Origin of the sequence: Ottowia sp. (assembly GCF_035444425.1) — a bacterium.
In the GTDB taxonomy this organism is placed as follows: Bacteria; Pseudomonadota; Gammaproteobacteria; order Burkholderiales; family Burkholderiaceae_C; genus Ottowia.
The window spans coordinates 1-57,671 of sequence record NZ_DAOMOQ010000008.1 but is presented as its reverse complement, the minus strand read 5'-3'; the positions used below and the strand labels follow the sequence as shown (position 1 = coordinate 57,671).

Genomic DNA, 57,671 nt, shown 5'->3' with positions numbered 1-57,671 from the left:
TGGTGGGTCCGGTGTTCGACAAGATCGCCGGCAGCCTGGTCGATGCCTTCGTCAAGCGCGCCGAGCAGGTGTACGGCGCCGCCGCGGCATGAGCCAGCAACTGCGCGTCACCGTGGTGTACGCGCCGGTACCGCGGCAGGTGCGCGAGTTCGCCTTGACGCTGCCGGCCGACAGCACGGTGCGCGCGGCCATCGAGGCCAGCGGCGTGCTGGGCCTGCACCCGGAGATCGAGTTGGGCGCCCGGATGCTGGGTATCTGGGGCCACAAGGTCACGCTGGGCCATGTGCTGCGCGATCAGGACCGTGTTGAGATCTGGCGCCCGCTGCGCGTCGATCCCAAGCACGCGCGACGTGAGCGTTTCAATGCGCAGGGCGCGCGGGCAGCCGGGCTGTTTGCGCGCCGCCGGCCGGGAGCCAAGCCGGGTTATTGAGCGGCATCCGGCGGGGCAGGGTGGACCGGGCGTTCAACCGGGGTTCGCACCGACTCGCATTCGGCAATCCGGAGTCGGGTAGTGCGGCTGCAGTCGGGTATGGACATGTCTTTCGGCGCCAACGCCGATTCGCGGCTGCTACTGCTCCCACAGCCGGGTCTGCGCCAGCGTCAGTTGCACTCGGAACCGATGATTTCCTGCAGGCGCCGCTGCTCCGCCGCGCGTTCGGTGTCGTCGATGAACTCGCGCTCGCCGCGTTCATTGATGCGCGCCAGGCGCTGACCCGAGTCCAGCGCCGCCTTGGCCCCGAGCGCGCGCCGGCAGTTGTCGGCGCGGGTGGCGTCGGCCTCTGCCTGCCCGGCCTTGGTCTTGCTCGCATCACTGACCTGGGTGGGCTTGTGCCGATCGGGTTTGGCGTCTGCTTGCACCGCAGCCACCGGCGCCGAGGCGGCCGACGCAGCCGCTTCGGGGACCTTGCGCTGCGCTGCAGCCTGCGGCGCACGCGGCTGCGACAGCAGGTTCTTCTGCGGCAGATCGACGGGTGGCGGCGTGTCGCTGAACACGCGCCGCCCGTCACGGTCGATCCATTGGTACTGGGCCAGCACGGCCGTGCTCACGATCAGGCCGACGATCAGCACAAGGTATCGGACAGCTTTCATGATGAGCCAGTGTAGCGGGCGTGCCACCACAGCCACAAGCGTGGTTCGGTGCCGTGATCCGCGACCGTGCAGGCCGGAAAACGCCCTGAGTACAATTCGCCTTTTGGAGCCTTCACCCATGCGCCTTCTCGGCAAAGCGCTGACCTTCGACGACGTTCTGCTCGTTCCAGCGTACTCCCAGGTCCTGCCCAAGGACGTCAACCTCTCCACCCAGTTCTCCCGCAACATCCGCCTGAACCTGCCGCTGGTGTCGGCCGCGATGGACACCGTCACCGAGGCGCGCCTGGCGATCGCCATGGCGCAGGAGGGCGGCATCGGCATCGTGCACAAGAACCTCACGGCCGACGAGCAGGCCGTGCAGGTGGCCAAGGTCAAGCGTTACGAGTCCGGCGTGCTGCGCGATCCGGTCGTCATCACGCCGGAGCACACCGTGCTGCAGGTGATGCAGCTCAGTGACGAGCTCGACATCAGCGGCTTTCCGGTCATCGACCACGGCCGCGTGGTCGGCATCGTCACCGGCCGCGATCTGCGCTTCGAGACCCGCTACGACGTGCCGGTGCGCGAGATCATGACGCCGCGCGAGCGCTTGGTCACGGTGCCCGAGGGCACCAGCCACGACGAGGCCAAGGCGCTGCTGAACAAGCACAAGCTCGAGCGCCTGCTGATCATCGACGAGCAGGACCGGCTGCGCGGCCTGATCACGGTGAAGGACATCACCAAGCAGACCACCTTCCCGAACGCCGCGCGCGATGCCGACGGCAGCCTGCGCGTGGGCGCCGCGGTGGGCGTCGGCGCCGGCACCGAGGAGCGCGTCGAGGCGCTGGTCAAGGCCGGCGTCGATGCGCTGATCGTCGACACCGCGCACGGCCACAGCCAGGGTGTGGTCGAGCGCGTGCGCTGGGTCAAGCGCAACTACCCGCGGGTCGAGGTCATCGGCGGCAACATCGCCACCGGCGCCGCCGCGCGCGCGCTGGTGGAAGCGGGCGCCGATGGCGTCAAGGTCGGCATCGGGCCGGGCAGCATCTGCACCACGCGCATCGTCGCCGGCGTCGGCGTGCCGCAGATCACCGCCATCCATGACGTGTCGGCGGCGCTGGAAGGCACCGGCGTGCCGCTGATCGCCGATGGCGGCGTGCGCTATTCGGGCGACATCGCCAAGGCCATCGCTGCCGGCGCCCACAGCGTGATGATGGGCGGCATGTTCGCCGGCACCGAGGAGGCGCCGGGCGAGATCGTGCTGTTCGGCGGCCGCAGCTACAAGAGCTACCGCGGCATGGGCAGCATCGGCGCCATGCAGCAGGGCAGCGCCGACCGCTACTTCCAGGAAAGCACCACCGGCAACCCCAACGCCGACAAGCTGGTGCCCGAAGGCATCGAGGGCCGCGTGCCCTACAAGGGCAGCGTGGTCGCCATCATCTTCCAGCAGGCCGGCGGCCTGCGCGCCGCCATGGGCTACTGCGGCTGCGCCACGGTGGAGGAGATGCGCGACAAGGCCGAGTTCGTCGAGATCACCGCCGCCGGCATCCGTGAATCGCACGTGCACGACGTGCAGATCACCAAGGAAGCGCCGAACTACCGGGCCGATTGATCTTCGGGCGGCCTGAGCGTCGTTGCCTCTGTCGGGGTCCGGTGTCGGGCCCGGCTTGATACCGGTGCTTCGGCTGCTCAGTCCTCCACCGGCGGCTTGACCAGCAGCACCGGCACCGGCGTGTCCTCGAGCAGCTTGCGCGACACCGACACGCCTTCGATCAGGCGCCGGAACGGCCCCAGCGCGCGCGAGCCCATGATCACCATGTCGCAGTGATGCAACTCGATCAGGTCCAGCACGCCCTGCGCCGGGTCGCCCGAGACCACGGCGGTTTCGTAGGCGACGTTGGCCTGCTCCAGCAGCCGGGCCGACGGCGCCATCAGGTCTTCGGCGGCTTCCAGGGCGGCGTCCTCGATCAGTTCCGGATCCTGCGAGGTGACGATCTCGTAGAAGCTGGCCGGCGCCTGCACGTTGGCCAGCACGAAACTGGCCTGCAGGCCTTCGCGCACCAGTTGCAGCGCGAAACGGGTTTCGTGCAGGGACAGTTCGGTGCCGTCGACCGGGAGCAGGATCTTCATGTCAGCTGTGCCTTTCTAAACTACACAAATCATAGCAAACTGCGCCGATTCCGCCAGCGGGCCGGCGCCGCGCGTCGATCAAGCCAGGCTGGCGCGCCGAAGCCGCGCTGAAAGCATGTGATCCGCACGCAGTTCAGCGGCGCGGCTGCCCGCCCGAGAACTCGCCTGCCGCCGGTTGCAGCGGCGCGGCTGCCGGCGCCGGGGCCGCTGCTTCGGCCGCGGACGCTGGCGCCGCAGCCGGGCCCGCCTTCGGGTCCTGCGTCGCGCGTGCCAGCAGCGGGGCGCAGCCTTCGTCATCGTCGGCGCCCGGTACGGTGATCGGCACCAGCACCAGCGCGCCCGGGGCCGCCGCGAGTGCGGCGATGGCGGCGGCGGCGCGGGCGATCAGCGGACCCGGCTTGACGCCGACGTGGGCCTTGGCGAACGGGCCGCGCACTTCCAGCGGCGTGCGCAGCGAGAACAGCTTCAGCTCGTAGGCCTTGGGGTCGATGTCGATGTCGAAGATCTCGCGCCGCATGTCGGCGCTGCCGGTGACCTCGATCAGGGCCTCGTCGGTGTTGAATTTGACGTTGCGCATGTGCGCCACGCCGCCGCGCACCGGCACGTCGGCGATGGCGCAGCGCAGCCGCACCTCGTGGTCCTGGCCGAACAGCTTGGTGACGATGACGCTGCCCAGGTTCAGTCCGGCCATGTCGAGCAGCAGGCTGCTCATGACGCCGTCGCGCACGTACAGCCTGGCCTCGCCGTTGGCCGTGGCCAGGACCTGCGCGACCGACTGGCCCTGGCCGTCGAGCGCCACGCCGCCGTCCATGCGACCCAGGCTCTTCTTCATCAGCTCGATCTTCGGGAACAGCGCGGACAGCTTCAGCCCCTGCACGTCACCGCGCAGCGAGACCTGCATCGGCCGGGCGCGTGAATCCATCCGCACCTGGGTCTTGAAGCGGCCGTGGGCGACGCCGAAATCCAGCGGTGCCAGCTTCAACACCGCGTTCTGCATCACGGCGTGCACGCGCAGGCTGTCGATCGGCACGGCTTCGGGGCGTTCGATGCGCTGGCCGCTGTAGTGCAGGTCCAGATCCATGTCGTCCCAGCGCCTGGTGTCGAATGGATCATCGGGCAGGATCTTGCCCCGGCGCGGCTTCTTGTCGGGTGAACGGGGTTTGGCGCCGATCACCGGACCCAGGTCCACCAGCCGCAGCAACTTCGACTGCACTATGCCGACCAGGCGCGGACGCGGCTTGGCCGAGGTGTAGCTGACGTCGCCGCTCAGGTCGCTCTTGCCGATGTGGCCGCTGAAGTCGCGGTAGTCCCATACCGCGCCGTCGGGCTTGAGCGTGCCGACGAGATGGCCCCTGGTTTCGAACGCCGGCGTGTCGGGCAGCACCACGCCGGTGAGCGCATGCAGGTCGGCCAGGCTGCCACCCTTGAGCGTGAGCTGGAAGTCGACGCCCGACAGATCGCGCGGATTCGCGATGATGCCCTCGGCCTCGGTGGCCAGGCGCCCGGCCTGGGCGCTCAGCTTGAGCGGGTAGTCGAGCTGTTCGTCGCGCAGCGACAGCAGCTGGCCGGCCTTGCCCGAGCCCTTGACCTCGGCCTTGCCGTGCCAGCCGGAGAAATCGAAGCCGATGCCGTAGCGCCCGCCCTCGCTGGCATCCGGCGCCAGGCTGTCGACCTGGGCGGCCAGGCTCAGCTTGCGTATGGCGTCGTCATACGACAGCTGGCCCTTGCTGAGCAGCAGTCGGCCGAGCGAGACGCGCCAGCGCTCCGGCTGGTCCGGCCGTCTGGCGAGGTCGATGGTCCAGTTGTTGCTCTCGTCCTGCTGGCGCTCCATGCGCACGTCGGGTTCGGCCAGCGCCACGCTGCGGATGTCGATGTGGCGCGCCAGCAGCGGCAGCAGGGCGACGTCGGCCGAGGCACGTCCGATCTGGGCGAAGTGCGGCCCCTTGGCGGCGAACTCCGGCGGGTTGCCGATCAGCACGTCGTGGGCATGGATGATCGGCGTCGGTACCCAGCGGCGCCAGCCGCGTTCCTGCCGCATCGGCCACTGCCAGTCGAGGTCGAGCGGGCCGCGGATCGCGAACTCGCGCCCGATCGCCTGCGACACCTGCTGCGATACCCAGGCGCGCGAGCTGTTCCAGTCGTTCCAGGTCAGCCAGGCGAGCGCGGCGCCGAGCGTGACCAGCAGCGCCAGCAGCAAGGCCAGCAGCCAGCGCAGCGCGGCACGGGCAGGGGGCGGCGGGGCGGGTTCGGCACTCATCTCCAGACAGGGCCTGCGGCGGCGGTGAGGGCGCGGACAGGCGGTTGCGAGCTTGGGTTGCGGTCCATGCTAGCCGTGAAGACAGCGCTTGCGTTGCCACGATCGCGGCTCGCGCGCTTCTCCTACAGCCGCTTGCGCAGCGCGCCACCCCGACTGCTGCACGCCATCCGACAAAAGGGTGGCCGCGGCTTCGTTGCGCCCATGGGATCGCCCAGGTCCATTCACCGACAGGCTCGTCTGCCATGGCCATGCCCTCAATCACGAGGACATGGGATGATGCAACTGGTGGACGTGGTCTGATACCGATTGGCGCTCAGTACGACAGAGCCCCGTTCGCACTGAGCCTGTCGAAGTGCAGGCCTCTGGCAGGGCTTCGACAAGCTCAGCCTGAACGGTGTTCTATGTACTCGAAATCGATGCCGTGTGCAGCGTAACGCAAGCAGCCCGCCTTGTATGCGGGCTGCTCTGGCCTCGGCACCGGCCGGGATGCCTCTTCAGGGATGCAGGCTCAGCGCCAGCGCCGCTTCGGCGACGGGGCTTCTGCGCGGCTTCTTCTGGCGGGTGCTGGCACTGGCCTTGGCGGCACGGGCCACGCGGCGATCCACGCGCGCGCCGTCGACGCGCCGCTGGATGTGGGCCAGCGCCTCTTCCACCTGGTCGATCAGGATCAGGCACAGATCGCCGCTCTTGAGCCGGTCCATGGCGTGGTCGATGGCGATGAACTCGCCGTGGATTTCCTCCACGTGGCGGGTGCGCGCGGCGTCGGCCAGGCCTTCGCGCAGCAGCGCCAGCACCTCGCCGTCGGCGCGACCGCGCTGGCAGGCGTCCTGGTACAGCACCACCTCGTCGAAGGCGCTGCCCAGGATGCGGGTCTGGCCGCGGATGTCCTCGTCGCGCCGGTCGCCGGCGCCGCTGATGACGACCGAGCGGCGGCGAGCCGGCATGTTCTCGACGCCGGCCACCAGGGCTGCGATGGCATCGGGGTTGTGGCCATAGTCGGCGATCACGGTGGCGCCGAGGTAGTCGAACACGTTGAAGCGGCCGGGCACGCCGTGCAGGTCGCTGATGAAGCTGGCCAGGCCCTTCTGGATCGCGTCCCAGGACACGCCGACGGCCCAGGCAGCCGCCACCGAGGCCATGGTGTTCTCGACCTGGAAGCCGATCCGGCCCTTGCGCGTCAGCGGCACGCGCGCCAGTGGCAGCCGCTTCATGAAGCCGCCTTCGGCGCAGACGATGTCGCCATGGTCGACGAACACCACGCGCTTGCCCAGTGCCCGGTGGGTGGCGATCACCGGGTGATGGCCATCCTGGGCAAAGAAGGTCACGCTGCCGGGGCAGTGCGGCGCCATCGCCACCACCGCCGGATCGGCGGCATTCAGCACCGCGGTGCCGGTCGGCGCGACGTTGAGCACGATCACCCGCTTGAGCACCTTCAGGTCCTCCAGCGTGGTGATGTAGTTCAGGCCCAGATGGTCGCCGCCGCCCAGGTTGGTGACGATGGCGACGTCGCACTGGTCGAAGGCCAGGCCTTCACGCAGCAGGCCGCCGCGTGCGGTTTCCAGCACCGCCGCATCGACGTCCGGGTGCGCCAGCACGTTGCGCGCGCTGCGCGGACCGGAGCAGTCGCCCGAGTCGATCTGGCGCCCGTTGACGTACACGCCGTCGGTGTTGGTCATGCCGACGCGCAGGCCGCTGGTCTTGAGCAGGTGCGCCGCCAGCCGCACGGTGGTGGTCTTGCCGTTGGTGCCGGTGACGGCGATCACCGGGATGCGGCCGTTGCCGCCATCGGGGTACATGTGGTCGATCACCGCCTTGCCGACGTCGCGCCCCTTGCCGAACGAGGGGCTGATGTGCATGCGCAGGCCGGGTGCGGCGTTGACCTCGACGATGCCGCCGTTCTGCTCCTCCAGCGGCTTGATGACGGTCTCGCACACCACGTCGACGCCGCAGATGTCCAGGCCGACGGTCTGCGCGGCCTCGATGGCGCGCGCGGCGACCTCGGGGTGCACGCTGTCGGTGACGTCGGTGGCGGTGCCGCCGGTCGACAGGTTGGCGTTGTTGCGCAGCATCACGCGCTGGCCCTTGGCCGGCACGCTGTCGGGCGTCAGCGCCTGCGCCGCCAGGCGCGCCTCGGCGATGGCGTCGATGCGGATCCTGGTGAGCGAGGTGCCGTGGCCTTCGCCGCGGCGCGGGTCCTTGTTGACCTCGGCCACCAGTTCGCGCACGCTGTGCCTGCCGTCGCCGATGACCAGCGGCGGATCGCGCCGGGCCGCCGCCACCAGCTGGTTGCCGACCACCAGCAGGCGGAAGTCGTGGCCGGGCAGGTAGCGCTCCACCATCACGGCGCCGTAGTGCGCGGCAGCCTCGTAGGCGACGTCGAAGTGTGCGCGGTCGCTGATGCCGACGGTGACGCCCTTGCCCTGGTTGCCGTCCTGCGGCTTGACCACCACCGGCAGGCCGATCCCCTGCGCCACCTTCCAGGCGTCCTCGAGATCGGTCACCGGGCGACCCAGCGGCACTGGCACGCCGGCGGCGTGCAGCAGTTTCTTGGTCAGGTCCTTGTCCTGGGCGATCGATTCGGCGATGGCACTGGTGCCGTCGACCTCGGCCGCCTGGATGCGGCGCTGCCGGCTGCCCCAGCCGAGCTGCACCAGGCTGCCGCGCGTCAGGCGCTTGATCGGGATGCCGCGCTGCAGGGCGGCATCGACGATGGCGCCGGTGGAGGGGCCGAGGCGCTCGTCCTCGTCCAGCTCGTGCAGCTCGGCCAGCACGGCGGCGACGTCGAACGGCTCGCCGGCCACGGCGGCACGGCACAGCTGCTGGGCCTTCTCGAACGCCAGGCGGCCGACCGCTTCCTCGGTGTACTGCACGGCGACCTGGAAGGTGCCTGCAACTTCAGTCGGCGTGGTGCGGCTGAAGGTGACCGGGCAGCCGGCCTGCGCCTGCAGCGCCAGCGCCGTCAGCTCCAGCGCGTGCGCCATCGAGATCGGCGTGCTCGGCAGGTTGGCGTGCAGCGCGCCGACCTTGGGAAACAGCGCGCGCAGGCGCTGCTCGAAGGCCGGGGTGCTGTCCAGGTCGCGCTCGGCGCCGGCGTCGCAGCTGACGACGGCCTCGATGGCGGTATGGCGGCTCCAGAGGTTGGGGCCGCGCAGAGCGCGAATGCGGGTGACTTCCATGAACGTTCCTAGGGTGGAAAACCGATATCAATAACGGGCGGACGCTTGCCTCAGTGGACAGCCGTGGCTGCCTGTCCTTCACAAAAATGCAGCAGGCTGACACGGATCAGATCCGCCGGCACGCCGAGCGCCCAAGTGGCGGCGACCGCGGCGAGGACGTGCGCGCGCACGTCCGGCGGCGCCTCGCTGGTGATGGCGGCAAAGCAGGGCGCCGACAGCTGGATCAGCAGCTGCTCCTGATTGCCCTGCGCCAGCACAATGTCGTCGCCGCGCGCGAACACCGCGCGGCCCTTGCCGGCCCGGTGCGCCGCCACGGCGGCGTTGTCGGCGTCGACGCTGTAGAGCAGCACCTCGCCGTCGGAATAATCGGCCAGTTCCAGCACCGCCGCATCGTCGGCGTTCAGCACCGACGCGCCCTGCGGCAGCACCACGTCGATCTGGGTGCGAACCACGTTCGGCATCTGTTCGGCCTCGGTGATGTAGAGGTCTTCCAGCCCTTCGGGGCCGGGCATGGCCATCACCATGCCGACCTGGCAGCGGTCGTAGGGCAGGCCCTCGCTCAGGATCTGGCGCGCCGAGGTCTCCAGCACGGCAGCCTGCACGGTGCGGTTGATCAGCATGCGCTCGCCGTGCTCGTAGCCCAACGCGCTGCTCTTGGACAGCTGGCGCTGGCCCAGGAACAGGCCGTCGCGGCAGGCCAGGGCGGTCTGCCAGCCGTGCAACTGCAGCAGCGCCGCCACCAGGTGCGCCGCCAGCGCGCTCTGGCCATTGCCGACCAGGCCGACGATGGGGATGCGGCCGCTGCTGCCGGCGGGAAACAGGTGTTCGGCAATCGCTTCGCCGACCGGCTGCGCGCGGCCGACGGCGGGTTTCAGGTGCATCAGCAGGCCGGGTCCGGCGTTGACCTCGACGATGGCGCCGCCTTGGGGCCCCAGCGGCTTGCCGATGTCTTCCACCACCAGGTCGATGCCGGCGATGTCGAGGCCGACCACGCGCGCCGCCAGCGCCATCTGCTCGGCGACGTCCGGGTGCACCTGGCCGGTGACGTCGATCGCCATGTTGCCGGTGCGCTGCACCACCGCCGATTCGCCGCGCGGCAGCACGCTGGTGGGCGTCAGGTCCTGGCGCGCCAGCAGCAGCAGCAGCACCGGGTCGTCGTGGCGCAGGGTCTCCAGCGGCAGGTGTTCTTCCTCGCCGCGGCGCGGGTCGGTGTTGACCTGAGCGTCGATCAGCTGCGTGATGCTGGAGCGGCCGTCGCCGCTGACGCGGATGATCTCGCCACGCGTGGCGGCGACCACTTTTCCGCCGACCACCAGCAGACGGTGTTCCTGGCCGCGGATGAAGCTCTCGACGATGACCTCGGAGCCCTCGGCCTCGGCGGCAACGAAGGCGGACATGACTTCATCGCGCGTGTTCAGGTTCAGCGAGACGCCGCGCGCGTGGTTGCCGTCCGACGGCTTGACCACCACCGGCAGGCCGATGTCCTCGGCCGCTTCCCAGGCCTGCTCGGCGCTCTCCACCGTGCGACCCTCGGGCACTGGCACGCCGGCGGACGCCAGCAGCTGCTTGGTCAGGTCCTTGTCGCGCGAGATGCCCTCGGCGATGGCGCTGGTGCGGTCGGTCTCGGCGGTCCAGATGCGGTGTTGCGCCGCGCCGTGGCCGAGCTGCACCAGGTTGCCGTCGTTCAGTCGGATGTGCGGGATGTCGCGCTCGCTGGCGGCGTCGACGATGCAGGCGGTGCTGGGGCCCAGGCACTGCCGGTCCACCATGTCGGTCAGCCGCGCGATGACGGCACCGACGTCGTAGGGCCGGTCGTTGATGGCGGCCATCACCAGGTCGCGTGCCGATTCCAGCGCCAGCTTGCCGATCGCCTCGTTGCGGGTGCGGATGATGACCTTGTAGACGCCGTGCTCGTGCGTCATGCGCGCCTTGCCGAAACCGGTCTTCATGCCGGCCTGGGTCTGCAGCTCCAGCGCCACGTGCTCCAGGATGTGACCGGGCCAGGTGCCGTCGCGCAGCCGCATCAGGAAGCCGCCGCGCCGGCCGACGCTGCAGCGGTGCTCGATCAGGCCCGGCAGCCAGGCGGTCAGGCGCTCGTAGAAGCCGGGCAGGGTGTTGGAGGGAAAATCCTCCAGCTCGCCGATGTCGACGATGGCCTCGATCACCGCGCGGTAGGTCCAGATGTTGGGGCCGCGCAGGTGCGCCATGCGGCGGATCACGATATCGGCGAACTGCCGCGTCGGCCGGGCCGCGGATTCCGGGGCCGCTTCGGCTGTGGCCGCCAGGGCCGAGGGATACAATCCGCCTCCGCTGGAAGAAGGGCTATGCTCTTTCTGGTCGATGCTGCGCATGTGTTCGCTTTCCGTGCCTGCTTCGTTATGGAGGGCTCTCCTCGAACTTCCCGGCCCTCGTCGCTAGAAACCCATGTCATCCCGCAGTGTTCCCGAACTCCCTGGCTCCGGGCCGGTCCTGCCGGCCCCACAGGGGGCGCAGACGCCGCTGCGACCAGCAGAGAACGCGCTGGGTTCGCTGCAAGTTGACTTGGACCATCGGCTGCACTTCGGCAGCGCCGAGTTGCAGCTTACAAATCAACGGCTTATAGCGCGGTTTCCGGATGCAACAGGCTGGCAGAGCTGGGAATTGCGGCCCGGGCTGCGCCTGCTGCACCACGACCACGCCGGCGTCGGCACCCTGGAGTTGCGTGACGAGGCCAGCCGGCTGGCGGCCTGGCGCTTCACCCTGGGCCACAACCCGGCCGCGCTGCGGCTGCTGAACCAGTTCGACCAGGCGGTCGCCGCGCTGGGCACCGAAGGTGCCGGTCCGGCCGGGCTGGTGATCGAGCCGGAAACCGATCTGGACCTGGTGGAGCCGGAGACCGACGCCGCCGCCGAGGACAAGCCCCCGTCCACCTGGACCCTGCTGCGCCTGTGGCGCTTCGCCCGGCCGTACCAGGGCCGGCTGCTGGCCGGCTTCGTGCTGACGCTGGCAGCGACCGCCGCCACGCTGGTGCCGCCCTACCTGACGATGCCGCTGATGGACGAGGTGCTGATCCCGTTCCAGAACGGCCAGCGGATCGATACCGGCTACGTGGCGCTGCTGCTGTCGGGCCTGGCGGGCGCGGCGCTGCTGGCCTGGGTGCTGGGCTGGGCCCGGACCTACATCCTGGCGCTGGTGTCCGAGCGCATCGGCGCCGATTTGCGCACCAGCACTTACGAACACTTGCTCAAGCTTTCACTTGAGTACTTCAGCGGGCGGCGCACCGGCGACCTGATGGCGCGCATCGGCTCGGAAACCGACCGCATCAACGTGTTCCTGTCGCTGCACCTGCTGGACTTTGCCACCGACGTGCTGATGATCGTGATGACGGCGGTGATCCTGTTTTCGATCAACCCGACGCTGGCGCTGGTGACGCTGGTGCCGCTGCCGGTGATCGGCTGGCTGATCCACGTGGTGCGCGACCGCCTGCGCACCGGCTTCGAGAAGATCGACCGGGTCTGGTCCGAGGTCACCAACGTGCTGGCCGACACCATCCCGGGCATCCGCGTGGTCAAGGCGTTCGCGCAGGAAGACCGCGAGGCCGGGCGCTTCCGCGAAGCCAACCGGCACAACCTGGCGGTCAACGACAAGCTCAACAAGCTGTGGTCGCTGTTCTCGCCCAGCGTCACGCTGCTGACCGAGATCGGCCTGCTGGTGGTGTGGGCGGCCGGCATCTGGCTGGTGAGCCAGCAGCAGATCACCGTGGGCGTGCTGACCGCCTTCCTGGCCTACATCGGGCGCTTCTACACCCGGCTCGATTCGATGAGCCGCATCGTCTCGGTGACGCAGAAGGCGGCCTCGGCCACCAAGCGCATCTTCGAGATCCTGGACCACGAATCCAGCGTGCCGGAGCCGAAAAACCCGGTGCGGCTGCCGCACATCGCCGGCCGCATCGAGGTCAGGAATGCCGCACTGCGCTACGGCAACCGCTCGGTGATCCGGGGCCTGAACCTGGCCATCGAGCCCGGCGAGATGATCGGCCTGGTCGGCCACTCGGGCTCGGGCAAGAGCACGCTGGTCAACCTGATCTGCCGCTTCTACGACGTCACCGAGGGCGCCATCGAGGTCGACGGCATCGACCTGCGCCAGCTGCGCGTGGCCGACTACCGGCGCCACGTCGGCCTGGTGCTGCAGGAGCCCTTCCTGTTCTTCGGCACCATTGCCGAGAACATCGCCTACGGCAAGCCCGAGGCCACGCGGGACGAGATCGTTGCAGCCGCGCGCGCGGCACATGCGCACGAATTCATCCTGCGGCTGCCGCAGGGCTACGACTCGCTGGTGGGCGAGCGCGGCCAGGGCCTGTCGGGCGGCGAGCGCCAGCGCATCAGCATCGCGCGCGCGCTGCTGATCGACCCGCGCATCCTGATCCTGGACGAGGCCACCGCCTCGGTCGACACCGAAACCGAGCGCGAGATCCAGAAGGCGCTCGACAACCTGGTGCGCGGCCGCACCACCATCGCCATCGCGCACCGCCTGTCGACCCTGCGCAAGGCGGACCGGCTGGTGGTGCTGGACAAGGGCCTGAAGGTGGAAGAGGGCACGCACGAGCAACTGATCGCCCGGCGTGGCGCCTACTGGCGCCTGTACGAGGCGCAGGCGCGGCAGGAGAAGGCCGAGCGCGATCGCATGCTGGTGGTGGACGAAGCCGAACTGGCGCCGCCGGCGCAGCCCGCCGCCGAGCACATCGATCGCGACGATGCCGCCGCGCCAGGTGCTGGGCTGAAGGAGCAGCGTCCATGAGCGCCAACGCATTCGAGCTGCGGCGCGACGCCTTCGGCCGCCTGGTGCTGACCGATGCGGGCGGCCGCGAGCACGTGAACGTGGTCGCCGTGCGTGCGTTTCCGATCTCGGCGCCCGACGAAGGCGTCAGCGTGGTCGATGGTGATGGCCACGAGCTGGCGTGGGTGCCGCGCCTGTCCGGGCTGGATGAAGCGCGCCGCACCCTGCTGGCCGAGGCGCTGGAGCAGCGCGAGTTCATGCCGCGGCTGCTGCGCGTCAAGGCGGTGAGCAGCTTCGCCACCCCCAGCACCTGGGAGGTCGACACCGACCGTGGCCCGACCAGCTTCGTGCTCAAGGGCGAGGAAGACATCCGCCGGCTCGGCCCGGGCCTGTTGATCGTCAACGACGCGCACGGCGTGCAGTACCTGATCCAGGACCTGCTGGCCATGGACCGGCACAGCCGCAAGCTGCTGGACCGCTTCCTGTAGCCGGTTTGGTTCAGGCGCTGCTGCGACAGCCGGCGTGGATGTCGCGCGCGGCATCGTAGACCCGAGTCTGCACGCCCAGCAGGCCAAGCATCGAGTGGAAGTAGTTGTCGTGCGAGAGTTTCTGGTCACGCCGACCGGCCAGGCAGGCCTGACTGAGATGGCTTTGCTGCTGGAACGCGGGTGACAGCCAGGCGATCCACGGCACCTGCTTTTGCACATCGGGGGCGAAACGGTAGGGCAGGCCGTGCAGGTACAGGTTGTTCTCGCCCAGCGACTCGCCGTGGTCCGACACGTACTCCAGCGCCGGTGTCCATTGCTGCTGGTGCTGCTGCAGCCAGTCGATCGCCGAGGCGAGGAAATGGTCGGTGTAGACGATGGTGTTGTCGTAGGCGTTCACCACCTGCTCGCGCTCGCACTGCTGCAGTGCGTTGGTGGTGCACTCGGGCAGGAATTTCTTGAACGCCGGCGGCGTGCGCTTGTAGTAGGCCGGGCCGTGGCTGCCCATCTGGTGCATGAACACCACCACGCCGTGCGCGCGCCGCTCGGCCGGCAGTTGCCCGATGCGCTCGTCGAGGCCACGCAGCATGACCTCGTCGAAGCATTCGTCGTCGCTGCACAGTTCGCCGCCGCCCGCCTGCAGTTGGCGATAGTCGACCCTGGGCACGCGGTCGCACACGCCCTTGCAGCCGCCGGCCTGGTTGTCCAGCCACAGCACGGCCAGACCGGCGCGCTGCAGCACGTCGACCAGGCCTTCGGAGTTGCCCTGGCGGGCCTCGAAGGCTTCGCGGCCCAGGTGGGAAAACATGCAGGGCACCGACGCCGCGGTGTTGGTGCCGCACGACCAGACGTTGCGCAGGCTGGCGACGCCGCGCCGGGCCAGTTCGGGCGTGGTGTCGCGCGCATAGCCGTTCAGCCCCAGATGGTCGGTGCGCGCAGTCTCGCCCAGCACCATGATCACCAGCGGCGGTCTGGCGCCGGGCGCCAGCGGCGGCAGGTGGGCATCCTCGCCCAGCGGGGCGACCGCCACGCCACTGCGCTGAATCGGCTTGCGGCCCAGGCTGGCGACGGCGTAGAAGGAATTCAGCGGGTTGATGAGGTAGCGCAGCTGGGTGTGGTTGCGCATGGTGGCCGCCAGGTCCTGGAAGAACAGACCGCCAGCACCAACCGTCACCGCGATCCCGGTGGCAAACAACAGGGTGTTGCGGCGCAGCTGCCGCCGCGCGGACGGCCACTCGACCCGCGTGCGCCACAGCAGGGCGACCGGCAGCACGCCCAGCACCAGCAGGCTGCCCAGCATGCGCAGGCTGAACAGTTCACGCGCCTCGCGCGCATCGGTCAGCAGCACGTTGACCATCATGCTGCGGTCGATCACCACGCCGTAGCTGAGCATGAAGTAGGCGCCGGCGGCAGCCGACAGCAGCACCAGCGTCAGGGCGGGCTTCAGCGTCCAGCGCCAGGCCAGCAGACTGAGCAGCGCCACATGGGCGGCGGCGATCATGAAGCCGAAACCGATGCCGAAGGCGAGCCCGCGGCCATTGGCCAGCTCGGGCAGATCGGCCAGTGCGCGCCACAGGGCAAGGTTGGCGATGCTGGCGACCCACAGCGCGGCCAGCACGATGACGGTGGCGGGCCGCTGTGTCCAGGCGGCATGCCCTGACGGCGCCGTGGCGGCAGGAAAGGTTGGCATGACCTGCCAGTCTGCCGGCGGCGTCTGAAGCCCGGCTTAAAGGCCGGGGCGGCAAGCGGCGGCTACAGGCCCAGCGTGTCGGCGAGTTGCTTGACGCGCGCGCTCACCTTTGGATCCATCGTCATCGGCCGGCCCCATTCGCGATGCGTTTCGCCGGGCCACTTGTTGGTCGCGTCCAGGCCCATCTTGCCGCCCAGGCCCGCCACCGGCGAGGCGAAGTCGAGGTAATCGATCGGGGTGTGATCGATCAGCAGGGTGTCGCGCACCGGGTCCATGCGCGTGCTCATGGCCCAGATGACGTCGGGCCACGAACGCGCGTCGATGTCCTCGTCCACCACCACGATGAACTTGGTGTAGAGGAACTGGCGCAGATGGCTCCATACGCCCATCATCACGCGCCGCGCGTGGCCGGCGTAGGCCTTGCGGATGCGCACCACCGCCATCCGGTAGCTGCAGGCCTCGGGCGGCAGGTAGAAGTCGACGATCTCGGGGAAGGCGCGTTGCAGCAGCGGCACGAACAGCTCGTTCAGCGCCAAGCCCAGCATGGCGGGTTCGTCGGGCGGCTTGCCGGTGTAGGTGCTGTGGTAGATGGCGTCCCGGCGCAGCGTGATGCGCTCCACCGTGAACACGGGGAACTCGGCGCGCTCGTTGTAGTAGCCGGTGTGGTCGCCGTAGGGGCCTTCGAGCGCGTGCCGCCAGCCGCTCGGGTGGTTGGTGTCCGGGTGGATGTGGCCCTCCAGCACGATCTCGGCGCGCGCCGGCACCTGAAGCGGCACGCCGATCGCCGGGGCCACCTCGGTGCGCGCGCCGCGCAGCAGGCCGGCGAACTGGTACTCGGACAGGCTGTCGGGCACCGGCGTGACGGCGCCCAGCAGCGTGGCCGGATCGGCGCCGATGGCCACCGCCACCGGATAGGGCTGGCCCGGGTGGCGTGCGCAGTGGTCGGCGAAGTCCAGCGCGCCGCCGCGGTGCGCCAGCCAGCGCATGATGAGCTCGTTGCGGCTCAGCAACTGCTGGCGGTAGACGCCGAGGTTCTGCCGCGTCTTCAGCGGCCCGCGCGTGATGGTCAGGCCCCAGCTGACAAGCGGCGCCACGTCGCCGGGCCAGCAGTGCTGGATCGGCAGCCGACCCAGATCGACGTCGCCGCCTTCCCACACGATCTGCTGGCAGGGCGGCTGGCGCACGGTCGCGGGTGCCATGCTCCACAAGGTCTTGACCAGCTCGCGCCTGCCCCACAGCTCCTTCATGCCGCGCGGCGGCTCGGGCTCCTTGAGCTGGGCCAGCACCTCACCGAAGGCGCGCAATTCGTCCAGCCCGGCTACACCGAGCGCGCGCGCCACGCGGCCGGGCGTGCCGAACAGGTTGGTCAGCACCGGCATGCGGTGGCCGGTCGGCTGCTCGAACAGCAGGGCCGGGCCGGCGGCGCGCAGCACGCGGTCGCTGAGCGCGGTCATCTCCAGCTTCGGCGACACGGCTTCAGTGATGCGGCGCAGCTCGCCCGCGGCCTCGAGCTGGCTCAGGAAGTCACGCAGATCCTGGTGCGGCATGGTGGGGTGGAGCTGATCGGGTGGCCGCATTGTGCGCTGCGGCATGCCGCGACTGTGGCGCGCTGGCGTGCCCGGCGCTCTCAGTCGCAGACGGGGACGGCGGCGCTGCGCAGCGGCTGCGCGCGCAGATCGGCTTCGACCCGCTGCAGCACCTCGGCCGCCTGTCCCGGGTCGAAGTCCTCGTGGGTGCGCTTCTTCACGCCGTACTGCTGCAGCTGGTAATGCCGCTCGGGCACCACGCCGTGGCGCGCCAGGCAGCTCCTGGCGCAGTTCAGCGCGCAGCCGTCCAACGCGATGATGGGCCGGCCCGACTGCGCCAGCCGGACCAGCGAGGGCACGTCGCCGCCGACGCCGGCAATGCACGACATCTCGGCCAGCCCGCGCCGGTCGAGCCGGAGCGCGACATGGTTGGCCAGCTGTGCGGCGCTGGAGCAGCCCGAGCAGGAGTACACCAGCGGGTGCTCGGCACCTGGACGCGCCTGGCTCATCCCCGGCCTCCGGAGAAGAACGCGGGAAACGGCGGCAACCGTTCGGCCAGCTGCGGCGACCAGCGCGAAAGCACGGCGCGCGGCGCCCAGTGGCGCGGATCGAGTACCGGCAGCTCGATGGCGTCGAGCGCGTTTTTCACCACCAGGCCGAGCTCGGTGTCGCCTTCCATCACCAGGCGGCGATTGAAGAACAGCGTGTCCGGATCCTGGCGGCGTTGCGCCAGCAGCAGGAAGTCCTGCGCGTTCGCGCTGATCGCCAGGTCGGGTTCGGCCTGCGGCGCGCTGGGTACGAAGCGCCCGCCATCCCAGCTGAAGTCGAACGCCAGCCGCGCATCGCGCACGCGGATCGACAGGCGCTTACCGGCCAGCAGCGCCGTCACGTCGGCCGGCAGGTGGCGCGCCAGCGCCAGGTTGATGGCCGTGACCAGCAGCATCGAGCCGGGGTAGGCCGGCAGGCGGGCCAGCACGGCACCGACCGGGCGCGGCAGGGTGAAGGGCGGGGGAGGGGTGGTGCTCATGTTCAAACCTCTCATGCGGGCGTGACGGCCTCGGGGATCACCAGGTCCAGCCCGGGCTTGCCGTGCCAGTAGCCGTTGCACGGCTCGGCCGGCATCAGCGGGCGCATGCGCTCGAGCGCGTCGGCATCGGGCTCCGGCGCCTGGCGCGCGGCATCGAAGGCGGCGATCACCTCGCTCATGTGCTGCGACTGCGGCGACAGGCGCAGCAGGTCGACCCCCAGCGCGCGCAGCGACGGGATGTCGTTGATCAGGTTGTGCACGCGCGCCGACTGGGTCTGGATGCCGTTGAGCACCAGGAAGGATTCGCCTTCGCGCGTGGCCAGCAACTGCCCGTCGGGGTGATGGATGCAGCTGAAGCCGCAGTCGTCCTTGGGCAGGTTGTAGTGGCGCGCGGTGAAGCAGCGCGCCGAGAACGCCAGCGGCATGCGGCCATAGGCGAAGACCTCTGTCTCCAGCCCGGCGGGCCTGGCCTGCTGCAGCAGCGCCAGGTCGCTTTGCCGCATCTCCAGCGGCATGACCCAGCGGCTGGCGCCCAGGCTTGCCATCCAGTCCAGTGCATCCGCGTTGAACAGGTTGAGCTGCGGTCCGGCCACGAAGGGCCGCTCGCCGGCCAGGTTGTGTACCGCGCCCATGTCGTTGGCTTCGACCAGGAACTCCTCGTTCTGCGCGATCTTGTGCATGGCCGATACGTCGGAGCCGGATTCGAGCAGCACCATGGTCGACAGCACGGCCTGCTTGCCGGCATCGCGCAGCATGCGGGCGACGTCGATCCAGTCGGCCAGGCGCAGTTCGTGCCGGCGCGAGCACACCGCCTCGCCGACATAGACCACGTCGACCGGCGTTTCGGCGATGGCCTGGTAGAAGTCGAACACGGTGTCGCGCGGCCAGTAGTACAGCAGGGGGCCAAGAGAAAGCTTCATATGTCATGCCTTTCGTTGCGACCTTGTTTCCGAAGATCGCGGCATGGGCGGCAATGCCCATGGTGCGACAGGCCGCGGAGCAGGCCGGGCCAGCGACCGCCGCGGAGCCGGCTTTGCCGGGCCGCTGGCGATGCCCCCTTGAGGGGGGATGCGACCGGAACGCAGTCCGGGAGAGTCGGGGGTGGGTTCATTTCCAGGGACGGTGGTAGGCGCCCAGCGTGTGCTGCTGGCCTTCGGCGACCTGGTCGAGGCTGGCCATCCAGGCGGTCTTGGGCGCGTACAGATGGCCTTGCGCCATGCAGTGGTCGATGGCCTCGCGCCAGACCTTGGTGACCTGGGCCACGTAGGCGGGGCTGCGCTGGCGGCCTTCGATCTTGAAGGCGTGCACGCCCATCTTCACCAGCTGCGGCAGCAGCTCCAGCGTGTTCAAGCTGGTGGGTTCCTCCAGCGCGTAGTAATTGCTCTCGTCGCCGACGTCGAAGCGGCCCTTGCACAGCGTCGGGTAGCCGGCGTTCTCGCCGCCCGCGTAGCGGTCGATCAGCACGCCGTTCAGGCGCGATTCCAGGCCTTTGGACGTTTCCTGCCAGCGCACGAACTTGGCCGGCGAGCAGACGCCGTGCGTGTTCGGCGATTCCCCGGTGGCGTAGGACGACAGCGCGCAGCGGCCCTCGACCATCACGCACAGGCTGCCGAAGCCGAACACCTCGATCTCGACCGGCGTGCGATCGACCACCTGGCGCACCTGCTCCAGCGACAGCACGCGCGGCAGCACCGCGCGCTGGATGCCGAACTGCTGGTGGTAGAAGTTGATGGCGTCGTGGTTGGTGGCCGAGCCCTGCACCGACAGGTGCAGCCGCAGGCCGGGGTGGCGCTCGCAGGCGTAGCGCATCAGGCCGGGATCGGCCAGGATCACGGCGTCGACGCCCCACAGCGCCGCGCGGTCGAGCGCCGAGCGCCAGGGCGCCGGGTTGCTGGCCTGCGGATAGGTGTTGAGCGCCATCAGCACCTTGCGTCCGCGCGCGTGAGCGTAGGCAATGCCGTTCTGGATCGCCGCCTCGTCGAAGTTCAGGCCGGCGAAGTTGCGCGCGTTGGTGGCGTCGCGCAGGCCCAGGTAGACGCAGTCGGCGCCTTCGTCGATCGCTGCCTTGAGTGCGGGCAGGCTGCCGGCCGGGCAGACCAGCTCAGGCGGGGAAGTGGAAGGGCGGTTGGAGGAATCGGTCACGGCGCTTTCGGCATGCACGCATGCTCTGCCAGCGCCAACCAGGTCGGGCACGTGAAACGGCGAACACGCAGGCCGCGACCTTATGCCGATCCAGGGTCACTCGCCATGATCCTGGTCAAATACGTCGGGCAATTCCTGAACGATTTGCTCGGAATTGATGTGCTGGGCCTGTCGAGGCCAACCGAACAGCCGGACGCAGAGAACGCGAAAACCGTGCGAAGGACGCAGAAGGGATCAAGCAAAGCCTCGACGGTTTTCTTCTTGCGACTCTTGCAAGACCTTGGCGTCCCTTGCGTTCGAATGCCCGATATTCGGCCGTCCGGTACGCGTTGCCGTCAGGCGCCGAAGAAGCTCTTGAGCTTGTCGGTCCAGCTCTCGGTGCTGGGCGAATGCTTGCCGCCGCCCTTGCGCAGCGACTCGTCGAATTCCTTCAGCAGCTTGCGTTGGTGCTCGGTCAGCTTGACCGGCGTCTCGATGCTGATATGGCAGTACAGGTCGCCCGGGTAGGACGAGCGCACGCCCTTGATGCCCTTGCCGCGCAGGCGGAACTGCTTGCCGGCCTGGGTGCCGTCGGGGATGTCGATGGCGGCCTTGCCGTTCAGCGTCGGCACCTCGATCTCGCCGCCCAGCGCGGCGGCGGCGAAGCTGATCGGTACCACGCAGTGCAGGTCGTCGCCGTCGCGCTCGAAAATGTCGTGCTTGCGGATCCGGATCTCGATGAACAGATCGCCCGGCGGCCCGCCGTTGGTGCCGGGTTCGCCGTTGCCGGTCGAGCGGATGCGCATGCCGTCGTCGATGCCGGCGGGGATCTTCACCTCCAGCGTTTTCTGGTTCTTGACCTTGCCCTGGCCGTGGCAGGTGCCGCAGGGGTCCTTGATGATGCGCCCGCTGCCGCGGCAGTGCGGGCAAGTCTGCTGCACGCTGAAGAAACCCTGGCGCATCTGCACCACGCCCTGGCCATGGCAGGTGCCACAGGTGGTGGCGCTGGTGCCGGCCTTGGCGCCGCTGCCGTTGCAGGTGTCGCACTCGTCCCAGCTCGGGATGCGGATCTGCGCTTCCTTGCCGTTGGCCGCTTCCTCCAGCGTGATCTCCATCGCGTAGCTGAGGTCGGCGCCGCGGTACATCTGCCGCCCGCCGCGCGCGCCGCCGCGCTGCTGGCCGAAGATGTCGCCGAAGATGTCGCCGAAGGCCTCGGCGAAGCCGCCGAAGCCTTCCGGGCCGCCGCGCATGTTGGGGTCCACGCCCGCATGGCCGTACTGGTCGTAGGCGGCCTTCTTCTGCGGATCGGACAGCATCTCGTAGGCTTCCTTGGCCTCCTTGAACTTGGCCTCGGCTGCGCTGGCCGCTTCACCCTGGTTGCGGTCCGGGTGGTATTTCATCGCCAGCTTGCGATAGGACTTCTTGATCTCGTCGTCGCTGGCGTTCTTGGGGACGCCCAGGACTTCGTAGTAATCGCGCTTGGCCATTCGGTTTCTCGATCGCTTCTCTTCACAGGACAAAGCCGCGCAGACGGCTCAAGAGCATCTGCGCGGCACTTGGACGGCGCGGGCGACACCCGCGCAGCTTCGGTCAGCTGTCCTTCTTGACTTCCTTCACCTCGGCATCGACCACGTTGTCGTCGGCCGCGGCGGTGGCGCCTTCGGCACTGCCGCCCGGCGCGGCGCCGGCACCCGCTGCCTGCGCGGCTGCGGCGGCATCGGCGTACATCTTCTCGCCCAGCTTCTGGCTGGCGTTCATCAGCGCCTCGGTCTTGGATTCGATCTCGGCCTTGTCGTCGCCCTTGAGGGTTTCTTCCAGCGCCTTGATGGCGGCCTCGATCTGCTCCTTCTCGCCGGCGTCCAGCTTGTCGCCGTGCTCGCCGAGCGACTTGCGCACGCTGTGCACCATGGCGTCGCCCTGGTTGCGCGCCTGCACCAGCTCCAGCTTCTTGTGGTCCTCGGCGGCGTTCAGCTCGGCGTCCTTCACCATCTGCTCGATCTCGGCCTCGCTCAGGCCCGAGTTGGCCTTGATGGTGATCTTGTTCTCCTTGCCCGTGCCCTTGTCCTTGGCCGACACGTGCAGGATGCCGTTGGCGTCGATGTCGAAGGTCACCTCGATCTGCGGCAGGCCGCGCGGGGCGGGCGGGATGCCTTCCAGGTTGAACTCGCCCAGCAGCTTGTTGCCGCTAGCCATCTCGCGCTCGCCCTGGAACACCTTGATCGTCACTGCCGGCTGGTTGTCGTCGGCGGTCGAGAAGGTCTGCGCGAACTTGGTCGGGATGGTGGTGTTCTTGGTGATCATCTTCGTCATCACGCCGCCCAGGGTTTCGATGCCCAGGGAGAGCGGGGTGACGTCGAGCAGCAGCACGTCCTTGCGGTCGCCACTCAGGACCTGGCCCTGGATGGCGGCGCCGACGGCCACGGCCTCGTCCGGGTTGACGTCCTTGCGCGGCTCCTTGCCGAAGAACTCCTTGACCTTGTCCTGCACCTTGGGCATGCGGGTCATGCCGCCGACCAGGATCACGTCCTGGATGTCGCCCACAGCGATGCCGGCGTCCTTGATGGCGGTGCGGCAGGGCGCGATGGTGCGCTCGATCAACTCCTCGACCAGGCTTTCCAGCTTGGCGCGGGTGAGCTTGATGTTCAGGTGCTTGGGACCCGAGGCATCGGCCGTGATGTAGGGCAGGTTGATGTCGGTCGAGGCCGTGCTGGACAGTTCGATCTTGGCCTTCTCGGCCGCTTCCTTCAGGCGCTGCAGGGCCAGCACGTCCTTGCTCAGGTCGACCGCCTGGTCCTTCTTGAACTCGCCGATCACGTAGTCGATGATGCGCTGGTCGAAGTCCTCGCCGCCGAGGAAGGTGTCGCCGTTGGTGGCCAGCACCTCGAACTGCTTCTCGCCGTCGACGTCGGCGATCTCGATGATCGAGACGTCGAAGGTGCCGCCGCCCAGGTCGTAGACGGCGATCTTGCGGTCACCGCGCTCCTGCTTGTCGAGGCCGAAGGCCAGCGCTGCGGCGGTGGGTTCGTTGATGATGCGCTTGACTTCCAGCCCGGCGATGCGGCCGGCGTCCTTGGTAGCCTGGCGCTGGCTGTCGTTGAAGTAGGCCGGCACGGTGATGACGGCCTCGGTGACCGGCTCGCCAAGATAGTCCTCGGCGGTCTTCTTCATCTTGCGCAGGATCTCGGCGCTGATCTGCGGCGGCGACAGCTTCTTGCCGCGCACCTCGACCCAGGCATCGCCGTTGTCGGCGGCGACGATCTGGTAGGGCATCAGGTCGATGTCCTTCTGCACTTCCTTCTCGGCGAACTTGCGGCCGATCAGGCGCTTCACCGCGTAGATGGTGTTCTTCGGGTTGGTCACGGCCTGGCGCTTGGCCGATGCGCCGACCAGCACCTCGCCATCTTCCTGGTAGGCGACGATGGACGGCGTGGTGCGCGCGCCTTCGGCGTTCTCGATCACCTTGGTCGAGTTGCCTTCCATGATGGACACGCAACTGTTGGTGGTGCCTAGGTCGATGCCGATGATTTTTGCCATGTTGGTTCTCCGGGATGCAGAAATAGATGGGATGTCTTGAAGCTGAGGGGTCAGGGGCGGCTTTTCAAGCGTGAAGCGGGCTCACTTGGGCGCCGTCACCGTGACCAGCGCCGGGCGCAGCACGCGGTCGGCGATGGTGTAGCCCTTTTGCAGCACGCTGACCACGGTGTTGGCTTCTTGGTCGGCCGGCACCATGCTGATGGCCTGCTGGTTGGCGGGGTCGAATCGGGCGCCCGGGGCGGGATCGACCTCGACCACCTTGTTGCGCTCGAGTGCCGACAGCAGCTGGCGCAGCGTGGCCTCGGTGCCTTCGCGCAACTGCTCGGCGGTCGCGCTCTCGACCTTCAGGCCGGCTTCCAGGCTGTCGAGCACCGGCAGCAGGCTTTCGGCAAAGGATTCGACGGCGAACTTGCGGATCTTGGCGATCTCGTCGTCGGCGCGGCGGCGCGCGTTCTGCGCCTCGGCCTGCGCGCGCAGGGCCTGGTCCTTCAATTCAGCCACCTGGGACTGGAGCGCGGTCAGTTCGGCCTGGGCGTTCTCCAGTTGCGCCAGGGCATCGGCCTCGTTGGCGGCGGCTGCGGCTTCCAGTTCTTCAGCGCTCATGGGCGGCTCGATCGGGCCGGTGGCGTGCGGAGTCGAGTAGGGTCGCTTGGATTCGGACATGCTCTGAAACTAAAGGGAGTTGTTCTTGAGGGCGGTACTCGCGCTCACAGGTGGATGCTCGACCCTGGTTTTCAAGGGTGTTTTGCGCAAGAAAACGCCTGAAAAGCCGGGCAAAAGCGCACGGAAACGCAACAGGCCGCACGCAGCGGCCTGGGTACGCGGATCGCCCGGACTCAGGAAACGCCGAGCAGCTCGACGTCGAACTTCAGCGTCGCGTTGGGAGGAATCACGCCGCCGGCGCCGCGCGCACCGTAGCCCATCTCGGGCGGGATGATCAGGCTGCGCTGGCCGCCCACCTTCATGCCGGCCACGCCCTGGTCCCAGCCCTGGATGACATGGCCGGCGCCGAGCGGGAACTGGAACGGATCACCGCGGTCGCGGCTGGAATCGAACTTGGCGCCCTGCTGGCCGTCGTTGTAGAGCCAGCCGGTGTAGTGCACGGTGACGGTGCGGCCGGGCTGCGCTTCGGCGCCGGTGCCGACCTGGGTGTCGGTGATTTGCAGGCCAGTGGGCGAGGGTGTGGTCATGGGTCTTGTTCCAGCGTTGGGCTGCCGGCGCCGGGACTTCAGGGCGAACTGGCAGCAGGATGAAGGGGAATCAGGAAATCAGGAAACCGGGAGCAGGCGGCGGGGCGCATCTTGATGCCGGCCACCGGCGCAGCGCATTGTGCCGGAGTCGCCGCGCCTACTTCTTCTTGGCCTGGGCGGCGACCCACTTGGTGGCGAAGGCCTGCAGGTCCGACAGGCGCTTGACCAGATCGGTGCCGCTGAGCGTGAGGCAGTAGCCGTCCGAGCCGTGCGTGACCAGATTGGCCGCGCGCAACTCCTTCAGGCGGGTGTTCAGGGTGTTCGGCGTGATGCCGCCGACGCTGTCCTGCAGCAGGCGGAAAGTCTGGGGATGGCCGTCGCGCAGCGCCCACAGGACCCGGATGGCATAGCGCGCTTCGAGCAGCGCCAACAACTGGCCTGTGGCCGCGTTTTCTTTCGAACTCATGTCAGGCTTCTCCTCGTGCGCACCGGAATGCGTGAGGCTGACTATATCTTAATTTTGTAGCACGCTAGCAGTTTCATAGCTCCCGGCGCCGTGTGGTCGTGGGTTGCGCGCTACAAATTCCGGACCTCCTGGCGGCAGCCGGGTAAACCCCTAGGCCCGGTAGATCTTCTGCAGCAGGCGGATCAGGGTCTTGCGCTCGCTGGCCGTCAGCGCGCTGGCCACCTCGGTTTCGAGTTCGGAAGCGGTGATTTCTGCCTGCGCCATGAGCTCGTTGCCGCCTTCAGTCAAGTACAGGCCGAGGGCGCGGCCGTCCAGTGGATGCGGGTGGCGGCGCACCAGTCCGCGCTTTTCCAGCGCGTCGATCTTGCCGACCAGGTTGGGTGGCAGCAGGTTGAGCACATCGCACAACTGGCGCGAGGTGATGCCCGGGTTGTGGTGGATCACCGACAGGATCGAGAAGTCCACGATGCGCAGCCCGTAGCCGGCCATGCGCGGCACGAACTGGCCGATCGCCGTCAGCGCCGCCATGCGCGCGTTGTAGCCGACCAGGGTTTCCAGGTAGCTGGTATCGACCGACTCGACGACGGCGGTCGCGATGATGGGGAGGGCATCGGCGGTGCTGTTCATGGGGTCGGGGGTACGGGCAGGCGTTGGCCGATGATGGCACAACGCAGATCGAACTCCGGCAGCACCCAGTGCCGCAGCGCGCCGGTGGCATCCAGCCAGCGCTGCGCATCGGCGGCGCTGCCGGTCGCGTCCTCGATGCGCGCGCCAGCCCAGCCGAGCAGGGTCATCGCCACCGCGCGCAGGTAGTCGTCGGCGACCCAGTAGGCCAGGGTGGTGTCCTCGGCACCGGCGGCCACAAGCTGGCGGGTCAGCACCTGCAGGCGGTCGGAGTCAACCGCAACGGCGCTGGCCAGTGCGCCCTTGCCAAGGTCGGCACGAATGCCATCAAGCAGGGCGCATAGGCCGGCACCGCCATCGGCCAGCACCTTGCGCACCAGCAGGTCGATGGCCTGGATCTCGTTGGTGCCCTCGTAGATCATGGTCACGCGGGCGTCGCGCACGTGCTGCTCGATGCCCGATTCGCGCACGTAGCCATGGCCGCCGAAGACCTGCAGGCAATCGCTGCCGCCGTGGAAGGCCTGCTGCGTGCAGGCGCTCTTGAGCACCGGCGTGGTGAGCTGGCACCAGCGTTCGGCCTGTTGGCGGCGCGCGGCGTCGGGATGGTGCCTGGCGATGTCGAGTTCCAGCGCGGTCTGGTAGGCCAGCACGCGGCCGGCGTCGATCCAGGCGCGCTGCGTGTTCAGCGTGCGCTGCATCGCCGGGTGCTCGATGATCCGGCTCGTCTCCCGGGCACCGGGCGCGCGCATCTGCCTGCGCTCATGCGCGTAGGCATCGGCCTTCTGCCACGCGGCCGAGAGCAGGCCGATGCCCTGCAGCGCCACGTGCAGGCGGGCCGCGTTCATCATCACGAACATCGCGTTCAGACCCTTGCCGGCCTGGCCGACGAGCCAGGCCCGGGCCTCGTCAAAGCGCATCACGCAGGTGGGCGAGCCATGCAGGCCCATTTTTTCTTCGATGCGCTCGCAGACCACCGCCGAACGTGTTCCGTCCGGATAGAACTTGGGCACCAGGAACAGCGACAGGCCTTTGGGCCCCGGCGGCGCGTCGGGCAGGCGCGCCAGCACCAGGTGCACGATGTTGCTCGTGAGGTCGTGCTCGCCGCCGCTGATGAAGATCTTGGTGCCACTCAGGCGGTAGCTGCCGTCGGCTTGCGGCACGGCCCTCGTGGCGCACAGGCCCAGGTCGCTGCCGGCCTGCGGCTCGGTCAGGCACATGGTGGCCAGCCACTCGCCGCTGGCGATCTTTTCCAGATACTCGCGCTTCAGTTCCTCACTGCCATGATGCCGCAGGCATTCATAGGCACCATGCAGCAGGCCCGGCGCCATGGTCCAGCCGTGGTTGGCGGCCGACAGGCTCTCGTACAGCGCCGCGTCCAGCACGGCGGGCAGGCCCTGGCCGCCGTGCTCGGGCGCGGCGCTCAAGGCCGGCCAGCCGGCCTGCCAGAAGGCCTGGTAGGCGTCGCGAAAACCGGGTGGCATGGTGACGGCACCGTCCTGCCACCGCGCGCCGGTCTCGTCACCGACGCGGTTCAGCGGCGCGATCATGCCGCTGACGAACCGGCCCATCTCGTCCAGCAACTGGCGCATCAGCGCCTCGTCGGCGTCGACGAAGGCAGGCGTGTCGGCGAGCTGCTGCGGCGCGCGTAGCACGTCGAACAGGATGAAGTTCAGGTCCTCGACGGGGACGCGGTAGTCGTTCATGCGCCTTGCTCAAGTGGCTGGATGCGGCCGTGCCTCCACGGCCCGTTCAGGGTTCGGCCGTGGAGTCGACGACCCGTGTGCGCCGGCCCGCACGAGGCGGGCCGGCTGCTGCGGGATGCCGGCGCATCGGCCGCGCACGGCGCTTACTTCTCGACCTTGAACTCGCCGCCGGTCACGCGCATCAGCACGCCGGTGTCTTCCGTGTAGCCCCAGTGGTCCTGCGCGGTCCAGTTCAGCACGCCATGCGCCAGTGTGGTCTTGCCGATCTGCTCGAAGGCATCGCGCAGCGCCGAACGGAACTCGGGCGTGCCTGGTTTGGCCTTCTTGAGCGCGATCGGCACCGCCTTTTCCATCACGATGATCGAGTCGTAGGCATGGCCGGCGAACTGGTTGCGCGAGCCGGGGCCGTAGGCTTTCTCGTACTGCTGCACGAACTTGATCGCCTCGGCCTTGGCCGGGTGCGTGTCGGGCAACTGCTCGGCCAGCACCGCCGGGCCGGAAACGACGAAACCGCCTTCCACCGCCTTGCCGCCGACCCGCATCAGGTCGCGCGTGGCGGCGGCGTGGGTCTGGTAGATCTTGCCCTTGTAGCCACGGTCGACCAGCGCCATCTGCGGCATGGCGGCGCCCGAACCCGAGGCCACCACCAGCATGGCATCCGGGTTGGCCGACACCAGCTTGAGTGCCTGGCCGGTCACGCTGGTGTCGGCGCGGGCGAAGCGCTCGACCTGCACCAGCTTCATGCCGGCCTTCTCGGCCTGGGGTTTGAAGTCGGTCAGCCAGGTTTCGCCGTAGGCATCGCTGTAGCCGAGGAAGCCGATGGTCTTGATGCCCTGCTTCTTCATATGCTCGATGATGGCGTGGCCCATCACCGCGTTCGACTGCGGCATGCGGAAGGTCCACTTGTCCTTGCCGCCCGGCACCGCCACCGGCGACCAGGCGATCTGCGGCGTGCCCGATTCCTCGGCAACCTGGGCGATGGCGGCGGCCACCGGCGTGGCGACCGAGCCCATGATGACGTCGACCTTGTCGTTGGTGACGAAGCGCTTGGCGTGCGTCACGCCCTGGTTCGGGTCGGTGGCGTCATCCATCAGGAGGACGTTGAGCTTCTCGCCGGCGATCTCCTTCGGCCACAGCTTGACCTGGTTGCCGGCCGGGATGCCCAGGCCGGAGGCCGGGCCGGTCATGGGCGCGATCACGCCGATGGTGATATCGGCCAGCGCTGCGCCGCTCGCAGCCAGGACGGTGGCGGCCACGATGGCCTTGAGGGTGAATCGGGTCATGGGTTGTCTCCTTGGGTTGCAGGGTGGAAAACGAATGGTGAAAAAATGGTCGGCAGGCGGGTTGCAGTGGCTGCGAGCCGGTCGTCAGCGCCTGGCGCGTGGAAAGGCGAGGGGGTGTGGGGTGGTTCAGGAGTGCGTCATGAGCAGGCCCTTCTGATGAACTCGGGGATCGGGATGGCTTTCAGGCGCTCCGGGTCACCGTCGGGATGGACCACGAAGGCGCGGGTCTCCAGGCCCTCGCACAGCACCAGGTCGCCGCGCCGGATGACGTGCTTGTGGATGATCACCTTGTCGCGCCATTCGGCCACGCTGGTGTAGACGCTCAGCTTGTCGCCGTAGGTGGCCGGCTTGAAGAACTTGGTGTGGATCTCCAGCAGCGGCGTGCCGATGATGCCGACGGTCTTCTCCAACTCGCGCCAGGGCGGTATGCCGCATTGCATGAAGAAATCGAGCGAGGAGGCATCCATCCACTTGCAGAAATTGGGAAAGAACACGATGCCGGCCGGGTCGCAGTCGCCGAACATCACTTTCACGTCGTAAACAGTCGTCTTGCTCATCTTGTTGTCAGGGATTTCATCAGGTGGCCCTTAGCGTACCGGGCCGATCCGTCATCGTGGCGCCATGCGCAGCGCGCCGTCCAGGCGGATCACCTCGCCGTTCAGGTGCCCGTTGGTGACGATGTGGCAGGCCAGTTCGGCAAACTCCTCCGGCTTGCCGAGCCGCGAGGGGAAGGGGATCGAGGCCGCCAGCGAGGCCTGCACGGGCTCGGGCAAGGTGCGCATCAGCGGCGTGTTGAACAGGCCCGGCGCGATGGTGCAGACGCGGATGCCGTGCTGCGCCAGGTCGCGCGCCATCGGCAGCGTCATGCCGACCACGCCGCCCTTCGACGCGCTGTAGGCTTGCTGTCCCACCTGGCCGTCGAACGCGGCCACGCTGGCAGTGAACACCATGGCGCCGCGCTCGCCGTCTTCCATCGGTGGGAGCCTGGCGCAGGCGGCGGCGAACAAGCGTGCGGCGTTGTAGGTGCCGATCAGGTTCACGTTGACGACCCTGATGAAGTCTTCCAGCGGCGCCGCGCTGCCGTCCTTGCCAATCACCCGCCGGGCGGTGCCGATGCCGGCGATCTGCATCAGGATGCGCGCCGGGCCGTGCGTGGCAGCGGCCTGCTCAATGGCGGCCTGCATCGATTCGCTGCTGGTCACGTCGGCCTGGATCGCCACGGCGCAGCCGTCGCCGTACTGCGCGCTGATGTCGGCGGCCACCTTGCTGGCGTTGTCGAGATTGACGTCGAGCACCGCCACCTTGGCGCCCAGACGCGCCAGCTCGCGCGCGGTGGCTTCGCCCAGGCCGGAGCCGGCACCGGTGACGAGGGCGGCTTGTCCATTGATCTGCATGAATGAATCTCCTGAAGAAGTCGAACAGAACACTTAAGGCACAGAGGCACAGAAAAAAGAAGAGGACAAACTTCGGTGAGTCTCTGTGCCTCTGTGTCCTGTTGAGGGTTCGATGCTTAGGCCGCCGGATTCTCCAGCAGCAGCGCCATACCCTGGCCGCCGCCAACGCAGGCTGAACTGATGCCGTACTTGAGGCCGGCGCGCCGCATCTCGCGCGCCACGGTGATGGTCAGCCGCACGCCGGTGGCCGCCAGCGGATGGCCGAGCGCGATGGCGCCGCCGTTGACGTTGAGCCTGGCCAGATCCATGCCGAGTTCCTGGGCGACCGCCAGCGTCTGTGCGCCCTGGGCCTCGTTGACCTCGAAGCGGCCGATGTCGTCGAGCTTGAGGCCGGTGCGCTCGAGCAGCAGGCGGATCGCCGGCGCCGGGCCGATGCCCATGATCTCGGGCGGTACGCCGACGACGGCGGCAGCCACCACGCGCGCCAGCGGCTGCTTTCCGTTGGCCTTGGCATAGGCTCCCGAGGCGACCACGGCCGCAGCCGCGGCATCGACCAGCGCGGACGAGTTGCCGCCGGTCTGCACGCCGCCCTCGAACACCGGGCGCAGCTTGGTCAGCACTTCGACCGGCGAGGGGCGCGGGTGCGTGTCCTGCGCGACCTCGGTGAGCTTGCCCTGCAGGCGGATGGCACGGGTCTTGTAACCCTCCAGCTCGAACTTCTCGCTGACCACCGGCACGATCTCGCCGGCCAGGAAGCCGCTCTGCTGCGCCGCCACCGCCTTGGCAAACGACTGGTGGGCAAACTCGTCGACCTGCTCGCGCGTGATGCCGTATTTTTTCGCCAGGTTCTCGGCGGTCTGGATCATGTTGATGCCGGCCGCCGGGTCCTTCAGCGCCTCCCACATGTAGTCCTTGAAACCCACCGGCGCGCCCAGCTTGAAGCCGGTGCGGTGCTCGAACGCGGCGATCGGGTTGCGCGTCATGCTCTCGGTGCCGACCACCAGCGCCGCGTCGCAGGCACCGCCCTGGATGTGTTCGCCGGCCTGGCGGAACAGCTCGAAACCGGTGCCGCAGATGCGCTGCGCCATGATGGCCGGCACCTCCAGCGGCACGCCGGCGTAGAGGCCGATCAGGCGTGGCAGGAAGAACTGATCGAAGTCGCCCGGCGCCATGTTGCCGCAGACCACCGAGCCGATGTCGCCAGCCGGCACGCCGGCGCACCCGAGGATTGCGCGCGCCGCCTTGATGCCGAGGTCGGTGGGCGACACATGGCCCAGCGCGCCGCGGTAGTCGACCATCGGCGTGCGCACGCCATCCAGCATCCAGACGTCGTCGAAGGCGGTGAAGAATCCTTTGGTGGCCATGTCGAGAACCTTTCCTTGTTGCTTGGGCCGGAACACAGAGTCACGGAGACGCAGCGGAAAGAAAAGAAGGAACCTCTGCGAACCTCTGTGCCTTCGCGCCTCTGCGGCCTGTTCGAATGTCTTGCATGCAGCCGGGCGAACTAGAGCTTCATGTCCGGCTTGATGACGATGTGCCCCGGCGTCTCGTTGTACAGCGCCTGCACCAGGTCATCGCGGTGCTTGAGCACGGCGCGCTGGTTGATGCTGCCCTTGTCGGTGACTTCACCGAGGTCGATCGATGGCAGCTCGGCCATCAGCATCAGGCGCGTGACCCGGTTGGCGCTGCCGGTGGCGGTGAGCGACAGGTCGGTCACCAGGCTCTGGAACTTCTCCAGCACCGCCGGCGCCTTCAGCACCTCGCTCATCGGGGCGTCGGCGGGCAGGCCGGCAAGCGATCGCACCGCCTGGGTCGGAAACACCAGCGCGCCGACTTCGTTGCGGTTGAGGCCGGTGATGACCACATCCTGGACATAGGGTGCACCGCCGGCGATCACGCGGCCGCGCAAGGGCCCGACGCTGACGAAGGTCCCGGTGGCGAGCTTGAAGTCCTCGGCGATGCGGCCGTCGAAGCGCAGGCCTCGGTTGCGGTCGGCCGGGTCGATCCACAGCACGGCGTCGCCGGTGCAGAAGAAGCCTTCCTCGTCGAAGGCTTCGGCCGTGGCCTCGGGTGCGCGCCAGTAGCCGGGCGTGATATTGGGGCCGCGGTAGCGCAACTCGGTCTTGCCCTCGATCGGCACCAGCTTGCATTCCATGCCGGGTGTCGGCAGGCCCAGTTCGCCGGCCTTGATATCGGGGCCGCTGGGGAACAGGCCGTACGGGCTCGACTCGGTCATGCCGAATCCGCAGGTCATGATGATGCGCTCGCCGATCTCGCGCTCGGCGCTCTCGAACAGCGAATCCCACACCGATTGCGGCAGCGAGGCGCCGGCGTAGAAGAACATCTTCACGCGCGAGAACAGCTTGCCGCGCAGCGCGTCATCGGTCTTCATGGCGTTGGCGATCGCCTCGAAGCCGGTCGGCACGTTGAAGTACAGCGTCGGCGCCACCTCGCGCAGGTTGCGCAGCGTTTCGCCGACCAGCGCCGGCGTCGGCTTGCCCTCGTCGATGTAGAGCGTGCCGCCGTTGTTCAGCACCATGCCGACGTTGTGGTTGCCGCCGAAGGTGTGGTTCCAGGGCAGCCAGTCGACCAGCACCGGCTTCTCCTCGGTCAGGATCGGCATCGAATGGCGCATCTGCTGCTGGTTGGCGCACCACATGCGGTTGGTGTTGATCACCGCCTTGGGCAGCTTGGTCGAGCCGCTGGTGAACAGGAACTTGACGATGGTGTCGGGGCCGGTGGCCGCCTGCGCCGCATCGACCGCGGGCGTCGGATCGGTGGCCAGCAGATCGGCCAGCAGCGTGGCCTGGCGACCCTTCAGCTTCGGGTGATCGGCGTTGCGCGAAACGGCGATCTCGCAGTCGGCCGGCGCCGTCGCCGCCAGCGCCGGGCCGTAGCGCTCGCCGTCCTCGGCCCAGATCAGGCCCGGCGTCAGCGTGTCGATGATGTGGCGCAGCTTGCCGTAGTCCTTGCTGATCGTCGAATACGCCGGCGATGCGGGCGAGAACGGGATGCCGACATAGATGCAGCCCAGCGCCAGCAGCGCGTGGTCGATGCCGTTGTCGCTCAGGACGATGACCGGGCGTTCTGCCGACAGGCCGCGGTCGAGCAGCGCCTGCCCGATGCGGCGCGCGGCCGCCAGGGCCTCGGCGTAGCTGACGCGGCGCCAGTCGCCGAGCCGGCCGTCCGGCAGGCGCTCGCGCTGCGCCACGAAGGTCTCATCAGGCGTCTCGCGCGCCCAATGGACCAGCCGGTCCGACATGCGCTCGCCAAACGGCGCCAGCGGCTGCTCCGCGCTCAGGTACTGCACGCCGCCGTCAGCCTCGCGAACCTGCACGCGCGTGACGCCGAAGGCGAGGGGGCGGTACTTCGGTGCTGCGGTATTGCTGCTCATGTTTGTCTCTCTCCGATTTCCTGTGACGACTGGTGGTGGCTGGCTGGCTGGCCGGTGCGTGATGGATGGCCGATGCCGGTGCGCCACGCATGCGATGTCAGTCGTCAGCCATGCGGCGTGGCGGCGAACGCTGCCGTCATCCCTTCTTCACCTTGGTACCGGGCTTGCCCTCCAGGAAGGCGCGCACGCGCGCCTTGGCATCGGGCGCGGCCTGGGCGATCGCGCTGATCAGCGCCTCGGTCATGAAGCCGTGGTCGGCCGGCTGCTCGGCAATGCGCGGCAGCGCGTGCATCAGCGCGTAGTTGGTCAGCGGTGCGTTGGTGGCGATGCGCTCGGCCAACTCCATCGCCTTGTCGAAGGCGTTGCCGGCCGGCACCAGGTACTGCGCAAGACCCAGGCGCTCGCCGTCCTCGGCGTTGTAGACGCGGCCGGTGAGCATCATGTCGGTCATGCGCGCCACGCCGATCAGCTTGGGGATGCGCACCGAGCCGCCGCCGCCGACGAAGATGCCGCGCGTGCCTTCCGGCAGGGCGTAGAAGGTGGTGTCGTCGGCGACGCGGATATGCGCTGCGCTGGCCAGTTCCAGCCCGCCACCGACCACCGCGCCATGCAGCGCGGCGACCACCGGCACCGGGCCGTACTGCACCGCGTCGAACGCCACGTGCCAGTTGCGCGAATGGTGCATGCCTTCGCCGGCGTCGCGCTCCTTGAGTTCGGACAGGTCGAGCCCGGCGCAGAAATGCTCGCCTTCGCCGTCGATCACCGCCGCGCGCACGCTGCCGGGCAGGTTCTGGAAGATGTCGCGCAAGGCGGCGATCAGGCCATCCGAGAGCGCATTGCGCTTGGATGCCCGCGTCAGGCGCACGACGGCGATCTCCTTCTTCTTGCCCGCGAGTTCGAGCGAGATGTCCTTGTTTGGCTTCGGCATAGGGTCTCCTTGCTGCGTATTATCATTATGAAATATAACTAAATACAAGAGTCTTGCCGCTTTTTCCGATCAGGGTTTTCCCGTGGCGAACGTGGGAACCGTCGAGTTGGCAAAATAGGCTCGCACCCGTGCATCGCACCGACCCCGATCGCCAGACCAGCCAGGAGCCGCCAATGATCCGCCGCCAATTGCTGCTCGCCAGCGCATCCGCCGCGCTGTGCCCGGGCATCGCGCTCGCCGCCACCAAGTTCCCGTCCAAGGTGGTCAAGATCGTGGTGCCCAATGCGCCCGGCGGCGCCGCTGACATCACGGCGCGCGCGGTCGGCGAACACATGGCCAGAACGCTCGGCCAGCCGGTGGTGATCGAGAACAAGCCTGGCGCCGGCGGCGTGGTGGCAGGACAGACGGTGGCTGGTGCGGCGCCGGACGGCCACACGCTGCTGCTGATCTCGAGCGGCACCGCCGTCAGCGAGGCGCTGTTCAGGTCGCTGCCGTTCGATACCCTGAAGGCCTTCACGCCGGTGGCGCCGCTGGCCACGTTCGATCTGGTCATCGTCGCCAACGAGGGTGGTGAGTTCAAGACCCTGGGTGAGCTGATCACCTGGGGCCAGGCCAACCCCGGCAGGCTGAACCTGGGCACGCCCAACATCGGCACCACCCAGCACCTGGCGGCCGAGCTGTTCAAGAGCGCCGCCGGGCTGGATCTGCAGGTGGTGCCGTTCAAGGGCACGCCGGACGTGATCACCGCCATCCGCAGTGGCCAGCTGCACGCCGGGCTGGACATCCTGAGCCCGCTGCTGGCGCAGATCCAGGGCAAGGCGCTGCGCCCGCTGGCGGTCACCGGCAACAAGCGCTCGCGCGTGCTGCCCGATGTGCCGACCGCGCAGCAAGCCGGCGTCAAGGGCTTGAATGCCGCCTCGTGGAACGGGCTGGCAGTGCCGGCCGGGACGCCGAAGCCGGTGGTCGAGCAGCTCAACAAGGCGGTCAATGCCGCCCTGGCCGATGCGGCGGTGCGGCAGAAGCTGGAAGCGCTCAACCTCGACCCACATCCCGGCACGCCGGTGACTGCCGCCGACATGTTGAAGGGGGACATTCAGCGCTGGGGCGAGGTGATCGCCAAGGCCAAGATCGAGCGGCAGTGACGGTGGTCGATCGGTTCAACGACCAGGCATCCGAACACGAAAGTTCCCCGAAGGATTTGAAGCAATCAGGAGTTCGATCAGCGTCGTGGCAGCCAGGCGGGCGCTTGTTGCATGGGATGGAGTGGGGTACTTATGAGCACGCTTGAGCACATCGGTCTGATCGGGTACGGCGAAGTCGGCAAGATCTTCTCGGCCGGCCTGAAAGGGCAGGCCGACGTCGGGTCGGTGGGTGCCTGGGATCTGAAGTTCGCCGAACCCGCCACACGCGAGCGGGAACGGGCGCATGCCGGGCAGGCGGGCATCGAGGCGCATGGGTCGGCGCAGGCGTTGTGCGCGGCAAGCGACCTGGTGATCTCGGCGGTCACCGCCTCGAACACGCTGGCGGTGGCCGAGCAGGCGGCGCGCCATATCCGCGCCGGCGCGCTGTTCCTGGATCTCAATTCCGCCTCGCCGGGCACCAAGCAGCAGTGCGCGCGCCTGATCGAGGACGCCGGCGCGCATTACGTCGAGGCCGGCGTCATGACCTCGGTGCCGCCCTACGGCATCCGCGTGCCGATGCTGCTGGGCGGCGCGCGTGCGGCCGAGCTGGCCGAGCGCCTGAACCGCTGGGGCATGGACGCCAAGGTGGTGAGTGAGCGGCTGGGCATCGCCAGCGCGATCAAGATGTGCCGCAGCGTGATGATCAAGGGCCTGGAGGCGCTGGTGATCGAGAGCTACACGGCGGCGCGCGCCTACGGCGTCGAGGAACACGTGCTGCCGACCTTGCAGGAAACCTTTCCCGGCATCGACTGGAGCGCGCAGGGCGCCTACTTCTTCAGCCGCGTGGCGCAGCACGGCCAGCGCCGCGCCGAGGAAATGCGCGAATCGGCGCGCACGGTGCAGGAGGCCGGCTTCGAGCCCTTTATGGCGCGCGCCATCGCCGGCAAGCAGCAGTGGGTGGCCGACCAGGCCCGAGCGGGTGTGTTCGCCGACATCGGCAAGTCGGCTGAATGGCAGGCCTACGCCGATGCGCTGCTGGGTGTGCGCTCGCGTGGATAGCAGATCGGGAAGTCAGAACAACCGGACGCCACGAATGCAAGAACTGCGCGAAGGACGCGAAGCATTCAAGAATTGTTCTCGAAGGCTGTCTTTCGCGACTTTCGCGGAACCTTCGCGTCTAGTCAGCTCCGCTGTCCGATCCAGGCCTTGCCGAACACCAGTCAAGCCATGCCCTGGTGGCGCAGCAGCGCGTCCAGCGTCGGCTCGCGGCCGCGGAAGGCCTTGAAGGATTCCATCGCTGGGTGGCTGCCGCCGGCTTCCAGGATCGCCTGGCGGTAGCGGCGGCCGGTCTCGATGCTGGGCGTGCCATCGTCGGCGGCGGTTTCCTCGAACGCTGCATAGGCGTCCGCCGACAGCACCTCGGCCCATTTGTAGCTGTAGTAGCCGGCCGCATAGCCGCCAGCGAAGACGTGGCTGAAGGTCTGGGCCATGCGGTTGAAGGCCGGCGGCTGGAGCACCGCGACCTCGGCGCGCACGCGCTCGAGCAGCGGCTGGAAGTCCAGCGCCGGATCGTGCTCGGTGTGCAGCAGCATGTCGAACAGCGCGAACTCGATCTGGCGCAGCGTCTGCATGCCGGCCTGGTAGTTCTTGGCCGCCACCATCTTGTCGTACAGCGCGCGCGGCAGCGGCGCGCCGGTGTCGACGTGGGCCGTCATGTGGCGCAGCACTTCCCATTCCCAGCAGAAGTTCTCCATGAACTGGCTCGGCAACTCGACCGCGTCCCACTCGACGCCGCTGATGCCCGAGACGCTGAGCTCGTCGACCTGCGTCAGCAGGTGGTGCAGGCCGTGGCCGAACTCGTGGAACAGCGTGATCACGTCGTCGTGCGTCAGCAGCGGCGGCTGGCCGCCCACGCCTTCGGCGAAGTTGCACACCAGGTGCGCCACCGGCGTCTGCAGCGCGCGGCTGTCGGGGCGCAGCCAGCGCGCCCGCACGTCGTCCATCCAGGCGCCGCCCCGCTTGCCGGCGCGCGCGCCGGGGTCAAGGTAGAACTGGCCGATTAGCCGGCCGTCGCGCTCGATGCGGTAGAACTCGACCGCCGGGTGCCAGGTCGGCGCGCGGTCGCGCCGGATCGCGACCTCGAACAGCGTTTCGACGATCTTGAACAGGCCGGCCAGCACCTTCGGCGCGGTGAAGTACTGCTTGACTTCCTGCTCGCTGAAGGCGTAGCGCGCTTCCTTCAGGCGCTCGCCGATGAACGGCCAGTCCCAGGCCTGTGGGTCGTCCAGCCCCAGCTCGTCGGCGGCGAAGCGGCGCAGATCCTGCACGTCGCGCTCGGCATAGGGCCGCGCCTTGGCGGCAAGCTGGTGCAGGAACTCGATCACCTGCTGCGGCGAGCGGGCCATCTTGGGCGTGATCGACACTTCGGCGAAATTGGCATAGCCGAGCAGTCGTGCCTCCTCGCGCCGCAGCTGCAGGATCTCGCGCATCAGCGGTGCGTTGTCGAAGCGCACCGCATCGCCTTCGGCCTGGTCCGAGGCACGCGTGACGTAGGCCCGGTACAGCCGCTCGCGCAGCGGCCGATCGGTGCCGAACTGCATCACCGGCAGGTAGCACGGCAGCTTGAGCGTCAGCTTGTAGCCGTCGCGGCCTTCGGTCTCGGCTGCGGCGCGCGCAGCCTGCTTCACGTCGGGTGGAACGCCGGCCAGTTCGTCCTCGCCGGCGTACCAGGCGTAGGCGTCGGTGGCGTCCAAAGTGTTCTCGCTGAACTTCTGGCCCAGCTCGGCGAGTCGGTCCTGGATGGCGGCAAAGCGCGCCTTGGCCTCGCCCTGCAGCTCGGCGCCATCCAGCACGAAGTCGCGCAGCGCGTGGCGAAGCGCTTCCTGCTGTTCGGTATCGAGGGTGGCCGGGTCGATCGCCTTGTACTTGGCGTACAGGCGCTCGTCGGCGCCAAGCCGGGTCCAGAACTCGGTCATCTTCGGCAGCGCCGCGTTGTAGGCGGCGCGCAGCGGCGGTGTGTCGGCGACGGCGTTCAGGTGGCTGACAGCGCCCCAGGCACGGCCCAGCCGCTCGGTCGCCACGCCCAGCGTGCCCGACAGCGCCGCCCAGTCGGCGGGGAAATCGTCGGCGGTGACGCGTTCGAGCGCGGCATCGGCCTCGGTCAGCAGCTGATCCGTCGCCGGCGCGACGTGCTCCGGGCGGATCTGGTCGAACAGGGGAAGGTCGGTGAAGTCGAGCAGCGGATTGGGCATGGAATGAAAGATGAGGGCGGATGGATTGATTCTCAAGTCGAACAGCTGGATGCGGAGGACGCAAGAACTACGCCGAGGACGCGGAAGATTCAACAACAACCCTTTGGTGGTCTTCTTCTGCGTCTTCCGCGAAACCCTTGCGTCCGCTGCGTCCGGTATTCCGTCAAGTTCAGCGCCGCGCCCGCAACTCCAGCCCGACGAAGACCGAGCGGCCTGGCGCCGGCTCGAAAAAGCGGCCATTGCCTTCATTGACGATCGTCGAGCCGGCGTGGCGCCGGTTGCCGAGGTTGTCGATGCGCAGGAACGGCTGAATGCGCCAGTTGCCACGCGTGAGCTCGTGCCGCGCGCTGAGGGCGAACACGGTGGCGGCGCCGGCGAAGTCGGTGTTGGCGTCGTTGACCGGCACGCGGCCGATGTGGCGCGCTTCCAGCCCGATCACGCCGCCGCGGGCCCAGCTTGGCCGCCAGTCGAGCTGCGCCGTCAACTGCTGGCGCGGCAGTCCGGGGATGCGCTTGCCGGCGGGCACCCGATCGGCCGGGTTGCTGCAGGGCAGGGCGGTGCAGCGGCTGTAGCCGTCGCGGAACCTTGCCCGCATGAAGCTGGCCGCCGCACCCAGCGTGAACTCACCGAGCTCCGCATCCAGTGCCAGCTCCAGCCCGTGGCGGCGCGTGCGGCCGGCGTTCTGGTAGGTGGTGCGGCCGCCCTGGCTGAGCGCCGGCACGATCTCGTTGTCGCTGTGCACCTGGAAGGCGGTGGCGCTCCAGCCGCCCCAGCCATGGCGCCCACGCAGGCCGATCTCGGCACTGCGGTGGCGGCTGGCGCCCAGGGCCCGGTTCAGGCCACCCTGGCCACCGGGCGAGTAGGCCGCCTCGTTCAGCGTCGGTGTCTCCAGGCCGCCACCGATGCTGCCGAACAGTTGTAGTGCATCGGCCAGTTGCACCCGCGCGCCGAGCACCGAGCTGAAGCCGGAGAACCGCACACGGCCACTGTCGTCGTTGCCGGGTCCGATGTAATGGTCGCGCGAACTGAACGCGATGCGTGAATGGCGCAGGCCGCCCGAGAGCGTCCAGGGGCCGCTTCGCCATTCGGCCTGCACGTAGGGTTCCAGCGCGTCGGCGACGTTGCGCTCGTCGCGGCGCAGGCGGCCACGCACGCCCAGGCGTTCGCCGATGAAGTTCTCGTAGCCCCGGCGATGCTCCTGCTGGCGGCTCCAGCTCAAGCCGGCGACCAGGCCGAGCGTGGCGTCGCCCATCGGGCGCTCCAGCCGCCAGCGCGCATTGATGCCGCCGTAGCCGCGGTTCAGATCGATCACGCCGCCAGCCGAGGTCGGCGCGGCCTGGGCGGCGGGCGGAATCGCCTGGTACTGCACCACGCCGCGCTGGCCCAGCCAGCCGATCAGCTCCAGTCGCTGCCCGGCGCCCAGGCGCCGCTCCCAGGCGGCGCCGAGTTGGGTCTGATGCACAGTCTTGCGGCTGTCGTAGCGCAGCGCGTTGGCGGTGGTCTGGCGCCAGTCGGCGTCGAACTCGGCGCGCGACAGGCCCAGCGGATCCTGGGCCTGGCCCTGGTGATGATTCAGCAGCAGCACCAGCCGGCCATCGGCGTCCTGGCGCGACAGCTTGAGGTTGGCCGTGCCCTGCGTGGCCGCACTGTGCGGGCGCGCGCCGTCGGTCGTGAAGCCGCTGACGGCGAGTGCGTAGGCCCAGCCCGTTTGCTCCGGCGGAGCGGTGCGGCCGAGCACCTGGCTCGACAGGCGCCACTGCCCGTCGCTGCCGGCGGCGAAGCCGGCGCGCCATTCGCCCGGCCAGCGGCCGTCCTCGGTGGTGAGCGCCAGCACGCCGCCGCTGTTGGCGCCGTACAGCGCCGCGAGCGGCCCGCGCACGAATTCGATGCGTTCGGCCGCGCCGATAGGAAAGTGGCTGGTCTGCCCCTGGCCGTCCGGCGCGCTGGCCGGGATGCCGTCGACGTACAGCTTGAGCCCGCGCACGCCGAAGCTGGCGCGGCTGCCGAAGCCACGCACCGACAGTTGCAGGTCCTGGGCGTGGTTGTGGCGCTCGCGCACCACCAGGCCGGGCAGGCGGCTCAGGCCGTCGGCGATGCTGATCTGCGGCCGGCCGGCACGCAACTCATCGCCGCTGATAACTTCCAGCGCGGCCGGCGAGTGCCAGCGCTCGGCAATGGCGCGACTGCCCCGCACCACGATGGGGTCGAGCGCGCCGCCGTCATCGAAGTCGGCATCGGACGCCCAGGCGGACGGCAGCCAGGCGCAGGCCGACAGCAGCAGGGCCGCGCGGCGCGCCCGCACGGTGTCAGGCGAGCGTGCGCTCGGCCGCCTCGATGGTGTTCACCAGCAGCATGGCGCGCGTCATCGGGCCGACGCCGCCGGGCACCGGGGTGATCCAGCCGGCAACCTGTTTCACGCCATCGAAGTCGACGTCGCCGCACAGCTTGCCTTGCTCATCCCGGTTCATGCCGACGTCGATTACCACCGCGCCGGGCTTGACCATGTCGGCCGTGAGCACCTTGCGCTTGCCGACCGCGGCCACCACCACGTCGGCCTGCCGGGTCAGCGCGGCCAGGTCGGGCGTGCCACTGTGGCACATGGTGACGGTGGCATTGGCGGCCAGCAGCATCATGGCCATCGGCTTGCCGACGATGTTGCTGCGCCCGATCACCACCGCGTGCTTGCCGCGCAGATCGCGCATGCCGATCGATTCCAGCATCTTCATGCAGCCGTAGGGCGTGCAGGGGCGAAAGCCCGGCTGGCCGACCATCAGCGCACCGGCCGAGGCGACGTGAAAGCCGTCCACGTCCTTGGCGGGCGCGATGGCCTCGATGACGCTGCTCGAGTCCATGTGCCGCGGCAGCGGCAACTGCACCAGGATGCCGTGCACGGCCGGGTCGGCATTCAGCGCCGCGATGCGCGCCAGCAGATCGGCCTCCGCCATGTCGGCGGGGTAGCGCTCGAGCGTGGCGCCGAGGCCGGTCTGCTCGCTGTCGGCGACCTTGTTGCGCGTGTAGACCTGGCTGGCCGGATCCTCGCCGACCAGGATCACCACCAGGTGCGGCTGCACGCCGTGGCTTTTCAGCGCCTCGACGCGGTGCGCCACCTCGGCGCGAACTTGCCGGGCAAGCGCGTTGCCATCGATCAACTGGGCGGTCATGCGGGACTCTGCTGGTGAAATGAAGACAGGAAACAGGAGCCGGGTGGCACGGCGCCACGGCGGGCGCGCTCGCCATGCCGGCTGTCAGCGGGCGCGCCGGCGCGCAAGCTCAGCTTCGATGGCCGTTCTGCCCGAGCGCGATCTTGAGCAGGTCGGCCACCGTGTTGGCGCCCAGCTTTTCCATGATGTTGGCGCGGTGCGCCTCCACCGTCTTGATGCTGATGCCGAGGTCGTCGGCGATCTGCTTGTTCAGGCGACCGGCGACGATGCGCTCCAGCACCTGGGCCTCGCGGCCGGTCAGCTTGGCCAGCAGCGCGTCGCGGCTGGCGGCCTGCTGGTGCTCGGCAAAGCTGATGCGCGCCTGCGCCAGCATGCGCTCGACCAGCGACACCAGCTCGTTTTCCTTGAACGGCTTCTGGATGAAGTCCATCGCGCCCTTCTTCATCGTGTCCACGGCCAGCGGCACGTCGCCGTGGCCGGTGATGAAGGCCACCGGCAGCGGCGACTGGCGCTCCAGCAAGCGGTCCTGCAGGTCGAGCCCGCTCATGCCGTTCATGCGGATGTCGATGATCAGGCAGGCCACTTCGCGCGGGTCGTAGCGGGCCAGGAACACCTCGGCCGATTCAAAGCAGCGCACCCGGTAGTCCTGTCCTTCGAGCAGCCACTGGATCGAATCCCTGACCGCCTCGTCGTCGTCGACGACGTATACCGTGCCCCGCTTTGGAATCAAATTCATGCCGCCATCCTGCTGCTGTGGGCGCTGGGCGCCGCATCCTGCTCCGGGCCAACCGGAATCCAGAAACTGAAGCGGCAGCCCACGATGTGGCCCGCATTGTAGAGATTCTCCGCCGTGATCCGCCCCTGGTGCGCCTCGACGATCGAACGGCACAGGTTCAGGCCGATGCCCAGGCCCTCGTGCTTGGTCGAGAAGAAAGCCTCGTACAGGCGGTCCAGCACCTCCGGCGGCAGCCCGCGGCCGGTGTCGGCCACGGCGAAGTGCAGCACCGGCTGGCCGTCGATGTCGCGTTGCGTGATGCGCAGGTCGACCACGCGGTTGCCGACCGGCCGCTCGGCCACGTCGATCGACTCGGCGCCGTTCTTGATCAGGTTGATCAGCGCCTGCTCGATCAAGATCGGGTCGACGAACAGCGCCGGCAGTTGCGGCGCCACGAAGTAGGTCAGGCGCACCTGGCGCCGGCGCAGCTCGATCTCGGCCAGCTCGACCACCTGCTCGATCATCGGCGGGATCTCGGCCCACTGGCGGCGCGGCTCGCTGCGCTTGACGAAGTTGCGGATGTGCTGGATCACCTGGCCGGCGCGCTGCGCCTGGCGTGCCGTCTTGTCGAGCGCGACCAGCAGATCGGCCGGGTTGATGGTGCCGCCGCGCAGGCGCGAGATCATGCCGTTGCAGTAGTTGCTGATCGCCGTCAGCGGCTGGTTCAGCTCGTGCGCCACGCTGGAGGCCATCTCGCCCATGGTGATCAGGCGGCTGGCGGTCTGCGCCCGCTCGGCCTGCGCCGCAGCCTGTTCGGCGGCGTGGTGGCGCGCGGTGATGTCGGTGGCGATCACCATCTGCGCCAGCCGGCCGTCGACCCAGTTCAGGTAGCGCGAGCGCACTTCCAGCCACTTGTCCAGGCGCTCGATGTAGACCTCGGCGTGGTCGGCCACCGGCGTGGTGGCCAGGCCGTCGAGCGGCAAGCCGGCGAAGGCGTCGACCACGTCCAGGCTTTCATCCGAGGCCTGGGTTTCGGGCGTGCCGGCACGCACCACCAGCGACAGGTGGCCGACGGTGGTGCCGCCGAACCACTGGCGGTACAGCTTGTTTGCGAACAGCAGTTCCTCGCTGCCCAGCGGCGCCACCGACACTGAGGCATCCAGCGCCTCCAGCACGGTGGTGAAGCGCTCGTAGGAGGCCGACAGCTGGCGCCGCACGCGGTTCGGCTCGGTGATGTCGGTCATCGACGCCATCCAGCCGGTCTGCTTGCCGATGGCGTCGATCAGCGGCGAGACATACATGCGGGCGTCGAAGCGCGAGCCGTTCTTGCGCTGCACCCGCATCTGGAAGCCTGCCGGGTCGGCGCCGCCGCCGAGTTCCTCGACCAGGCGCGCCTGCAGCACCTCGCGGTCTTGTTCGGGCCAGTAGGAGAACGGCGCCGCCTCGCCCAGCAGGTCCTCCTCGGTCCAGCCGGTCATGCGGCAGAAGGCCGGGTTGACGTAGATGATGCGGCCTTCCAGGTCCAGCGCACGCATGCCGGTCAGCATCGAGTTCTCCATCGCGCGGCGGAAGCTGGTCTCGGCCAGCAGGGCGTCCTGCGCCTGTTGGCGGCGCTGGCTCTGGCGCCAGTTGGCCAGCAGCATCCAGGTGGTCATGGCGGCCAGCACGGCGACCAGCCAGAACCAGGCGCCGCCGACGGCGTCCTGCGAGGTGCGCCAGGCCTGGGCCCGTAACACCAGGCCGTTGCCGACCGGGGCGACCGGCGTTTCCACCTCGTTGACCTGGCCGCTCCAGGGAAAGCGTTCGGCCAGGCCGTGGCGATCGGGGATGCTGTGGCCGGCCAGCAGCTGGCCCTTGCTGTCGAGCAGGGCGATCGCGTACTTGGCCAGCATGTCGGCCGGCACGCCGTAGCGCATCAGGGCATCGACCGAGTACTCGACGAACAGGCCGCCGGCGAACTTGCCGCCGGGCGTGATCGGCACGTGCAGCTGCAGCACCGGCTCGACGCCGCTGGCCATGTTCGGCTGCGAATACACCGGCTGCAGCAGGTCGCGCGCCAGCTCGTAGCCGGCCTGCACCTCGCCCGGCTTCATGAGCTCGCCCTCCAGCCAGTCGCGCGTCGCGCCGACACTTGGCGACACCTCGATGCCGATCAGGCGCTGGCGTTCGTCGACCCAGCTGATCGCCACCACTTCCGGGTGCTGTACCACCATCGAGGCGGCGCGCAGGCGGAACTGCTGCGGATTGACCTCGCGGTTGGCGATGTCGCGCGCCAGGCGCATCATCTGCTCCTGCCGCTCCAGCAGGCGCAGCCGCACGCGCTGCTGGCTGTATTCGACGTCGCGCTTGACCGCCTCCTGTTCGCGCCGCAGCTCTTCCAGCCGTAGATACCAGAAGGCCGAGATAATCGCCGCCAGGAACAGCAGCACCGCCGCCAGCGGGGCCACCAGCGACAGGTGGTCGTGCCACAGATGGCGCAGCCGCCGCCACCAGGGCACTGGGCCGGGTGGGGCGCGGTCGATCGCAACCGGGGGCGGGGCAGACTGCATGGATTTCAGTGTAGGCGACTGGCCGGCTGGCGGGTGGTCGGGGAGTGCGCGCACCGGCTGCGCGGAAGTCTGTCCGACAAGCCTCCGAACCGACTCCAGGCGGGCACGATCGATGCCCTCGACCACGATACTGTCGTTATCTTGCATCCCGTATTATGAAATTATAACTCATTATTTGGAACATAGAGGGAAAATATGGGATGATTCGGACCTTGGTTCACAATGGCATCAAGCACAACACCTAAAGGAGACAAGAACATGTCCGCTGAGTCTCAAGCTGGCGCCGGTCGGCCGGCCGATTCCGACGCCCTGGAAACGCGCGAATGGATGGACGCGCTGTCCGCGGTGATCGAAAAGGAGGGTGCCGAGCGGGCCCACTTCCTGCTCGAGAACCTGCTCGAGCACGCGCGCCAGAGCAGCATCGACCTGCCGTTCTCGGCCAACACCGGCTATGTCAACACGCTGGAGCCCGAGCAGGAGGCGCGCTGCCCCGGCAACATCGCGATCGAGAAGCGCCTGCGCGCCTACATGCGCTGGAACGCCATGGCGATGGTGGTGCGCGCCAACCGCATCGAGCCGCCCGAGGGCGGCAGCCTGGGCGGCCACATCGGCTCGTTCGCCTCGCTGGCCAGCATGTGGGGCGCCGGCTTCAACCACTTCTGGCACGCCGAGAGCGAGAACCACGGCGGCGACTGCATCTACTTCCAGGGCCACAGCGCGCCCGGCATCTACGCCCGCGCCTACCTGGAAGGCCGCATCAGCGAGGAGCAGCTGGAGAACTTCCGCCAGGAGGTCCACGGCAAGGGCCTGTCGAGCTACCCGCACCCGCACCTGATGCCGGGTTTCTGGCAGTTCTCCACCGTCAGCATGGGCCTGGGCCCGATGATGGCGATCTACCAGGCGCGTTTCCTCAAGTACCTGCACGCGCGCGGCATCGCCGACACCGCCAATCGCAAGGTCTGGGTGTTCCTGGGCGACGGCGAGATGGACGAGCCCGAGAGCCGCGGCGCCATCACGCTGGCCTCGCGCGAGCGCCTCGACAACCTGATCTTCGTCATCAACTGCAACCTGCAGCGCCTGGACGGCCCGGTGCGCGGCAACGGCAAGATCATCCAGGAGCTGGAAGGCGACTTCCGCGGCGCCGGCTGGCACGTCATCAAGCTGCTGTGGGGCAAGGGCTGGGACGACCTGCTGCGCCGCGACAAGAGCGGCAAGCTCCGGCAGGTGATGATGGAGACACTAGACGGCGACTACCAGACCTACCGCGCCATGGACGGCGCCTACATCCGCAAGCACTTCTTCGGCCGCTACCCCGAGACGGCGCAGCTGGTCGAGCACATGACCGACGAGGAGATCTGGGAACTGCGGCGCGGCGGCCACGACCCGGAGAAGGTCTACGCCGCCTTCCACGCCGCCTACCACTTCGAGGGCCAGCCCACGGTGCTGCTGGTCAAGACGGTGAAGGGCTACGGCATGGGCAAGGCGGGCGAGGCCAAGAACACCGTGCACCAGACCAAGCTGCTGGACGACGAGGACATCCGCTACATCCGCGACCGCTTCAACATCCCGATCCCCGACAGCGAGCTCGAGAAGCTGCCGTACTACAAGCCGGCCGACGACACGCCGGAGATGAAGTACCTGCACGAGCGCCGTCAGGCGCTGGGCGGCTACCTGCCGACGCGGCGCGAGAAGGCCGACGAGAGCTTCACCATTCCCGCGCTGGAGACCTTCAAGGCGGTGACCGACCCCACAGCCGAGGGTCGCGAGATCAGCACCACCCAGGCCTACGTGCGCTTCCTGACGCAGCTGCTGCGCGACAAGGCGCTCGGCCCGCGCGTGGTGCCGATCCTGGTCGACGAGGCGCGCACCTTCGGCATGGAAGGGCTGTTCCGCCAGATCGGCATCTACAACCCCAAGGGCCAGCTCTACACCCCGGTCGACCGCGACCAGGTGATGTACTACAAGGAGCAGGAAAACGGCCAGATCCTGCAGGAAGGCATCACCGAGGCCGGCGGCATGTGCTCGTGGATCGCGGCGGCGACCTCGTACTCGACCAACAACCGCATCATGATCCCGTTCTACATCTACTACTCGATGTTCGGGTTCCAGCGCTTCGGCGATTTCGCCTGGGCCGCCGGCGACATGCTGGCGCGCGGCTTCATCCTGGGCGGCACCGCCGGCCGCACCACGCTCAACGGCGAGGGCCTGCAGCACGAGGACGGCCACAGCCACATCCTGGCCGGCGTGATCCCCAACTGCGTCAGCTACGACCCAACGTTCGCGCACGAGGTCGCCGTGATCCTGCACCATGGCTTGAAGCGCATGGTCGAGAAGCAGGACAATGTCTTCTACTACATCACCCTGCTGAACGAGAACTACCCGATGCCGGGCCTGGTCGCCGGCACCGAGGAGCAGATCCTCAAGGGCATGTACCTGTGCCAGCCTGGCGCCGAAGGCGACAAGCGCGTGCAGCTGCTGGGCTCGGGTTCGATCCTGCGTGAATCGATCGAGGCGCAGAAGCTGCTGGCCGCCGAGTGGGGCGTGCAGGCCGACGTCTGGAGCTGCACCAGCTTCAACGAACTGGCACGCGAGGGCCAGGACACCGACCGCTGGAACCTGCTGCACCCGACCGAGCAGCCGCGCCAGTCCTTCGTCGCCCAGCAACTGGGCCAGACCACCGGCCCGGTGGTGGCATCGACCGACTACCTGAAAAACTACGCCGAGCAGATCCGCGCCTACGTCCCGGCCGGCCGCAGCTACAAGGTGCTGGGCACCGACGGGTTCGGCCGCAGTGACTTCCGCCGCCGCCTGCGCAAGCACTTCGAGATCGACCGCCACTACATCACGGTGGCCGCGCTCAAGGCCCTGTCAGACGACGGTAAGCTGCCGGCCGCCAAGGTGGCCGAGGCGATCAGGAAGTACGGCCTCGATGCCGACAAGATCAACCCGCTGCACGCCTAAACGGAGGGACTTGTCATGGCATTGGTTGAAGTCAAGATCCCCGACATCGGCGATTTCGCGGAGGTCGGCGTGATCGAACTGTTGGTGGCGCCGGGCGACACCGTGAAGGTCGAGCAGTCGCTCATCACGGTCGAATCCGACAAGGCGTCGATGGAGATTCCGTCCAGCCACGCCGGCGTGGTCAAGGAGCTCAAGGTCAAGCTGGGCGACCAGGTCAGCGAAGGCAGCACCATCCTGGTGCTCGAGGCCGCCGCCGAAGCTGCGGCGCCGGAACAGAAAGCGGCGGCTCCCGCGCCGGCCGCACCGGCGCCGGCCGCGCCCCAAACGCCGGCGCCCGCCGCGGCAGCGCCAGCCGCTGGTGGCGGTCTGGTCGAGGTGCGCGTGCCCGACATCGGCGACTTCAAGGATGTCGCCGTGATCGAGGTGCTGGTCAAGCCGGGCGACACCGTCAAGATGGAGCAATCGCTGGTCACGGTCGAGAGCGACAAGGCCTCGATGGAGATCCCGTCGAGTGGTGCCGGCGTAATCAAGGAACTGAAGGTCAAGCTGGGCGACAAGCTCAACCAGGGCGACCTGCTGGCCGTGCTGGAAGGCAGCGGCGGTGCCGCGGCGCCGGCCGCGCCTGCGGCAGCGCCGACGCCAGCCCCTGCGCCCGCGGCAGCCCCGGCGGCGAGCGCCAGCGCACCCGCGGCCGCTCCGGTGGCCGCCGCGCCGGCCACCGCGCCCGCGCACGACCCGACCCGGCCACCGGTCGGCCTGCCGCATGCCAGCCCGAGCGTGCGCAAGTTCGCACGCGAGCTCGGCGTGCCGCTGGCCGAGGTCAAGGGCACCGGGCCCAAGGGCCGCATCACGCAGGAGGACGTGCAGGGCTTCACCCGCGCGGTGATGGCCGGCAGCACGCAGACGCAGGCCCAGGCTGCGGCACAAGGTGCTGCCGGTGGCGGCGGCGCCGCGCTGGGCCTGATCCCCTGGCCCAAGGTTGATTTCGCCAAGTTCGGCCCGATCGAGCCCAAGCCGCTGTCGCGCATCAAGAAGATCAGCGGCGCCAACCTGCACCGCAACTGGGTGATGATCCCGCACGTCACCAACAACGACGATGCCGACATCACCGAGCTGGAAGCCTTGCGCGTGCAGCTCAACAAGGAAGCCGAGAAGAGCGGCGGCCCCAAGGTCACCATGCTGGCCTTCATCATCAAGGCCTGCGTGGCGGCGCTGAAGAAATTCCCCGAGCTGAACACCAGCCTCGACGGCGACAACCTGGTCTACAAGCAGTACTGGAACATCGGCTTCGCCGCCGACACGCCCAACGGCCTGGTGGTGCCCGTCATCAAGGGCGCCGACGGCAAGGGCATCCTGCAGATCAGCCAGGAACTCGCCGAGCTGAGCAAGAAGGCGCGCGACGGCAAGCTGGGTCCGGCCGAGATGACCGGCGCCACCTTCACCATCAGCAGCCTGGGCGGCATCGGCGGCACCTACTTCACGCCGATCATCAACGCGCCCGAGGTGGCGATCCTGGGCGTGTGCCGCAGCGAGATGAAGCCGCGCTGGAACGGCAAGACCTTCGAGCCGCGCCTGATGCTGCCGCTCAGCTTGAGCTACGACCACCGCGTCATCGACGGTGCGGCGGCGGCGCGTTTCAACGCCTTCCTTGGCCAGGTGCTGGCGGACTTCCGCCGCGTGATGCTTTGAGCGGGAGCCCTGACATGAGCGAAATCCAGGTCAAGGTACCCGACATCGGCGACTTCAAGGACGTCGCCGTGATCGAAGTGCTGGTGCAGCCCGGCGACACGGTGAAGGTCGAGCAAAGCCTGATCACCGTGGAGTCGGACAAGGCGTCGATGGAGATCCCGTCCAGCCACGCCGGCGTCGTCAAGTCGCTGGCGGTGAAGCTGGGCGACGTGGTCAACGAGGGCTCGGTGGTGCTGACGCTGGACGCGGCCGATGCCGGCGCTGCGGCGCCGATTCCTGCGCCCGCGCCGGCAGCGACAGCCCCGGCGCCCGCACCCACAGCCGGACCGGCGCCGCAGGCCGCTGCCTTTGGCGGCAGCGCCGACCTCGATTGCGATGTCGTCGTCCTCGGCGGCGGCCCCGGCGGCTACTCGGCGGCCTTCCGCGCCGCCGACCTCGGCCTGAAGGTGGTGCTGATCGAGCGCTACGCCCAGCTTGGCGGCGTGTGCCTGAACGTCGGCTGCATCCCGTCCAAGGCGCTGCTGCATGTGGCGGCGGTGATGGACGAGGTAAGCCACCTGGCGGCGCTCGGCATCGACTACGGCGGTGCGCCCAAGGTCGACATCGACAAGCTGCGCGCGCACAAGGAAAAGGTCATCGGCAAGCTGACCGGGGGCCTGGGCGCCATGGCCAAGATGCGCAAGGTGACCATCGTGCGCGGCTATGGGTCCTTCGTCGGCGCCAACCACATCGAGGTGGAAGAAACCAGCGGCACCGGCCAGGAAAAGACCGGCAAGAAACAGGTGGTGCAGTTCCAGCGCGCCATCATCGCCGCCGGCTCGCAGGCGGTGCGCCTGCCCTTCATGCCCGAAGACCCGCGCGTGGTCGATTCCACCGGCGCGCTGGCGCTGGCGAGCGTGCCGAAGCGGATGCTGGTGCTCGGCGGCGGCATCATCGGCTTGGAGATGGGCACGGTGTATTCCACGCTGGGCAGCCGGCTCGACGTGGTCGAGATGCTCGACGGCCTGATGCAGAGCGCTGACCGTGACCTGGTCAAGGTGTGGCAGAAGCTGAACGCACCGCGCTTCGACCACATCATGCTGGGGACCAAGACGGTGGCCGCCAAGGCGACCGACGCCGGTATCGAAGTCAGCTTCGAGGGAGAGAACGCCCCCGCGCCGCAAACCTACGACCTGGTCCTGCAGGCCGTCGGCCGCAGCCCCAACGGCAGGAAGATCGGCGCCGACAAGGCGGGTGTCGCCGTGACGGATCGCGGCTTCATCAACGTCGACGTGCAGATGCGCACCAACGTGCCCCACATCTTCGCCATCGGCGACATCGTCGGCCAGCCCATGCTGGCGCACAAGGCGGTGCACGAGGCGCACGTGGCGGCCGAGGTCATCGCGGGCGAGCTGAAGGGCGACGAGGCGCTGGCCAGGGCAGCATTCAACGCCCGCGTGATCCCCAGCGTGGCCTACACCGATCCCGAAGTCGCCTGGGTCGGCCTGACCGAGGACCAGGCCAAGGCGCAGGGCGTCAAGGTGACCAAGGGCCTGTTCCCTTGGGCAGCCTCCGGCCGCGCGATTGCCAACGGTCGCGACGAGGGCTTCACCAAGCTGCTGTTCGACGCGGCCACGCACCGCATCGTCGGCGGCGGCATCGTCGGCACGCACGCCGGCGACATGATCGGCGAGATCGCCCTGGCGATCGAGATGGGCGCCGACGTCGTCGACATCGGCAAGACCGTGCATCCGCACCCCACGCTGGGCGAAAGCATCGGCATGGCGGCCGAGGCGGCGCATGGCTCGTGCACCGACCTGCCGCCGCAAAGGCGCTGAGGCAGCGGCCCAATCCGCCGCTGCTTCAAGACTCAAGACTTCAGTTCACCGTGAGATCCCGGCCGCAAGCTGGGGTCGCCGTCTGCGCGCTGAGGCGGCCTGGTCTCCGGCTTGCACCGGAATGGCGAACCAATGCTGGTCGCCCGCCTGGAAACGCAATCACTTGGCACCAAGCACCGGCGGCTGCGCACGCGACACCGCATCGCCCAGTCGCTGCCGCAGCTCGGCCCTGAAGTCCTCCCCGCCGCTGACGCCCAGCATGCGGGCCACGCTGGTGGTGCGATCCACTCGATAGCGTCGCCCCGTGCCCAGCGCCTGCTCGAACGCGTTGGCGCGCTCGTGCGCGGCCTCGAGGTCCACGTCCACCAGCAGCACCGCATGCGCCAAGACGGCATAGTGACCCGGCGCCGGGCCATCGCCGCGCAGCCGCCGCCAGTACTGCGCCGTGCCGGCGATCTTGCGCGCCTGCGCGCCATCGCCGCAGGCCAGGTTGAAGCGACCGTCGCAGAACGAACCTTCGACCTCCTGCCAGTGAGTCGGCACGCCCAGCGCCGCCAGCGGCGCCCGCAGCAGCTCGCACAGATGCAGATAGACCGGCTCCGGCCGCACAGCCACTCCCGCCGCTACGGTGTAGGCCAGGCTCAGGTTCAGGATGCCCGGGCCCTGCGGCACCAGTCCGCCGCCCGACGGCCGCACGTGCACAGGGCAGACCTCGGCCGCAAAGCGGGCACGCACGGCATCGAAACCCGGGTGGGTGCAATAGTTGCGCGGCACCACCAGTGACAGCGGCGCCTGCCACAGCCGGGCCACCGGCTGGCTCAACCGGTCGAGCAGGGCCGATTCCTCAGCGATCGGGTCGGACGTCGCGTCGAAAGCCTCAAGCAAGCGGAAGTTCACAGATGAACTACCAACGACGCGCTGGTGCGATCAGGCTTACACGTGCTTATAGGGCCGTCACTGCTCATACTTTAATAGCTGGTGCTGGCGACGCTGAATGTCAACGACCAATAGGTGCGGATCCGCGTCCACAGACATCCGCCCGACAATCCTGCAGCGACCGCCAGCAAGCAACGCAAGAGAATCGTCGCTGGCCACTGAGAGCACTTTCATTCTTTGGCTACCACGGTGTCATACAGCCCGATATGCGTCAGCCCGTCGTGGCTTTCGATGCCCGTGTAGCGCAACGACGCATCCTCGTAGCGCCGGAACGCGAACACGGCCTGATTCATCTGTTCGGTATTGAACACCTTCAATTGCACCAGCAAGTGAAAGTCCTCTACTGTTAGGCCTGTTACCGTGAGGAACAGATCGGGCTCCAACTTCGTGATCACGTCCTGCAAGGTGTTTTCACGGAAGTCGGTCAGGTACATGAAGGCCGGGATGCGCGTGGCGAACTTGATCAGCTTCTCCTGCACCAGCTTGCGCTTCGACTTGAACTCCTTCTCTTCCGCAGTCAACTCGCGTTTTTCCACCGGGGACAAGTCTCGCTCTTTGGCCTTGGTCTTCAGCGCCTTGATCTTCTCGCTCTTGTTGATGATCGTCTCGATGATGTTGTCGCCCAGCGAGCGCCAGCCCTCGATGCGTTCTACGGCCGCCATCGCCTCCGGGCTGGCCAGAATGCGGCGCAGCGTGCCGTTGTCCACATTCACCAGCAGCGCGCTTTCCCACTTTCGGGCCAGCAGCGTCGCCGACGTACCGGCCATGGCGATGTCCAGAATCCCGCCTGCGTCGATCTGTGTCATGTTGGCGCCGTCGTAGGCCAACACGGGCAGGAAGGCCACGAGGTCGCGCACCGCCGTCTCGGGGTTCGATTCGCCCGGCGACAGCCCGATGCCGTAGTCTGACAACTGCCGGAGGGCGCGCGTTGGCGCAAAGTCAAACACAAAGCACACCGGCTTGAGAATTTCCTCCTCGTTCGGGTTGTCGCCGTTGGGGTTCTTGATCGACCATGGCGACTGCACCCGAAACGCCGCCTGAAAGTACGTGTCGGGCGACTTCAAGTTGCGCAGCATCAGGATGGACGACCACTGCGGCACCGTCACCCCAGTGGTCAGCTTGCCGCACGACAAGGTGATGGTCTGGCTGTCGAAGCCGCTGCCGATGGCCGCCCGCACCGGCGGCAGCGCTGCCAAGCCAATGCCCGCAGACGCCCCCGCCGCCACGACGACGGTGTACCCATGCCAGAACGTGTTGTGCCGTTCGGCCAGCAGGTTCGCCATCGCATGGCACGCCGCCACGTTGGGCAGAAACCAGAACGAATGCTGCAGATACGGCAGCAGGCGCACATCCGAATAGGGAAACGGCGGGCGCGCGCCCACCTTCAGCAGTTCGGCCGAATGCGCCGTGTAGCCGCCGCGGATGATGTCCAGCCACTTCTGCACGTCGCGCTTGTGCTTGAACTCGGCCAAATCGCCTGTGCCCGTTGCCTCGAAGAACGCATTCAGGTCAAACTCGTCGAACTCCCCGCCGCTGGCGATGGCCAGCAATTCGTCCGGCATCTGGTAGGTCAGCAGCCGCATCTGCGGCAGGGCACCGTAGGGGTTGCGCTGGCCGGGGTGCTGCTCGGCAAACGCCGCCTTGGCGCGCTGCTCGTCGGTGTAGGTCCAGTTGAAAATCTGCTCTTCGATGAACTCGCCCGTGGCCAGCGCCTTGAACGGCGTGCCCGACAAGTACAGATAGGCCTGCGTGGTGATGGGCAGAAAGTCCGCCTCGCGCTCGGCCAGAACACCAAGGCCCTCGTTCACGCCCTCCAGTTCGCCCGTGTATTCCAGCTTGGCTTCTTGTTTGGCCTGCGCGTCGTCCTCGCCCTCGAACAACTCCTTCGCCGTGTCGCGCCAGGCGCCGAAGTGGTATTCGTCGAACACCACCAGGTCCCAGTTCACCGTGTGCAGCCATTCGTTGCGCGGTTTGATATTGCCCGCCGCGTCGCGCCCGAGCAAATCCTGGAACGAACCGAAATACACCACCGGCTGGTTGCGGTCCACCTGCGTCGGATCGCTGCCCGAGGTGCGCGACAAGTACTGCCAGCCGTTGAAGTCGACATGGCTTTCCAGGTCGGTCTGCCAAGCGTCCTCCACCGCCGGCTTGAAGGTCAGCACCAGCACGCGCTTGGCGCCGAGCCGCTTGGCCAATTGGTACGTGGCAAACGTCTTGCCGAAACGCATCTTGGCGTTCCAAAGAAAGCGCGGGGCCGCGTGGGCGTTCTCGGCCCAGATGGATCGGTAGTAGGCTTCGGTCTTGTCCATCGCCTCCTGCTGCTCCGCCCGCATGCCAAAGCTCTCGTGACGCGCGCCGCTGATGCGCTGGCCCGTGCGCAACTCGGCCAGCACCGTGCGCACGTCGGCCACGGTGCAGCGCACCCATTCCAGTTGCGCCTTGGCAAAGCCCTTGCGCACCAGGGCGGCGCGCACCTCATGGTCGGTGAACAAACTGCCGTCGTCCCGCTCGGCGTCTTCCTCCAGTTCGATGGTGAAGTTCTGGATGGCCGCAGTCTTGAGTTGCTCGGCCACGCGGCGGCGCACGTCGCGCGTGGTCTGGCCCACCTTGAGCAGCCCCGCGTGCCCGTCGTCAGCGATGGCGTAGGCGTAAATGCGAGGGCGTGCAGTGGGCTTTTCAGCGAGGATGTCGTCGATGGTGGGTTTACTCATCAACGTCCTCGTCAGTCACTTCCGCGTCGAACAACTCCGCGTCATGTTCGGCCACTTGGGATTCGATAAAAGCGATTTCTTCTGGACTCAGGCCGTATCGTTGGTAGAGTTTCGCGTCTGTCCATTCTTCCTCCAGGGGTAAATCCGGTACGAATCCATATACGCCGCGCGCAGCATCTTGTGTTGGCTTGCGTAGCGAGACTAAAAATCTTGCAAAACGAGTTCGCAAATAACTTGCATAATTGCGGGCCTGTGTCTCATCGTCGAACGTGCCAGCCACAATATAACTTTCGGTGCAAGCTGTAAGTGGTTCAGCAATTATTGGTTTACTGAGGAATTTGGTCTCGATCGCCGCACTCGTGCCTTGCACTCTGGTCATCAAGATTTTCCACTTATCGATCCATTGGTCATTAGTTGGAATCTCCGATCGTTCGATCCAGCTGATTTTTTGTGAGCCAAAGAGTTTGATAGGCTGCTTTAATCGAGTTGGTCGAGGCTTGCCGTGATAAAACGTCCGGAGGCCAAACGGTTTTTGGCTGGAAACTCTTTGATCCAAGGTTGGTTCTTTTTTGGAGCGTATTTTATCAAGGATGGGAATGGCTTCGTTTCGTCGCACCAACACATCATACTCATCCAAATCTCTTGCGACCGCTGGCCCGGTCGGGATGCCATCCCACATGGTTTGAAAACTGCATTGGCCATCGTGATTGCGATCCCAAAGGAAGTAGGAAACACCTCCGCGAATCTTGACGCCCGGAAAGGCTTCATAAAGTTTTGGGTAATCCACGATACTGCGTAGACGCTTGTCTCCTAACATGTTGGCTCGATAAGCGTCAAGCCCCTTACCGCCGGCCATCCAGCGCGAAGGGGTCACGAACACCGCATAGCGCGGATCGAGTTGCAGGGCCTTTTCGACAAACAGTTGGTAAATCGGCGCCGCACTGCTGCCATAGCCACCATCACCCAACTGGTACGGCGGGTTTCCGATAATCACGTCGAATTGCATATCGCTTCCAAACAGCTCGGCAATTCGAGCCTTGATGTCGGTCGTGTGGATGAACGCGTAGGCATGGCTTTCCAGCCCTTCGCCGCGGTCCAGCGCGGACTGGCTGGCGCCGCAAAAGCTGCACTTGCCATTGACCCAGGTGTGCTCGGTGCGTTCGAACCAGATGTTGCCCGCGTCCGAGCCGAAGCCCTTGCCGATGGAGTGCTCGCCCAGCGCGTGCTTGGAGCAGTACACGCTGCGCCGCGCCAGCAGGCTGGTCAGGCGCGTGATGCCGATGCCAAACACCTGCCGGGTGAGGATATGGTTGACACGCGCTTGCAGGTCGGGCATCTGCTGCGCCAACCCAAGCGTCAGGCGGCTGGTGATTTCGCGCAGGAAGATGCCGGACTTGGTGCAGGGGTCGAGAAAGCACACGTCGGGGTTGGCCCACAGGTCGGCGCCGTCGTGGTCGGCGGCCCAGGCGTCGGCCAATATGTCCAGCATTCGATGTGCCAGCGCGGGCGGCGTGAACACCTCGTCGTTCGATAGGTTGGCGATACAAGTGAGCACGTCGGGATTACGCCCGCGCAGCGAGAAGCTGGCCAAATCGTTCATGCGTGCTCCGTGGTGGTGGGCGTGCTGGCGGCGGCCAGCTCGCGCATGCTCATCGGCGGATAGGTCTGCACGGGGGTGAAGATGTCGTGTTTGCCGAACAGTGAATCTTCAGGGCTGAAGGCCGAGGTGCCGGTGAGCACGTCCAACCGGAAGTCGCGCCGCATGTACCTTCCCTTGCCCAGGTAACCCCATTCGGCAAAGGTGATGGGCACATTGGGCGCGACCTGCATCGACACCGCATCGCCGCGCACGATGTTGTGGGCCAGCACATGGGCGGCGGCGCGGTACAGGTCGTCACCTTCCTCCAATTGCAGGTATTCGGCGAACACGGCCAGCATGTTGGCGCGGCATTCGGCGGCGTTGTCGGGCAGGAGTTCGATGCCGTAGGCGCACATCAGCCCGTATAAGGCGA

General features: G+C 67.9%; 41 protein-coding genes and 2 pseudogenes (1 of these 43 running past the window's edge). 10 read left to right on the top strand and 33 right to left on the bottom strand.

Going from position 1 to position 57,671, the window contains the following annotated elements:
- On the top strand, positions 1 to 92 hold the final stretch of the coding sequence (locus tag PK606_RS05140; RefSeq protein WP_324561384.1) for a type II toxin-antitoxin system RatA family toxin. Its footprint begins 361 nt before the window's first position; 92 of the gene's 453 nt are visible here — the last part of the coding sequence; its start codon lies beyond the left edge, outside the window; it ends in the stop codon at positions 90 to 92.
- Entirely contained in the window at positions 89 to 430 is a 342-nt protein-coding gene (locus tag PK606_RS05135; RefSeq protein ID WP_324561382.1) for an RnfH family protein, read from the top strand. Before PK606_RS05140 ends, PK606_RS05135 begins: the two co-directional genes overlap by 4 nt.
- Before the next feature lie 170 nt (positions 431 to 600).
- Here the strand turns inward: PK606_RS05135 and PK606_RS05130 are convergent, their stop codons facing one another.
- Positions 601 to 1,089 carry a DUF4124 domain-containing protein gene (locus PK606_RS05130; protein WP_324561381.1) on the bottom strand — a complete coding sequence of 163 codons (489 nt, stop codon included), beginning with the start codon at positions 1,087 to 1,089 and terminating at the stop codon, positions 601 to 603.
- 118 nt (positions 1,090 to 1,207) lie between these two features.
- Between PK606_RS05130 and guaB the strand changes: the two genes are divergently transcribed.
- Positions 1,208 to 2,677 (top strand): IMP dehydrogenase, encoded by a 1,470-nt coding sequence (gene guaB, locus PK606_RS05125; protein WP_324561379.1) that lies wholly within the window; start codon positions 1,208 to 1,210, stop codon positions 2,675 to 2,677.
- A gap of 77 nt (positions 2,678 to 2,754) precedes the next feature.
- On the opposite strand, the gene PK606_RS05120 is transcribed toward guaB, so the two are convergent.
- The 4 genes and pseudogenes from PK606_RS05120 to PK606_RS05105 form a co-directional block, all read right to left on the bottom strand.
- The gene (locus tag PK606_RS05120; protein WP_324561377.1) at positions 2,755 to 3,195 is read right to left on the bottom strand and encodes a universal stress protein; all 441 of its coding nucleotides are present in this window, start codon (positions 3,193 to 3,195) and stop codon (positions 2,755 to 2,757) included.
- A 133-nt stretch (positions 3,196 to 3,328) separates the two neighbouring features.
- The gene (locus PK606_RS05115) at positions 3,329 to 5,452 is read right to left on the bottom strand and encodes an AsmA family protein (RefSeq protein WP_324561375.1); all 2,124 of its coding nucleotides are present in this window, start codon (positions 5,450 to 5,452) and stop codon (positions 3,329 to 3,331) included.
- Positions 5,453 to 5,946: 494 nt separating this feature from the next.
- Positions 5,947 to 8,628 carry a cyanophycin synthetase gene (gene cphA, locus PK606_RS05110; RefSeq protein WP_324561373.1) on the bottom strand — a complete coding sequence of 894 codons (2,682 nt, stop codon included), beginning with the start codon at positions 8,626 to 8,628 and terminating at the stop codon, positions 5,947 to 5,949.
- A gap of 71 nt (positions 8,629 to 8,699) precedes the next feature.
- Positions 8,700 to 10,835 (bottom strand): annotated as a pseudogene (locus tag PK606_RS05105) (cyanophycin synthetase); the annotation flags it as partial.
- A 217-nt stretch (positions 10,836 to 11,052) separates the two neighbouring features.
- On the opposite strand from PK606_RS05105, the gene PK606_RS05100 reads away from it, so the two are divergent.
- Positions 11,053 to 13,404, top strand: coding sequence for a cyanophycin metabolism-associated ABC transporter (locus PK606_RS05100; protein WP_502920787.1), 2,352 nt, complete (start codon positions 11,053 to 11,055; stop codon positions 13,402 to 13,404).
- Positions 13,401 to 13,871 (top strand): cyanophycin metabolism-associated DUF1854 family protein, encoded by a 471-nt coding sequence (locus PK606_RS05095; RefSeq protein ID WP_324561370.1) that lies wholly within the window; start codon positions 13,401 to 13,403, stop codon positions 13,869 to 13,871. Before PK606_RS05100 ends, PK606_RS05095 begins: the two co-directional genes overlap by 4 nt.
- A 10-nt stretch (positions 13,872 to 13,881) precedes the next feature.
- Here PK606_RS05095 and PK606_RS05090 read toward each other — a convergent pair whose 3' ends face one another.
- The 19 genes from PK606_RS05090 to PK606_RS05000 form a co-directional block, all read right to left on the bottom strand.
- The gene (locus tag PK606_RS05090) at positions 13,882 to 15,558 is read right to left on the bottom strand and encodes a phosphoethanolamine transferase (RefSeq protein ID WP_324561368.1); all 1,677 of its coding nucleotides are present in this window, start codon (positions 15,556 to 15,558) and stop codon (positions 13,882 to 13,884) included.
- Between the two features lie 62 nt (positions 15,559 to 15,620).
- On the bottom strand, positions 15,621 to 17,105 hold the full coding sequence (ubiD, locus tag PK606_RS05085; RefSeq protein ID WP_324561456.1) for a 4-hydroxy-3-polyprenylbenzoate decarboxylase: 1,485 nt from the start codon (positions 17,103 to 17,105) through the stop codon (positions 15,621 to 15,623).
- Between the two features lie 80 nt (positions 17,106 to 17,185).
- Positions 17,186 to 17,593 (bottom strand): putative zinc-binding protein, encoded by a 408-nt coding sequence (locus PK606_RS05080; RefSeq protein ID WP_324561366.1) that lies wholly within the window; start codon positions 17,591 to 17,593, stop codon positions 17,186 to 17,188.
- Positions 17,590 to 18,111, bottom strand: a complete 522-nt coding sequence (gene ubiT, locus PK606_RS05075) for a ubiquinone anaerobic biosynthesis accessory factor UbiT (RefSeq protein WP_324561364.1) — start codon at positions 18,109 to 18,111, stop codon at positions 17,590 to 17,592. Before ubiT ends, PK606_RS05080 begins: the two co-directional genes overlap by 4 nt.
- Before the next feature lie 11 nt (positions 18,112 to 18,122).
- The gene (locus PK606_RS05070) at positions 18,123 to 19,031 is read right to left on the bottom strand and encodes a U32 family peptidase (protein ID WP_324561362.1); all 909 of its coding nucleotides are present in this window, start codon (positions 19,029 to 19,031) and stop codon (positions 18,123 to 18,125) included.
- 187 nt (positions 19,032 to 19,218) lie between these two features.
- Positions 19,219 to 20,253 (bottom strand): ubiquinone anaerobic biosynthesis protein UbiU, encoded by a 1,035-nt coding sequence (ubiU, locus tag PK606_RS05065; protein ID WP_324561360.1) that lies wholly within the window; start codon positions 20,251 to 20,253, stop codon positions 19,219 to 19,221.
- A 335-nt stretch (positions 20,254 to 20,588) separates the two neighbouring features.
- Positions 20,589 to 21,719 carry a molecular chaperone DnaJ gene (gene dnaJ, locus PK606_RS05060; protein ID WP_324561358.1) on the bottom strand — a complete coding sequence of 377 codons (1,131 nt, stop codon included), beginning with the start codon at positions 21,717 to 21,719 and terminating at the stop codon, positions 20,589 to 20,591.
- Positions 21,720 to 21,822: 103 nt separating this feature from the next.
- Positions 21,823 to 23,766, bottom strand: a complete 1,944-nt coding sequence (gene dnaK / locus PK606_RS05055; protein WP_324561356.1) for a molecular chaperone DnaK — start codon at positions 23,764 to 23,766, stop codon at positions 21,823 to 21,825.
- An 81-nt stretch (positions 23,767 to 23,847) separates the two neighbouring features.
- Positions 23,848 to 24,429, bottom strand: coding sequence for a nucleotide exchange factor GrpE (gene grpE / locus PK606_RS05050; protein ID WP_324561354.1), 582 nt, complete (start codon positions 24,427 to 24,429; stop codon positions 23,848 to 23,850).
- Positions 24,430 to 24,602: 173 nt separating this feature from the next.
- Positions 24,603 to 24,956: an FKBP-type peptidyl-prolyl cis-trans isomerase gene (locus PK606_RS05045; protein WP_324561352.1), complete on the bottom strand. Its 354-nt coding sequence runs from the start codon at positions 24,954 to 24,956 to the stop codon at positions 24,603 to 24,605.
- 157 nt (positions 24,957 to 25,113) lie between these two features.
- Complete coding sequence (locus PK606_RS05040) at positions 25,114 to 25,422, bottom strand: winged helix-turn-helix transcriptional regulator (protein ID WP_324561350.1); 309 nt, start codon at positions 25,420 to 25,422, stop codon at positions 25,114 to 25,116.
- 150 nt (positions 25,423 to 25,572) lie between these two features.
- On the bottom strand, positions 25,573 to 26,049 hold the full coding sequence (locus tag PK606_RS05035; protein ID WP_324561348.1) for a MarR family winged helix-turn-helix transcriptional regulator: 477 nt from the start codon (positions 26,047 to 26,049) through the stop codon (positions 25,573 to 25,575).
- Positions 26,046 to 27,749: an acyl-CoA dehydrogenase family protein gene (locus PK606_RS05030; protein ID WP_324561346.1), complete on the bottom strand. Its 1,704-nt coding sequence runs from the start codon at positions 27,747 to 27,749 to the stop codon at positions 26,046 to 26,048. The genes PK606_RS05035 and PK606_RS05030 overlap by 4 nt, the downstream gene beginning before the upstream one ends.
- A 143-nt stretch (positions 27,750 to 27,892) precedes the next feature.
- Positions 27,893 to 29,032, bottom strand: coding sequence for an ABC transporter substrate-binding protein (locus PK606_RS05025; RefSeq protein ID WP_324561344.1), 1,140 nt, complete (start codon positions 29,030 to 29,032; stop codon positions 27,893 to 27,895).
- A 137-nt stretch (positions 29,033 to 29,169) separates the two neighbouring features.
- Positions 29,170 to 29,589 carry an acyl-CoA thioesterase gene (locus PK606_RS05020; RefSeq protein WP_324561342.1) on the bottom strand — a complete coding sequence of 140 codons (420 nt, stop codon included), beginning with the start codon at positions 29,587 to 29,589 and terminating at the stop codon, positions 29,170 to 29,172.
- Between the two features lie 51 nt (positions 29,590 to 29,640).
- Positions 29,641 to 30,426, bottom strand: a complete 786-nt coding sequence (locus PK606_RS05015) for an SDR family NAD(P)-dependent oxidoreductase (protein WP_324561340.1) — start codon at positions 30,424 to 30,426, stop codon at positions 29,641 to 29,643.
- A gap of 116 nt (positions 30,427 to 30,542) precedes the next feature.
- Complete coding sequence (locus PK606_RS05010) at positions 30,543 to 31,790, bottom strand: thiolase family protein (protein WP_324561338.1); 1,248 nt, start codon at positions 31,788 to 31,790, stop codon at positions 30,543 to 30,545.
- A 140-nt stretch (positions 31,791 to 31,930) separates the two neighbouring features.
- Positions 31,931 to 33,820, bottom strand: coding sequence for a feruloyl-CoA synthase (locus tag PK606_RS05005; protein ID WP_324561336.1), 1,890 nt, complete (start codon positions 33,818 to 33,820; stop codon positions 31,931 to 31,933).
- A 136-nt stretch (positions 33,821 to 33,956) separates the two neighbouring features.
- The gene (locus PK606_RS05000; protein WP_324561334.1) at positions 33,957 to 34,748 is read right to left on the bottom strand and encodes a crotonase/enoyl-CoA hydratase family protein; all 792 of its coding nucleotides are present in this window, start codon (positions 34,746 to 34,748) and stop codon (positions 33,957 to 33,959) included.
- A gap of 173 nt (positions 34,749 to 34,921) precedes the next feature.
- On the opposite strand from PK606_RS05000, the gene PK606_RS04995 reads away from it, so the two are divergent.
- Entirely contained in the window at positions 34,922 to 35,890 is a 969-nt protein-coding gene (locus PK606_RS04995) for a Bug family tripartite tricarboxylate transporter substrate binding protein (protein ID WP_324561332.1), read from the top strand.
- A gap of 132 nt (positions 35,891 to 36,022) precedes the next feature.
- Positions 36,023 to 36,928 (top strand): DUF1932 domain-containing protein, encoded by a 906-nt coding sequence (locus PK606_RS04990; protein WP_324561330.1) that lies wholly within the window; start codon positions 36,023 to 36,025, stop codon positions 36,926 to 36,928.
- Positions 36,929 to 37,089: 161 nt separating this feature from the next.
- Here the strand turns inward: PK606_RS04990 and PK606_RS04985 are convergent, their stop codons facing one another.
- The 5 genes from PK606_RS04985 to PK606_RS04965 all read right to left on the bottom strand — a co-directional run bounded on the left by PK606_RS04985 (position 37,090) and on the right by PK606_RS04965 (position 45,545).
- Positions 37,090 to 39,120 (bottom strand): M3 family metallopeptidase, encoded by a 2,031-nt coding sequence (locus PK606_RS04985; RefSeq protein WP_324561328.1) that lies wholly within the window; start codon positions 39,118 to 39,120, stop codon positions 37,090 to 37,092.
- Between the two features lie 169 nt (positions 39,121 to 39,289).
- Positions 39,290 to 41,422: a TonB-dependent receptor family protein gene (locus PK606_RS04980; protein ID WP_324561326.1), complete on the bottom strand. Its 2,133-nt coding sequence runs from the start codon at positions 41,420 to 41,422 to the stop codon at positions 39,290 to 39,292.
- Positions 41,423 to 41,426: 4 nt separating this feature from the next.
- The gene (gene folD / locus PK606_RS04975; RefSeq protein ID WP_324561324.1) at positions 41,427 to 42,281 is read right to left on the bottom strand and encodes a bifunctional methylenetetrahydrofolate dehydrogenase/methenyltetrahydrofolate cyclohydrolase FolD; all 855 of its coding nucleotides are present in this window, start codon (positions 42,279 to 42,281) and stop codon (positions 41,427 to 41,429) included.
- A gap of 109 nt (positions 42,282 to 42,390) precedes the next feature.
- Positions 42,391 to 43,017 (bottom strand): response regulator transcription factor, encoded by a 627-nt coding sequence (locus tag PK606_RS04970; protein WP_324561323.1) that lies wholly within the window; start codon positions 43,015 to 43,017, stop codon positions 42,391 to 42,393.
- Positions 43,014 to 45,545 carry a PAS domain S-box protein gene (locus PK606_RS04965; protein WP_324561321.1) on the bottom strand — a complete coding sequence of 844 codons (2,532 nt, stop codon included), beginning with the start codon at positions 45,543 to 45,545 and terminating at the stop codon, positions 43,014 to 43,016. Before PK606_RS04965 ends, PK606_RS04970 begins: the two co-directional genes overlap by 4 nt.
- A 258-nt stretch (positions 45,546 to 45,803) precedes the next feature.
- Here PK606_RS04965 and aceE point away from each other — a divergent pair, with 258 nt between their 5' ends.
- The 3 genes from aceE to lpdA are packed head-to-tail and all read left to right on the top strand — an operon-like array spanning position 45,804 to position 52,012.
- On the top strand, positions 45,804 to 48,506 hold the full coding sequence (gene aceE, locus PK606_RS04960) for a pyruvate dehydrogenase (acetyl-transferring), homodimeric type (RefSeq protein ID WP_324561319.1): 2,703 nt from the start codon (positions 45,804 to 45,806) through the stop codon (positions 48,504 to 48,506).
- A 15-nt stretch (positions 48,507 to 48,521) separates the two neighbouring features.
- Entirely contained in the window at positions 48,522 to 50,195 is a 1,674-nt protein-coding gene (aceF, locus tag PK606_RS04955; RefSeq protein ID WP_324561317.1) for a dihydrolipoyllysine-residue acetyltransferase, read from the top strand.
- Positions 50,196 to 50,209: 14 nt separating this feature from the next.
- Positions 50,210 to 52,012 carry a dihydrolipoyl dehydrogenase gene (lpdA, locus tag PK606_RS04950; RefSeq protein ID WP_324561316.1) on the top strand — a complete coding sequence of 601 codons (1,803 nt, stop codon included), beginning with the start codon at positions 50,210 to 50,212 and terminating at the stop codon, positions 52,010 to 52,012.
- Between the two features lie 159 nt (positions 52,013 to 52,171).
- Here the strand turns inward: lpdA and PK606_RS04945 are convergent, their stop codons facing one another.
- The 4 genes and pseudogenes from PK606_RS04945 to PK606_RS04930 form a co-directional block, all read right to left on the bottom strand.
- Positions 52,172 to 52,897 carry a lipoyl protein ligase domain-containing protein gene (locus tag PK606_RS04945; RefSeq protein WP_324561314.1) on the bottom strand — a complete coding sequence of 242 codons (726 nt, stop codon included), beginning with the start codon at positions 52,895 to 52,897 and terminating at the stop codon, positions 52,172 to 52,174.
- 221 nt (positions 52,898 to 53,118) lie between these two features.
- Positions 53,119 to 55,659, bottom strand: coding sequence for a GIY-YIG nuclease family protein (locus PK606_RS04940; RefSeq protein WP_324561312.1), 2,541 nt, complete (start codon positions 55,657 to 55,659; stop codon positions 53,119 to 53,121).
- Positions 55,652 to 57,259, bottom strand: coding sequence for an Eco57I restriction-modification methylase domain-containing protein (locus tag PK606_RS04935; RefSeq protein WP_324561310.1), 1,608 nt, complete (start codon positions 57,257 to 57,259; stop codon positions 55,652 to 55,654). Before PK606_RS04935 ends, PK606_RS04940 begins: the two co-directional genes overlap by 8 nt.
- Positions 57,256 to 57,671: pseudogene (locus tag PK606_RS04930) on the bottom strand (SAM-dependent DNA methyltransferase); the annotation flags it as partial. The pseudogene PK606_RS04930 and the gene PK606_RS04935, both read right to left, overlap by 4 nt.

Excerpts from the sequence above, each read along its gene's own strand:
- PK606_RS05135 (WP_324561382.1), top strand. The coding sequence starts at position 89 with ATGAGCCAGCAACTGCGCGTCACCGTGGTGTACGCGCCGGTACCGCGG.
- PK606_RS05130 (WP_324561381.1), bottom strand. The coding sequence starts at position 1,089 with ATGAAAGCTGTCCGATACCTTGTGCTGATCGTCGGCCTGATCGTGAGC.
- guaB (WP_324561379.1), top strand. The coding sequence starts at position 1,208 with ATGCGCCTTCTCGGCAAAGCGCTGACCTTCGACGACGTTCTGCTCGTT.
- PK606_RS05120 (WP_324561377.1), bottom strand. The coding sequence starts at position 3,195 with ATGAAGATCCTGCTCCCGGTCGACGGCACCGAACTGTCCCTGCACGAA.
- PK606_RS05115 (WP_324561375.1), bottom strand. The coding sequence starts at position 5,452 with ATGAGTGCCGAACCCGCCCCGCCGCCCCCTGCCCGTGCCGCGCTGCGC.
- cphA (WP_324561373.1), bottom strand. The coding sequence starts at position 8,628 with ATGGAAGTCACCCGCATTCGCGCTCTGCGCGGCCCCAACCTCTGGAGC.
- PK606_RS05100 (WP_502920787.1), top strand. The coding sequence starts at position 11,053 with ATGTCATCCCGCAGTGTTCCCGAACTCCCTGGCTCCGGGCCGGTCCTG.
- PK606_RS05095 (WP_324561370.1), top strand. The coding sequence starts at position 13,401 with ATGAGCGCCAACGCATTCGAGCTGCGGCGCGACGCCTTCGGCCGCCTG.
- PK606_RS05090 (WP_324561368.1), bottom strand. The coding sequence starts at position 15,558 with ATGCCAACCTTTCCTGCCGCCACGGCGCCGTCAGGGCATGCCGCCTGG.
- ubiD (WP_324561456.1), bottom strand. The coding sequence starts at position 17,105 with ATGCCGCACCAGGATCTGCGTGACTTCCTGAGCCAGCTCGAGGCCGCG.
- PK606_RS05080 (WP_324561366.1), bottom strand. The coding sequence starts at position 17,593 with ATGAGCCAGGCGCGTCCAGGTGCCGAGCACCCGCTGGTGTACTCCTGC.
- ubiT (WP_324561364.1), bottom strand. The coding sequence starts at position 18,111 with ATGAGCACCACCCCTCCCCCGCCCTTCACCCTGCCGCGCCCGGTCGGT.
- PK606_RS05070 (WP_324561362.1), bottom strand. The coding sequence starts at position 19,031 with ATGAAGCTTTCTCTTGGCCCCCTGCTGTACTACTGGCCGCGCGACACC.
- dnaJ (WP_324561358.1), bottom strand. The coding sequence starts at position 21,719 with ATGGCCAAGCGCGATTACTACGAAGTCCTGGGCGTCCCCAAGAACGCC.
- dnaK (WP_324561356.1), bottom strand. The coding sequence starts at position 23,766 with ATGGCAAAAATCATCGGCATCGACCTAGGCACCACCAACAGTTGCGTG.
- grpE (WP_324561354.1), bottom strand. The coding sequence starts at position 24,429 with ATGTCCGAATCCAAGCGACCCTACTCGACTCCGCACGCCACCGGCCCG.
- PK606_RS05045 (WP_324561352.1), bottom strand. The coding sequence starts at position 24,956 with ATGACCACACCCTCGCCCACTGGCCTGCAAATCACCGACACCCAGGTC.
- PK606_RS05040 (WP_324561350.1), bottom strand. The coding sequence starts at position 25,422 with ATGAGTTCGAAAGAAAACGCGGCCACAGGCCAGTTGTTGGCGCTGCTC.
- PK606_RS05035 (WP_324561348.1), bottom strand. The coding sequence starts at position 26,049 with ATGAACAGCACCGCCGATGCCCTCCCCATCATCGCGACCGCCGTCGTC.
- PK606_RS05030 (WP_324561346.1), bottom strand. The coding sequence starts at position 27,749 with ATGAACGACTACCGCGTCCCCGTCGAGGACCTGAACTTCATCCTGTTC.
- PK606_RS05025 (WP_324561344.1), bottom strand. The coding sequence starts at position 29,032 with ATGACCCGATTCACCCTCAAGGCCATCGTGGCCGCCACCGTCCTGGCT.
- PK606_RS05020 (WP_324561342.1), bottom strand. The coding sequence starts at position 29,589 with ATGAGCAAGACGACTGTTTACGACGTGAAAGTGATGTTCGGCGACTGC.
- PK606_RS05015 (WP_324561340.1), bottom strand. The coding sequence starts at position 30,426 with ATGCAGATCAATGGACAAGCCGCCCTCGTCACCGGTGCCGGCTCCGGC.
- PK606_RS05010 (WP_324561338.1), bottom strand. The coding sequence starts at position 31,790 with ATGGCCACCAAAGGATTCTTCACCGCCTTCGACGACGTCTGGATGCTG.
- PK606_RS05005 (WP_324561336.1), bottom strand. The coding sequence starts at position 33,820 with ATGAGCAGCAATACCGCAGCACCGAAGTACCGCCCCCTCGCCTTCGGC.
- PK606_RS05000 (WP_324561334.1), bottom strand. The coding sequence starts at position 34,748 with ATGCCGAAGCCAAACAAGGACATCTCGCTCGAACTCGCGGGCAAGAAG.
- PK606_RS04995 (WP_324561332.1), top strand. The coding sequence starts at position 34,922 with ATGATCCGCCGCCAATTGCTGCTCGCCAGCGCATCCGCCGCGCTGTGC.
- PK606_RS04990 (WP_324561330.1), top strand. The coding sequence starts at position 36,023 with ATGAGCACGCTTGAGCACATCGGTCTGATCGGGTACGGCGAAGTCGGC.
- PK606_RS04985 (WP_324561328.1), bottom strand. The coding sequence starts at position 39,120 with ATGCCCAATCCGCTGCTCGACTTCACCGACCTTCCCCTGTTCGACCAG.
- folD (WP_324561324.1), bottom strand. The coding sequence starts at position 42,281 with ATGACCGCCCAGTTGATCGATGGCAACGCGCTTGCCCGGCAAGTTCGC.
- PK606_RS04970 (WP_324561323.1), bottom strand. The coding sequence starts at position 43,017 with ATGAATTTGATTCCAAAGCGGGGCACGGTATACGTCGTCGACGACGAC.
- PK606_RS04965 (WP_324561321.1), bottom strand. The coding sequence starts at position 45,545 with ATGCAGTCTGCCCCGCCCCCGGTTGCGATCGACCGCGCCCCACCCGGC.
- aceE (WP_324561319.1), top strand. The coding sequence starts at position 45,804 with ATGTCCGCTGAGTCTCAAGCTGGCGCCGGTCGGCCGGCCGATTCCGAC.
- aceF (WP_324561317.1), top strand. The coding sequence starts at position 48,522 with ATGGCATTGGTTGAAGTCAAGATCCCCGACATCGGCGATTTCGCGGAG.
- lpdA (WP_324561316.1), top strand. The coding sequence starts at position 50,210 with ATGAGCGAAATCCAGGTCAAGGTACCCGACATCGGCGACTTCAAGGAC.
- PK606_RS04940 (WP_324561312.1), bottom strand. The coding sequence starts at position 55,659 with ATGAGTAAACCCACCATCGACGACATCCTCGCTGAAAAGCCCACTGCA.
- PK606_RS04935 (WP_324561310.1), bottom strand. The coding sequence starts at position 57,259 with ATGAACGATTTGGCCAGCTTCTCGCTGCGCGGGCGTAATCCCGACGTG.